Here is a 56247-nt window from a genome sequence, read left to right on the forward strand (position 1 = left end):
GACAGCGGGAGCAGCAATGCTCGGCGGCATGCCCGTCCCGGCAGCCATCGCACTCGCCCTCATCGTGGGACTGCTGATCGGTCTGCTCAACGGCGTCCTGGTCGCTTACCTGAACCTCTCGGCGTTCATCGCGACGCTTGCCATGATGACCTCCGTCGTCGGTCTCGCGTTCCTCGTGACACAGGGAACAACACTGTTCAACTTCCCCCCGGAGTTCAACGAGCTCGGTCAGGGCAAACTGCTCGAGATCCCGATGCCGGTCTACTTCGCGATCATCATCTCGGTGATCCTGTGGTTCGTCCTGCGCTACACGACCCTTGGTCGTCGGTGGCACGCGATCGGGGGCAGCGTTGAGGTTTCGCGCCTCTCGGGTGTCAACGTACGCCGGGCGCGACTGCTCGCCTTCACCATCGCCGGATTCGTGTCGGCCATCGGCGGCATCCTGCTTGCCGCTCGCCTCGGCAGCGCGAGCGCGGTTCAGGGCGAGGACAACATGATGTTCTCGGTCGCCGCGGTGTTCCTCGGCATGACCATCGTTCGATCGGGCGCCGCGAACCTCGTCGGCACGATGGTCGGCGTCGCGATCATCGGCGTCATGAGCAACGGTCTAAACATCCTCGGCGTCAACGCCTACGTCCAGCAGGTCGTCACCGGGATCATCATCATCGCCGCCGTGACGCTCTCGTCCCTCAAACATCGGGAGCGGTGACCCCACCGATCCCATGACTCCGAGTCCCGACTCGGATCCCCACCCCGGGGAAGCACACAGAGAAAACGCAATACACAAAGGAGTAGATAGTGCGTACTTCAATCAAGGCCTTTGCGGCCGCGACCGCGGTCGCTGCCCTCGCCCTCGCTGGCTGCTCATCAGGCGGCGGCGACAATGGCGGCGGCGACACCGAACCCACCAAGGTCGTAGCGTTCACCTCCGGTAACCAGACCCCGATCGGTGCCTGGTGGGTTAAGGATGTCGAGGCCAAGGCAGCCGAGTACGGCTGGGACCTCACCATGATCCAGGGTGACTTCGACTTCCAGAAGATGAACCCCGCGGTCGAAAGCGCCATCGGACAGGGTACCGACCTCGTCTACAACGGCTACACGGATGTCGCCTCGATCGGCTCAATCGTGACGGCGGCCAAGGATGCTGGCATCCCGATGTTCGCCATCGACGCCGGTGTGGAGCCGACTGACGCCTACGCCCTGAACATCACCACCGACCAGCAGGGCATCGTCGACCAGACCATGGGCGCGATCGCCGAGGCACTCGGTGGAAGCATCGAGGGTAAGAACATCATGGTGATCGGTCACGACCCGCACGCTGGCATCCGGACCCGCGCGGCGCTGGCCGCCGAAGCTGTCGAGGCCGGGGGTGCAACCCTCGCCGGCGGTGAGATCCAGCAGGTCGTCTCGCCTGCGACAGGTCGCACCGAAGCGCTCGCGCTGGTCGCCGACTACCTGTCGGCCAACCCGGGCGGCCTCGACGCCGTCTGGGTCGGTTGGGATGACGCGGCCCTCGGCGCGGTTCAGGCCGTGACCGAAGCCGGCGCGACCGTTGCGGTGACAGGCGTTGACGCCACCAGCGAGGCGATCGCTGCCGTCAAGGCCGGCACGATGCTCGCGACCGTCGAGCAGCCCTGGCCGCTGATCAACGACGCCGTGATCGACGCGATCCTTGCGTGGATCGACAGTGGCACCATGCCAGCGAGCAACTTCGAGGAAGAGGCAACGACCCTCGTCACGAAGGACAACGCCGACGAGATCACGCCCTCCGACAAGCTCGGCTGATCCACTGAAACCCCGGTGGGGGCGGGAACGCTGCGGCCCCGCCCCCACCGGCACCAGATTCTCTCGTGCGGCTGCGCCGCACACCACGACACAGAAAGACATCACCATGCGTTTGGCAGGCAAGGTCGCCCTCATTACCGGTGGCGCCAGCGGAATCGGGCTGGCAACGGTCAAGAAGTTCATCGCCGAAGGCGCCAAGGTCGCCGTCGCCGACATCGATGCGACCCGCGCGCAGGAAGCGGTCGACACGCTCCCGGAGGGCTCGGCAGTCGCGGTGGGAGTCAACGTCTCCGTTTTCGAGGAGGTCGAGGCTGCCGTGCAGAGCACGGTCGATGCCTTTGGCAAGCTCGATGTCATCTTCAACAACGCCGGTATCGCCGGCGGCAAGCCCCTGCTCGACCACGATCCCGCGGTGGATTACCACCCCATGATCCGCGTCGACCAGGACGGCGTCTACTACGGCATCCTTGCGGCCGGTCGACAGTTCAAGAAGCAGGGCACCGGAGGGGTCATCATCTCCACCTCCTCGATCTACGGGGAGCAGGCCGCCGAACTCGCCTTCAGCTACAGCGCCGCGAAGGCCGCTGTCATCTCGTTCACCCGCTCTGCCGCATACGAACTCGCGGAGTACGGCGTCCGCGCCGTCGCGATCACCCCGGGACGCGTGGGTACGCCGATCATCAACCAGTTCTCAGATGAGCTGAAGTCGCTCTTTGCCTCCGAGCAGCTGCGTAACAAGATGACCGAGCCGGAGGAGATCGCGAACGTTGTCGCGTTCCTTGCCTCCGATGAAGCCAATGTCATCAACGGCACTGTCGTGCACGTCGACGACGGCTATTCGGCCTTCAAGCAGCGGTTCGACCTGCCGACCTTCTAGAGCGATGGTCATGGATCTCGACATCGCCTGCCACATCAATGTGCTGGTCGACGGCCCCGATTCACCGCTCACCCCCCAGGCCCTGGTGCGGGTAGCGGAAGCCGGATACCGCCGGATCGTGCTCGCGCCGTTCGATCCCGCAGCAACCGACCTCGCATCCCTCCGTCGCCTTTTCGATGACGCGGGGCTCACGCCGATTCCGATCGCAGGGCAAATGCCCGGGGCCGATGTGTCCTCGGCGGACGCCGACGAGCGGCGGGCGGGTGAGGCAGCGCTGTACGCAATGGTCGACGCGACGGCGGCGCTCGGCGGAGATCAGCTCAACGGTGTTCCCTACGGCGTCTTCGGGCATCCGATGGCGCCCATCGATGCGGCGGCACGCGAACGCTCCGCGACGTCGGTGGGGAAGGTTGCTGACTACGCCCACGAGCACGGCATCACGATGACGTTCGAAGTGGTCAACCGCTATGAGACAGCGATGGTGAACACCGCGGCGCAGGCGATGGAGTACGCGGAGCTCAGCGGATCCGACCACCTCCGGATCCATCTCGACTCGTTCCACATGGCAGTCGAAGAGTCCGATGCCGCCCAGGCGATCCGTGCCGCCATGCCTCGGCTCGCCTACCTCGAGCTCGGCCAGTCAGGTCGAGGATTGCTCTCGACGGGCGCGGTTGACATCCCGGGGCTCGTCCAGGGTGCGCTCGATGACGGGTACGAGGGGCGGTGGGGAGTCGAGGCGTTCTCGCGCTCGATCATCCCCGGATTCGTCGCCGACATGCTGGCAATCTGGCGAGAGCCCTATACAGATGGTGGGGCGCTGGCAGAAGATGCCATGCGAGTCATTCGTGCGGGATGGGCGGCAAGCAGCGTCGGACGTCGGGCTCAGCGACTCGCCCGCAGCGCGGGCGATACCGGCAGCATCATCAGGCCCGCTTGATCTGACGCCGCGCCGGGTACCGGCACGCAAATCAGTACGGTCACTGGAATCACGGAGGAACCATGACGATCACGCAAGACACCGACGTCCTGATCGACCCGGCAGTGTTCGCCGGCAAGATCTACCTCGACGGCGAATGGGTAGCAGGAGAAGGCGGCCAGATCGATTCGGTGGCGCCCGCTACCGGCGAGGTTCTTGCTGCGGTGGGCATGGCTGGTCCCGGCGATGTCACGCGAGCCGCGGAGTCGGCAGCTGCGGCGCAGAAGCAGTGGGCAGCGATGCCGCACCCGGCGCGCGCAGCGGTGCTGCGTAAGGCTGGGATGCTCTGGGAGCAGTACGCCGATGAGATCGGCGGGTGGAATGTTCGCGAGGTCGGTGCGATCCCGCCGCTTGCCGGGTTCGCGCTCCATGTCACCGCGGCAGAGTGCTACGAAGCCTCGGCTTTGCCCTCGGCGCCAAAGGGAGCGGTGCTCTCGTCTGAGGAGCCACGCCTCTCGATGACCGAACAGGTGCCGGTCGGCGTCGTGGGTGTGATCTCACCGTTCAACGTGCCGCTGATCCTCGGCATCCGTGCCGTCGCTCCTGCGCTGGCGCTCGGCAACGCCGTGCTGCTCAAGCCAGACCCGCGCACCGTCATCACCGGCGGCGTCTCGTTCGTCCGGGTCTTCGAGGAAGCGGGGCTCCCGAAGGGGCTGCTGCAGCTGGTCCCGGGCGGTGCGGATGTGGGTCAGGCGATGATCGAAGACCCCCGTGTCCGGGTGATCGCGTTCACCGGCTCCACGCGCGCCGGCCGCATCGTCGGTGAGCAGGCGGGTCGCAACCTCAAGCGTGCCCACCTCGAGCTCGGCGGGAACTCGGCGTTCATCATCCGGCACGACGCCGATATCGACCAGGCTGTCAATCTCGCCACGTGGGGATCGTTCCTGCACCAGGGGCAGATCTGCATGACGGTCGGCCGTCACATCGTGCATGAGGCGGTCTTCGATGAGTATGTCGAAAAGCTCGCCGCGAAGGCCGAGTCGATGCACGTCGGTGATCCGGCCGCGGGGCCCGTGCACCTTGGTCCTCTCATCGATGAGGTGCAGCGCGATCGCGTGCACGCTCTGGTGATGGATGCCGTCGCGAGCGGCGCAGAGCTTCGTGCTGGCGGGACTTACGAGGATCTGTTCTACCGACCGACAGTGCTCGCGAACACGCCGGCCGACGCGCCCGCCTACTGCGAGGAAGTCTTCGGACCCGTCGCGTCGGTCGTGAAGTTCTCGACCGACGAGGAAGCCGTGGCGCTGGCGTCGGCAACCGACTACGGGCTGTCTTTGGGCATCGTCACGAAGGATGCGTTGGCGGGATGGGATCTCGCGCAGCAGATTCCGACCGGAATCGTGCACATCAACGATCAGACCGTGAACGACGAGGCCAACACGCCGTTCGGTGGCACTGGCGCGTCGGGGACGGGCTCGCGCCACGGCGGTGCTCAAGCCAACATCGATGCCTTCACCGAGACGCGGTGGATCACGATGCGCCGCGAGCCCGGTCAGTACCCGCTCTGACCGCGGCTGCGCTACGTCCTCGAGCCGCGCTCAGCGTGCCTCGAGGACGTAGCGCTCGCGTCCCGCGGCCAGGCCCGACAGGCTCTGCCCGATCAGGATCGCCACAACGAGCAGGAGTGGCAGTAGCCACCCATCAGTCGCGCTGTGGAGCGAGCCGAACAGCACCGGACCCGCTGCGGCCATGAGGTAGCCGACCGACTGGGCCATGCCCGACAGGGCGGTCGCGCCATGGTGGTCTCGAGCGCGCTGGGCCATGAGCGTCAGTGAGACGCCGAGCGAGGCACCGGATGCCGGTCCCAGCACGATCACCCACGCGAGGATGGCGTCGGGTGCCGCGATGAGTCCTGTCAGTCCCACCAGCGCGATCACCGGGAGCACGGCGGGCACCCAGCGCGCAGCGCCGCCCCGGAGGACAACCGGCACCGCAATGGCGCCCACCAGTGCGCCGACCTGGTAGATCATGACGTCGATGCCCGCCGTGACAGCGCTTCGGCCGGTCGAAACGGCGATCGTTGCCAGCCATGTCACCAGGATGTAGAAGGTGGCCGACTGGAAGCCCATGTACGCGGCCACGACCCAGGCGGTGCTGTCCTTCCAGATGCCCCGCGCCTGTCCGGGGGTGCCCCCGGGCGTGGCTCGTTCTCGGCGACCGCGCATCGCCACCAGCCACGCAACGATGGCCACGGGGAGCAGGATGCCGCCGGTGATGACGAGCGACAGCCGCCACCCGTCGGCGCCCGTCACCCCGGTGCCCCACTCCGCGACCGGAACCGCCACGCCGGACGCGACAGCGCCGGCGCCGCCGAGCAGCGCCGTGTAGACGGCCATCATCGTGGGGACCCTCGAGGGGAACTCCCGCTTGATGACGGCGGGCATGAGCACATTGGCGACAGCGAGTGCAACGCCGGTCACGGCAGTGCCGATCCACAGACTTGCCACCGGCCCCGGCGCGGAACGCACCACGGTGCCAACGGTCAGCAGCGCCAGTGACCACAGCACGACTCGGCTCATCCCGAAGCGCTGACTCAGGCCGGAGGCGAACGGGGAGACCAGCGCCCACGTGGCCAGGGGGATGGATGCGAGAAGACCCAGCGCACTCGGTCCGAGCCCGGTGTCAGCACCGATCTCTTCGAGCAACGGACCCACCGACGTGATGGTCGGCCGCATGTTGATGGCGACCAGACACACCGCGACGACAAGGGCGACGCGGGCGTGTGGCATCGTTGCGCGCTCATCGCCCATAGAGTACGGACTATACCTCAGGGCATAGGTATTCGTCCTGCAGTGCGGTAGTCAGCCGTTGCCGAAGCGGGCGCGCAGGTCGGCCTTGCGGACCTTCCCTGACGCCGTACGGGGCAGCTCATCGACGATGACGACGTTCTTGGGCAGCTTGTAGCGCGCAAGCTTGCCCTCGAGGTGAGTACGCACGGTCTCGGTGTCGAGGTCGACGCCGTCCTTCACCGTGATGACAGCCCAGGGAACCTCGCCCCACTGCTCGTCGGGGATGCCGATCACACCGACGCCGGTCACGCCCTCGATGCTGGAAATGTGGTTCTCGACTTCGGCCGGGTAGATGTTCTCGCCGCCCGAGATGATCATGTCTTTCAGGCGATCGGAGATGTAGAGGTAGCCGTCGCGGTCGAGGTAACCCAGGTCGCCCGAGCGAAACCACCCGTCAGACGTGAACGCCTTCGAGGTCGCCTCGGGCAGATTGAGGTAGCCGGCGAAGACGTTCGGACCTGACACTTCGATCTCCCCGACCGTGCCGCGCGGCACCATCACTCCGTTCTCGTCGGCGATGCGGATCTCTGTAAAGAAGTGGGGAAGCCCCACGCTGCCCTGTTTGGCGCGGGTCATCGTGGGGGCGAGGGATGTCGCGCCCGGCGAGGTCTCGGTCATGCCGTAGCCCTGCGAGAACGACAGCCCCCGGGTTTCGTAGGCATCGAGGATGCGGGTGGGAACCGCGGAGCCGCCGCAGGTTAGTTTGGCCAGCGACGACAGGTCCGTGCTGTCCCAGCCGGGGTGATCGGCCATCATCTGGTAGGTCGTGGGAACACCGCTGAGCATCGTCACGCGGTACTCCTGGATGAGGGCGAGGGCGCGTCCGGGGTCGAAGCCCTTCTCGAGCACCATCGTGCCGCCCTTGAGCATGATCGGCAGCGCCCCCATGCCCAGTGCTGCGACGTGGAAGAGCGGAGAGATCATCAGCGCGACATCCGTGGACACGACGTCGTAGTCCACCACGCAGTTGATCGCCGTCCAGATGAGATTGCCGTGCGTAAGAACCGCGCCCTTGGGCTTGCCCGTCGTGCCCGAGGTGTAGATGATCGCCGCAGGGTCATCATGACCGACCGCGGCATCCGTGTGGCCGAATGGAGTACCGCGGAGCAGCGGCGACAGTCCCAGGTGATCAGCTGTGCCCTCACCCGTGGGGATCACGTGGCTGATGTGCGCGGCGGCGATGCCCTCGAGTGCCTTCTCATGCAGCGCCGGGTCGACAATGAGCGCACGCGCCCGGGAATCGGTGAGCACGTGGGTAACCTCGGGTGGTGCCAATCGCGTGTTGACGGGCACGAAGATAGCGCCCAGCTGGGCGCAGGCGAACATGACCGACAGGAACTCGGGACTGTTCTCACCGAGAAACGCGACGGCGTCACCAATCCCGATACCGCGGCGCCCGAGCACAGCGGAGATCCGGTCGGTGTCGTCGGCCAACGCCCGGTATGTCGTGCTCTGGCCGTCGAAGATCAGGGCGGTCTTGTCGGGTGTCTTCTGGCGCCGGGTGGTCATCCACGCGCCAAGTCCGTGATTGTGCATCGGAGGTCTCTTCTTCGAGGGAGCGGATTCGTCGGTGAATCAATCGATGCGGAAGTGGGGCGCCGAGCCCCGCCTCCGGTTAGGCGTACAGGCGCTGCAGACTCCGCAGCACGACCGCGGGCTTGGTTCCACCCTCGATCTCGATCGTGCCGTCGACGACGAGCTGGATCCCGCCGCCGACCTCGGTGACTTCGGCAATCGTGGCGGTCAGGCGCACCCGTGAGCCGGCGGCAACGGGCGAGACGAAGCGCACTTTGTCGAGGCCGTAGTTGACCTTCGTTCCAGCGCCCTGCACGTCCAGGAGATCCACCCACATCGGGATGAACAGCGACAGCGTGAGGAAGCCGTGCGCGATCGGCGCACCGAAGGGTCCCTCCTTTGCGCGCTCGGGGTCGACGTGGATCCACTGGTGGTCGTCAGTGGCATCAGCGAACGTGTTGATGCGGTCCTGGGTGACCTCGAACCAGTCGGAGTAGCCCAGGTCGGTACCCACGAGGGTGTTCAGATCGGCGAAGGCAACGGTGGTCGTCATGGTGTCTCCTTGAGGTGGTACGGGTGGATCAGGCGGCTGCCGTCAAGCCCAGCAGCCGGGCGGCGTTGTTCTTGAGGATGCCGGGCATGACCTCCGGCTTCAGGGCGGTCTTCTCGGCATCCGCGAACCAGCGTTCGGGAGTCAGAAGCGGGAAGTCAGTGCCGAACAGGACCCGATCCTTCAGGTACGAGTTCGCGGCGCGCACGAGGCTCTCGGGAAAGTACTTGGGGCTCCAGCCCGACAGATCGATCCACGTATTGTGCTTGTGCGTTGCGACCGAGAGTGCCTCGTCCTGCCACGGCACGGAGGGGTGGGCCATGATGATCTGCAGCGCGGGGAAGTCGGCGGCGACGCCGTCGAGCAGCATCGGGTTGGACAGCCCGAGCCGGAAGCCGCGGCCGCCTGGCATCCCCGCTCCGATCCCGGTCTGGCCGGTGTGGAAGAGGGCGACAACGCCGGCATCCTCGAGCACGGCATACAGCGGCGCGTAGACCGGGTCGCTCGGATCGAAGCCCTGCACGGTCGGGTGGAACTTGAACCCGCGCACGCCGTGGTCTTCGATGAGGCGCCGTGCCGTCTCGATCGCTGCGGGTCCCTTGCGCGGGTCGACCGAGCCGAACGGGATCAGGACGTCGTTGTTGCGCGCCGCTCCCTCGGCGATTTCAATGCTCGAGATGGGCTGATGCCCGAGGGCCGACTCCGAGTCCACGGTGAACACGACAGCTGCCATCGAGCGTTCACGGTAGTACTGCGCGATCGAGTCGAGGTCGGGTCGTGGGCCGTCGGTGCGGAAGTACTTCGAGGCCGCCTCGGCAAGGTCATCCGGAAGGGAGGAGTGCCCGTGCTCGTCGATCTCGATGTGCACATGCACATCGATGGCCCTCAGGGCCTCGACATCGATTGCCGGCTCGTAGCGGGTCGTCACCGCTGCAGCTCCTCCGGAAGCGGCGGGAAGGTCTCGCCGACGGATTGCAGCTGCCCGTCGAACAGTTCGTGAGCTTCAGCCTGAAGGGCATCGGTGCTCCATCCGCCCTCGTGGTAGGCGGTGACGACCGGCTCGGGGTGCGACCACAGCTGGATGCGGTCTCCTCCCACGCCGATCGCCTGACCGGTGATGTGGGCGGCGTCGTCGGATGCGAGGTAAGCGATGACTCCTGCGACATCCTCGGAGGTGCCGAACCCCAGGTCGTGGCGGAAGAACGCGGGCATGGTCTCACCGCGCTCGGATGCCTCGACGGCGGCGGCGAAGTAGGGGACCGTGGCAGTCATGGCCGTGGCTGCGACGGGGATGACGGCGTTGGCGGTGATCCCTGCCTTCTTGAGCTCGAGCGCCCAGGTGCGCACCATGCCGACGATGCCGGCCTTGGCAGCGGCGTAGTTGGTCTGCCCGAAGTTTCCGCGCTGGCCTGTCGGTGAGCCGATGCAGATGATGCGGCCTGGCTTGCCGGCCTCGCGCAGGTGCGTGGCGACCTCACGGACACATGTGAAGGTGCCCCGCAGGTGGACACCGATGACGGTGTCGAAGTCGTCGTCGGTCATCTTCCAGAGCGTCTTGTCGCGCAGCACTCCAGCGTTGGTGACGAGGATGTCGACACCGCCGAAGGTCTCGAGCGCGGCGGCCAGCAGCTTCTGTGCAGTCTCGGTCGGTCCAACGGGAGCGACCACCGCGGTGGCACGGCCGCCCTCGGCTTCGATCGTGGCTACGGCGTCGGCGGCAGTCTGGTCGTCGACGTCATTGACGACCACTGCCGCACCCTGTCGAGCGAGTTCCTGAGCGTAGGCGAGGCCCAGACCTCGACCCGATCCGGTGACGATGGCGACTTTGCCCTGCAGCGACATGGCGCTCCCTTGCTTCTCGAGGCACTCTCGGCCCTGGCCGACAGCGCCTAGTCAATCCGATTTCATTGCAATAGTCAACGATTGATCTTTGCCAGCGTGCGGTGCTGTCTCACTCGCGTGTCAGGCGGCGGCCGATGATCTCTTTCATGATCTCGGTCGTGCCGCCATAGATGGTGGCGACGCGAGAGTCGAGGTAGTCGTGGGCGACCGGGTACTCCCTCGTGTACCCGTACCCGCCGTGCAACTGCAGAGCTCGGTCGATGACCTTCTGGTGCAGCTCGGTCACCCACCACTTCGCCATCGCCGCGGTCACTTCGTCGAGCTGGCCGTGCGCGGCATCCAGGATGCAGCGGTCGACGAACACTTGCGCTACTTCGATCTGGGTCGCAAGCTCCGCCAGGTAGAAGCGGTTCGCCTGAAAGTCCGCGATCCGCTGACCGAACGCGGTGCGCTGTTTCGCGTAGGCGAGGGCCTGGTCGAAGGTCGCGCGCATCCTCGCCATCGAGGTCACGGCGATGTGCAAGCGCTCGATCGGCAGATTGTGGCGCAGCTGCATCCACCCGTCGCCGGGCGCTCCGAGAATGTTCGCGGCGGGTACTCGAACCTCAGCGAACGACAGCTCGGCAGTGTCTTGTGCGCTCAGCCCGATCTTCTTCAGGGGGCCGCTGCGAGTGAAGCCGGGCATGCCGTCCTCCACAATGAGAAGGCTGAAGCCCGCGCGGCCGGCGTCGGGGTCCGTGCGTGCAACCACGATCACGAAATCTGCCAGCAGTCCGTTGGAGATGAAGGTCTTGGACCCGGTCAGGACGAAATCGTCTCCGTCGCGCCGCGCGGTCGTCGAGATGGATGCGAGATCCGACCCCGTCCCCGGCTCGGTCATCGCGATAGCACCGATCTTCTCACCCGCGACCAGAGGGCTCAGCCAGCGGTCCTGCTGCTGCTCTGAGCCGAACGCAATGAGGTAGGGCGCGATGAGGTCGTTGATTCCGCACAACGACATCGAGACCGCTGTCGCGCCGGCAGCGGCGAGCTCCTCGATCATGATCGCGTTGTAGCGGAAATCGTCGACGTCCCCGCCTCCGTTGCTAGCCGGGGCCGAGATTCCGAGCAGTCCGGTCTCGCCAGCCTTCGCGAAGAGGGTCCGATCGACGCGTCCGGCTTCTGTCCAGGCATCCAGGTGGGGCGACACCTCGCGCTGGACGAACCGGCGAACGGTGTCTCGGAAGTCGGCGTGGGACTCGTCGAAGATCGTGCGGGGTACGGCGACGCTGCTCATGGTGAGGATTGTGGCTGCGTCCTCAAATGATTGTCAAGTTCAACGATTGTTTTCGGCAGCGAATTGCTACAATCGCCGGGTGTCCGCAGCAAACGATCAGGCGCGGGGGACAGAGCCGCCCGTCCGCTCGGAGCGTCTGTGGCGCACCCCAGTCGGAGACGACCTCGCGTTCCTGCTGGCGCGCGCGAATGCGGTGTCGCTCTCGCGGGTCAACGCGGCGCTCCAGTCGGTCGATCTGCGCGTGCGCGCGTATTCGGTGTTGGCGATCGCCGTGAACAACGCCCGTCCGTCCCAGCGCGAGCTCTCGGAGTTTCTGCGACTGGACCCGAGCCAGATCGTCGCGCTGATCGATGAGCTCCAGTCCCGCGGACTTGTCGAGCGTGAGCCCGACCCCAACGACCGGCGAGCCAACGTGGTGGTCGCAACCCCGGCTGGTCGCGACCTGCTCGCCCAGGCGCAGGAGATCGCCCGCGAGGTCGAGAGCGAGATGTTCGGGGCCCTGGACGGCTCCGAGCGTGAAGCCCTCGCGCACGCGCTTCGCGTCATGGCCGGAGCGGTCGAGGTCGCCCCCGACCGCTGAGCATTGCTCGCTACGCGAACGGCCAGCCCGTGTACGCCTCAGCGAGGTAGGTCTGGCCTGCTTCGGACTCGACGACCGACCGCAGTTCGCCGATCTGACGGCGTCGGTCGAAGTCGGATGCCTCCGGAGTGAGATGCAGCATGCTCGTCATCCACCACGAGAAGTGCTGCGCTTTCCAGATACGCTGCAGGGCCGTCTCGGCGTAGGAGTCCAGCAGTCGCTCGTCGCCCTCGTTCAGTAGCGCGCCCAACGCGCGGTCGAGCAGCACCACGTCGGCGACGGCGAGGTTCATGCCCTTGGCGCCGGTCGGCGGAACGGTGTGGGCGGCATCCCCGACCAGGGCGGCGCGTCCGCGGCGCAGTTCGTAGGCCACGAAGCTGCGGAACCGCAGCACGTCGCGCTGGAAGATCGGCCCCTCTTGCAGTGTCGTGCCGGGAACGCACGATTGCAGGGTCTCCCAGATCTCGGCCTCGCTCATGACAGTCGGGTCGGTTTCGGGATCGCACTGGAAGTACATCCGCTGCACCGTGGCGCTGCGCTGGCTGATGAGAGCGAAGCCGTTGGGAGAGTTGCTGTAGATCAGTTCCTCGGAGCTGGGCGGCGCTTCGCACAGGATGCCGAACCAGGCGAAGGGGTACTCGCGGAAGTATCCACCGGTCGACGATCCCGTGACGGCGGCGCGGACCAGGCTGCGGGAGCCATCGCCACCGACGATGAAGTCAGCTTCGATCTCGAGTGGCGAACCGTCAGGGTTTGTCGCAAACACGCGGGGGCGATCGGTCTCGATGTCGTCGACACGGTCGACAGTGACACCGAACCGCAGATCCTGCCCCGCTGCCAGACGCACAGCGATCATGTCGATGAGGGCTTCGTGCTGGGGGAAGAGCCAGACGCTGCGGCCCGTGAGCGTGGGGAAGTCGATACGGTGACCCTCGCCCTGGAAGCGCAGCTCGATGCCGTCGTGGCGCTGGCCCACGGTCTTCACGCGGGGTGATGCGCCGGTCTCGTCCAGGAGCTGCACGGTGGGGTACTCGAGGATGCCGGCGCGGATTGTCTTCTCGATCTCTTCGCGCGAGCGCTGATCGAGCACGATCGACTCGATGCCTCGGGCGGCGAGGAGGTGTGAGAGCAGCAGGCCGGCGGGGCCGGCGCCGACGATGGCTACCTGAGTGCGGACGGTGGACATGGCGTCTCCTTCGACGGATGCGGGTCTTCGCCGAGTCTGCATCAGACCGCCGGGTGCGGCCCCGAGATTCCCATTGAACGGGAGTTCCTGCGGTCAGAGCCGCTGCCGCCGTAGATCGCTCTCGATCGCCGCAACAGCACCACGCAGCGCGGTAACCGCCGGCGCCGGATCAGCCTCCCGGGGAAGTACGACAGACAACGCGGCCACGACCTCACCCTCGTGACGAAGCGGCACTGCCACACCCGTGGAGACGGACTGGATCGAGCCGGGAGCGACAGCGACACCGTCGCGCCGGATCCCCGCGATGACGCGCTCGAGTATCCGCGGGTCGGTGATGGTCTCACGTGAGACAGCGCGAAGCGGACTGCCCAGGACGCTCGCGCGAACCGCTGCCGGCGCGTAGGCGAGGAGCACGAGGCCCGACGATGAGGCGTGCAGCGGAAGCCTGCCGGCGATGCGGGTGATATTGGCTCCGGCATCCGGATGCGAAAGGCGTTCGATGAAGAGCGCCTCATCCTTCTCGCGCACGGCTAACTGCGTGTGCTCGCGGATGGTGGCCTGCACCGTCTCCATGTGAGGAAGAGCCGCTGTGCGCAGGCGCAGCGCCGAGGATCCGCGCAGGGCGAGTTCCCACAGGCGCATGCCGAGGCGCACCTGGGCGTCTTCGTCGCGATCGAGCAGACCTGCCGAGACCAGATCATCGACGATGCGGTGGGCGCTGGAGGACGGCAGCCCGGATCGCCGCCCGATCTCGGATGCCGACTGCACAGCGCGTTCGGAGGTGAACGTCTCCAGAACACGCACGATGCGCTCGGTCATCGAGTCACCGGTGGGCGAATTCGCCATGCCGACAGCTTGGCACGCGCCGCTCAGCCGTGCAGCGGCCGAGGCATCCCTGCGAATCTGCATAGCCCTCTCTCGGCCCACAGACGGAGTGGCGTGACTACGCTCAAGGTATGAGCCGCGCAGCGATGTACAACGAAGTCGGGGGGCCGGAAGTCCTGTTCGTCACGGAGACAGAGGAGCCCTCCCCAGGAGCCGGGAAGGTGCTGGTCGCCGTCGAAGCTGCCGGGCTGAACCCCTACGATGCCAAGGCTCGCGGCGGGTTCATTCCGTCGGATGCTCCGTTCCCGCGACGCATCGGTGGAGACTTCGCCGGCACTGTCATCGCGGTCGGTGAGGGGGCTGCCTACCCGGATGGCACGCCGGTCGCTGTCGGGGATGCCGTCATGGGTCGCGCTGCGGGTGCGATCGCCGAGCAGGTGATCGCGAATGCCGCAGAGATCGCACGGCGGCCCGAGGGGCTCGCGGTCGAGGTGGCGGGTGGCCTGCATGTTGCCGGTCTCACGGCGGTTTCGTGTCTGGCTACGGTGCCGGTCGGCGAGGACGATGTCGTGCTGGTGGGCGGCGCGAGCGGCGCTGTCGGGCTCGTGGCGTCGCAGCTTGCGATCGCCCGCGGCGCGCGGGTGATCGGTTCGGCATCCGTGGCCAACCACGACTTCTTGCGGTCGCTCGGTGTCGAGCCGGTTGAGTACGGCACGGGTCTCGCCGACCGAGTGCGTGACCTCGGCGAGATCACCGCGGTCATGGACTGCCACGGCCGCGATGCGCTCGATGCCGGTGTTGCCCTCGGCGTTGCCGCTGACCGGATGGTCGCGATCGCCGCCTATGCGGCCCTCGACGAGCTCGGCGCGCATAACGTCGAGCGGGCAGCCCGCACCCCCGAGAACCTCCGCGCTCTCGGCGAGGACATCGCGGCCGGCACAATCGTCTTCCCGGTTGTGGCCACGTACCCGCTGGACGACGTGGTGGAGGCGTTCCAGGCGCTCGAGTCCTCACACGAGCCGGGCAAGATCGTCATCCTTCCCTGACGACGAACCTCAGGCGCGCCAGACCGTCTTCAGGTTCATGAACTCACGGATGCCGGCAGCGGCAAGCTCTCGCCCGACGCCAGAGTTCTTGATGCCCCCGAACGGCAATTCCGGGTGCGAGACGGTCATGCCGTTGACGAACACGGCGCCGGCTTCGATGCGGTCGACGAACCACTCGATCTCGTCGTCGTCGGTGCTCCACAGCGAGGAGGACAGCCCGAACGTCGTCGCGTTGGCGATCTCGACGGCCTCCTCACGGGAGTCGACGCGAAACACCGTGGCTACAGGGCCGAAGGCCTCCTCCTGGAACAGGCGCATATCCCGCGTGATACCGGCGAGGACCGTCGGCGGGTAGAACCAGCCCGGTCGGTCGGGGACCGAGCCGCCGGTCAACGCCTCGGCGCCGCGCGAGAGGGCATCATCGACGAGCTCAGCGAGTTCGTCCCGGCCACTTTCGGTCGCAACGGGTCCCACGTCGGTGCCCTCGTCGAGGGGGTCGCCGACGCGCAGCGCTGCGGTCTTCTCCACGAACCGCGCCACGAAATCGTCGTAGATGTCAGTGTGGACGATGAACCGCTTGGCTGCGATGCAGGACTGTCCGTTGTTCTGGTTGCGTGCGGTCACCGCGACCGATGCCGCCGCCTCGAGGTCCGCCGTCGGCATAACCACGAACGGATCCGAGCCGCCGAGTTCGAGCACGACGTGCTTGACCTCGCTGCCCGCGATCGAGGCCAAAGATCGGCCCGCGGGTTCCGATCCGGTGAGCGTGGCCGCAACCACCCGTGAGTCGCGCAGGACCCGCTCGACCCCGGATGCCGGGATGAGCAGCGTGTGGAACGAGCCGACGGGGAAACCGGCGCGCTCGAACAGTGTGTCGAGGTAGAGCGCCGAGCGGGGAACGTTCGAAGCGTGCTTGAGTAGCCCCGTATTGCCAGCCATGAGTGCCGGGGCGGCAAAGCGCATGACCTGCCACAGCGGATAGTTCCACGGCATGACGGCGAGCACGATGCCCAGCGGCGCCCAGCGGGTTCCGGCCGCGGACGCCTTCACCGAGGACGGGTCAGCGAGCGTCTCGGCTGCGAGGAAGTCCTCGGCGTTGTCGGCGTAGAACCGGCATCCCCGAGCGCACTTGAGCACCTCGGCTCGAGACTGGGCGAGGGGGCGCCCCATCTCGATCGTGATGGTGCGCGCCATCTCGTCGACATCGGCTTCCAGCAGTTCGGCGGCGCGGCGCATCCATCCCGCGCGCTCGGCGAACGTCGTGTCGCGCAGCGCCACGAATGCCGATTGAGCTGCCGCGATGCGACGTTCGACCTCGGCCTCATCGTGCGGCTCGAAGGTCTCGATGACTTCGCCGGTCGCAGGATTCGTTACGGCAATGGCCATGAGCTGCCTCTTCCTCGAGATGGGGGGACTCCGTGAGCCTATCCGGCGCCTCGTTGTCGCGACAATGTGCGCCGGGGAGGGCGAGCGGTCAGAAGACGATGGTGTGGTTTCCGTGACGGATGACACGGTCTTGCGCGTGCCAGAGCACGGCGCGCGAGAGCACGGCGCGTTCGACGTCTGCGCCGCGTCGCTCCAGGTCGGCGGCGGTCTGGGCGTGCGTGACCCGCACGATGTCTTGCTCGATGATCGGTCCCTCGTCGAGGTCGGTCGTCACGTAGTGCGACGTTGCCCCGATGAGCTTCACGCCCCGGGCTTTGGCCTGGCGGTACGGCTGGGCACCGATGAAGGCGGGAAGGAACGAGTGGTGGATGTTGATCACGGGCACGCCCACGCGCTCGAGGAACTCGCCGCTGAGGATCTGCATGTAGCGCGCCAGAACGACGAAGTCGGCGCCCGCGTTCGCCAGCACCTCGAGGATGCGCGCTTCGCTGGCGCTCTTGTCGGGTCCGGCGACCGAGGGCACGTGCACGAACGGGATGCCGAACCCCTCGACATCAGCCTCGGCATCCGTGTGGTTCGAGATGACGACGGGGATCTCCACCGGCAACTCGCCCCGGCGGTGCCGCCACAGCAGGTCGAGGAGGCAGTGGTCCTGCTTCGAGGCGAGGATCGCCATCCGCTTCGGGACCGACTGATCGGTGATCGACCAGTGAAGATCGAACCCGGTGCCGAGAGTCTCGTCGAGGTCCGCTTCGATCGCGGGCAGTGCCTCGCGCAGGCCTGGCCGGTGAAAGACGACGCGCTGGAAGTAGGCGCCGCCGGCAGGGTTGTCGGAGTACTGATCGAACTGCACGATGTTCGCGCCCTGCCGCGTGATCAGAGCCGAGACCGCCGCGACGATGCCGGGGGAGTCCGTGCCGTGGACGATGAGGCACGCGTGATCGAGGGGAAGCTGGGCTGTGGGCATGGACCGATTCTCTCGTGTGCTGCGCTCGTCCTCACTCCCTGCAGCGCCGATCTGTGCCATCGGTCTTCGTGTGTCGATCGCAGCCACCGATCGTGCTGGACTCAGCGCACGCCCTTCATCAGCTTCAGGACGGGCTTCACGGCCAGCAGCAGCGCGACGCCCAAGACGATCGCGGCGATCCCGAGGCTCGAGAAGTACGGCACCTCGTTGCGTGGGTCGTAGAACTGCGCGAGCCAGCCCGCGATCGCGGTTCCCAGAGCAACCGACAGGAAGAAGAGGGCCACCATCTGCGTGCGGAAGGCACTGGGAGCGAGTTTGGTCGTGATCGACAATCCGATCGGCGAGAGCAGGAGTTCGGCGACGGTGAACACGAACAGGATGCCGATGATCGCGAGGAGCGGTGTCGTGTTCTCACCGCCTCCCGCCCAGGGCAGGAACAGCAGGAACGCGGCGCCCATGATGATGGCCGCGAGTCCGAACTTCACGGGCGTCGACGGCTGGCGTGTGCCGAGCTTGGTCCACAGAGCCGCGAAGACTCCCGAGAGGATGATGATGAAGATCGGGTTGATCGACTGCACCCACGGCACCGGCATCTCCCAGCCGAACAGGTCTCGGTTCAAGCGCTTGTCGGAATAGACCGTCATGACCGTGAACTGCTGTTGGTACAGCGACCAGAACCCGACGCTCACGATGAACAACGGGATGAACGCGACCACCCGCGAACGTTCGACCGCTGTCACCTTGCGCGAGCTCAGGATCACGACGAAGTAGGCGATCGTCGCCGCGAGGGAGACGAGGATGACGACATCGGCAAGGTTGTCTGCTCGGATCACGCGCGCGAACGTCAGGATCGCGATGACGATGACTGCGCCCACGGCAACGCCGATCATGAGGGCGTAGCGATTGCGAGGCAGCGGGTTGTGCACGACGGATGCCTCGGCCGGGATCCGCTTGCGACCGAGGGTGTACTGGATCAGACCGATCGCCATCCCCACAGCCGCGAGGCCGAAGCCCCAGTGGAAACCGGCAGTCGACTGGAGCAGGCCCGTCAGGATCGGGCCGAGGAAGGCGCCGAGGTTGATGCCCAGGTAGAAGAGCGAGAAGCCGGCATCCCGGCGCGGGTCGTCCGTCGTGTAGAGCGTGCCTACGACCGAGGTCGCGTTGGCCTTGAGGCCTCCCGATCCGACGGCGACCAGCACCAGGCCGACGCCAACGCCGAGCAGTCCCGGCAGCAGCGCGAGGGCGATGTGGCCGAGCATAATGACCACGGCGCTGTAGAACAGCACGCGCTCCGAGCCGAGTATCCGGTCGGCGATCCACGCGCCGAGGATCGTCGAGAGGTAGACGGCGCCGCCGTACGCGCCGACGATCCCGGTCGCGACCCCCTCGTCGATCCCGAGTCCACCCTGCGCGGCCGAGTAGTAGAGGTAGATCAGCAGGATCCCCTGCATGCCGTAGAAGCTGAAGCGCTCCCACATCTCGACGCCGAAGATCGTGGCGAGGGCCCGCGGCTGGCCGAAGAAGCGGGTGTCGGTGGGCGTCGTGGCCTCGGGCGTCGGTGCCGTCATGGGCCTCAGGCTAGCGCCTGCTCCGGGCACAGGTCAGCCTCGGTCGCGCCGCGCCGCGCCGCGCCGCGGGTGCGTTATGGTTTCGCCCTCATGACGGCGCGACCGAACCGATCACGCGCCGATCGTTTCGCGCAGCCCGGAGTGGACGGCATCCAGCCACGCCCCGACGTTGCGCCGTGCCTCCGGCGTATCGGGGTAGCGGCACCGCAGGTGCAGGCCGGTGTTGTTAGCGATGAACCAGATCATGACGCCGTCGGTGCGCACGACCGCAGACACGTACTGGATGTCGCGGAGCCGGCCCGGCGCGATCGGGAGTCGCCCGGTATCGAGCCACGAGACCGCGAACATTCCGGGGGTTGCCGGCATGCCGCCATACGGATCGAGGATCGGGCCGAGCGGATGCGAGCCGAGGCCGATCGCTTCCTTCACGGCGTGGGCGCACGCCAGGGGAGAGGGGTCGGATGACTCGATCACCGCGTTCGTGATGAACCAGCCGACCGAGTCGTGCCACTGCGGGTCGTGCCGGCTGTGGACGGGGAACACAGCTCGCAGTGGTTGGTCACCCATCGCCAGGCTCACGCGTGTCATGACGGACACCGCGATGGCGATCGCCCTGACTCCGGCGGCTGCGGCGCGTTCGCAGAAGGTCTCGAACTCGGCGCCGTCGAACACGTCGCGCACATCGACGATCTCGGATCGTGCTGCAGCGACGTCGCCCAGGGTCAGGGGGAACAGCGGCATCTGACCGCCCTCGGCGTCGAGGATCTCGGCCCACCGGGTCGTGATGTCTCCCGGCGCCGGCGGGCGGGCTGCAAGCTCTGCGGAGTGGTCGGCGAATGCTCGCGCTGCCGGCAGCGCAGCACCCGGTGCCCGGTCCTCCCGCTCGTCGTCGACGACCTCGGCGAGGTCCCGCGCAAGCACGAGAAGAGACCACATGTCGACGTGAGCGTGGTCGGAGGCGATCACGATCGTCGGATCAGCACCGCCGCCGGGTTCGATCAGGCACAGCCGGTGAGAGGGGGTGGCAAAGGGGCGGCATCCGTCGTCGAGCACCTCGCGTAGTACTTCGCGCGTCAGCCGCTCGGGCGGCGCCGGATGCGTCACCCATCGACCGACACCCAGTCGTGCCGGTCGCACCTGCACGGCTCCGTTCACGTCTCGGTCGAACACGGTGCTCAGGGTGCCGTGTCGGTCGACGACGGCAGCCCACGCGTCAGCGATCTCGTCGGGGGCCGCCGGTGTGCGCAGGCGAAACGAGATCGCCATCCATGACCCGGGGCGATCCCCTTCAGCGACATGTCGGCCCTGGTCGAACGACAGGGTCAACGGCTCCGCGTCTGGCAGCGCCTCGGCCGGGAACACGAGGCTGCGGACTCGGCCCGGGGGCAGCGTCATTCGGGCGACGTTCGTCAAGCGCATCGCGCGTAGTCTAGGCGGCAACCGTTTCGCACAGAGGACGCCCGGGAGGGCACGTGAGCACGCTGCGGATTCGAGGCGCCACACTCGACTTCGATGTGACCGGTGATGACGGTCCCCTCGTCGTTCAGCTGCACGGGCTGATGTCCAGCCGCAGCCGCGACAGCCACCTCGGACTCGACCTCGGCCGGGCGCTTCGGGGTCACCGGATTCTTCGGCTCGACGCCCGCGGTCATGGCGGTTCGACGGGCACCGCAGACCCAGCCGACTACCGGTGGGACAACCTCGCCGACGACCTTCTGGCGGTGTTGGATGCCGTCGCCCCCGGTGAAGCGGTCCACGGCGTCGGCCCGTCTATGGGAACCGGCACGATGCTGCATGCGGCGCTGAAGGATCCGGTGCGCTTCGCGAGCCTGACCCTGATGGTGCCGCCAACGGCATGGGGAACGAGGCGGGCGCAGGCCGAGGTGTATCGCACGAACGCTGATCTCATCGAACGGCACGGTGTCGAGGCTTTCGTCAAGCTCGGTTCCACCGCTCCCGTCCCGCCGGCCCTCGCGGATGCTCCCGAGTCGCTTCCGGCGGTCGATGAGTCGCTCCTGCCGACGGTGCTCCGAGGAGCGGCGACAGCCGATTTGCCACCGAAGGAAGAGCTCGCCCGCATCGATGTGCCGACGCTGATCCTCGCGTGGACCGGCGACCCGACGCATCCGCTTCGTACCGCGAGCCGGCTCAACGAGCTCATGCCGAACAGTCGCCTCATCGTGGCCCGCACGCCCTACGGGGTCATGGCCTGGCCGGGCCTGTTCGCCGAGCACGTCATCACTGCGGGCGTCGAACTCACCCCGACCGGCTCGATCCCCGTTGTGCCCACATCGAGGGCCTCGTGAGCGACGCTGCATCGCCCCAGCTCAGCATCCGCGAGCTCGACACCGTCGCCGAGGTGTTCGAGGCGTCGGCTGTGCTGTCGGAAGTGTGGGGCGGTGATCGCACCGGCATGCCGCCGAACCTGTTGCGTGCCCTCGCTCACTCGGGTAACTACGCGGTGGGGCTCTTCGAGGGTGAGCGCATGGTGGGGGCATCCGTCGCCTTCTTCGCCGAACCCGCTGCTCGGTCGATGCACTCGCACATCACCGGCCTCCTGCCGAGCGCCCAGGGCCAGGGCTTCGGACGGATGCTGAAGCAGCACCAGCGGGAGTGGGGGTTGCGCCGCGGCATCGGGCATGTGACGTGGACCTTCGATCCGCTCGTGTCGCGAAACGCCCACTTCAATCTCGCCGTGCTCGGTGCGCGCGTCACGGAGTACCTCGTGGACCACTACGGCGCGATGGATGACGGGGTGAACCGTGGCGACGAGTCCGATCGGCTGATGGTGTCGTGGGCACTGGCGGCGCCGCCGGTTCCTACGCCGCCGGATGCCGAGGTTCGGGCATCCGTGGCCATTCCCCGCGACATCGAGGCGCTGCGGCGGCGCGAACCCGAAGCTGCGGCCGTCGAGCGGCGACGCGTGCGCGATGCCCTGATGACGCATCTGGCGGCCGGACGCCGCGTCGGCGGCTTCGACGAGCGTCGGGGCTATCTCATCGTCGACGCCTGAGTCGTGCGGGCCGGTTTCGGTCGCGCCTTCGTGTGGGGTGTGGGTTGGGTGACCCGCAATATGGCGCGACTGAACGATCTGGCCTAACGAGGATTAGCCTTGCCGCATGCCGATCGCACAGCCCGCCCCGAAGGTCGCGCTCGAGGGGATCGAGCTGCGCGTGCTTCACCTGCCGCTCGTGTCGCCGTTCACGACATCCTTCGGCACCGAGACGGTACGCGAGGTCATTGTCGTCCGTGCGCTCACCTCGGACGGAGACGGCTGGGGTGAGATCGTCACGCAGGAGTCGCCACTGTACTCGAGCGAGTACACGCAGGGGGCGTGGGACGTCGCGCTGCGCTTTCTGATTCCCGCCCTGTTGGATCAGCACACTCTCGCCCCCGAAGACGTCGCCTCCGTCCTCGAGCCTTTCGTCGGGCACCGGATGTCGAAAGCGGGGCTCGAACTCGCGATCCTCGACGCGTCGTTGCGATCGGCGGGCACCTCGCTCGGCGCGCATCTGGGCGCCATACGGGACAGGGTGCCTTCGGGCGTGAGTGTCGGCATCCAGCGAGATCCGTCCGCTCTGGTCGACTCCGTTCGGGGATACCTCGACGAGGGCTACGTGCGCATCAAGATAAAGATCAAGCCTGGTCGCGACATCGCCGACACGGCGGCGGTCCGGGATGCCTTGGGTGACATCCCGCTGCAGGTCGACGCGAACTCTGCCTACACGGTCGCCGATGCCGACACCCTCGCCGAGCTCGACAGGTTCGACCTGCTCCTGATCGAGCAGCCCCTGCAGGAGGACGACCTCGTCGACCATGCGAGACTCGCCCAGCGCCTGCGAACCCCCGTGTGCCTGGACGAATCGATCGTGTCGTCGAAGGCCGCCGCCGATGCGCTCGCCCTCGGCTCGGCATCCGTCATCAACATCAAGGCGGGACGTGTAGGCGGCTACCTCGAGGCTGTGCGTATCCACGACCTGTGCCGGACGGCCGCCGTTCCGGTCTGGTGCGGCGGGATGCTCGAGACGGGCATAGGTCGCGCCGCGAACGCTGCGCTTGCGGCCCTCCCCGGATTCACGCTGCCGGGCGATGTCTCGGCATCCTCCCGGTTCTACGACCGCGATATCGTCACCGAGCCCGCCGTCCTCGAGGACGGGCACGTGCGGGTGCCCACGGGAGCCGGGCTCGGGGTCGAGATCGACCCTGTCGCACTGGAGGATATGACCGTGGCCCGCGAGGTGCTCCGCCGGTGACCGGCCAGGCCGCCACCACGCAGCGCCGGCGTCTTATCGGTGGCGGGATGCTGGGTGCTGCGCTGGTCCTGGGGCTGGCCGCGTGTGCGTCGGCAGCCCCCAGCGAGGACCTTCCTGACGGGGTGAGCGTGCGGCTCGTGCAGCAGCGGTCGGATGTCGCGCTGCATCAGGCCCAGGTCGAGATCACTAACGGCACCGACTCGACACTGAGCGTCGAGGCCCTCTCTGTAAGTGACCCGCGTTTTGAGTCGGATGCCGACCGCGTGCTGCAACGCACGAGCGTCATCGCCCCCGGCAGTACCGTCGGCATTCGTATCCAGCTCCCAGGTCCGGCCTGTGATGTTCCCGACGAGGCGGCGTCGACGGTGGAGTTCTCGTGGCGCATGGACGCTCGCTCCGGAGTCGCGCGGGCAGACCTTCCCGACGCACTCGATTTCCTGCCGGCAATGCACGCGCGCGAGTGCTTCGCCGGCGCGCTCGGCGAAGCAGCCGCTGTCTCGTTTACGAGCTTCGAGGCCGGTGCGGGCGGAGGTGTCGGCATCCTCACCCTCGAGGCTCTTCCGACCGGCGCGGGCGGTGCCACCATCGACGCGATACGACCGACCAACCTCCTCGGCTTCGGCGCTGCGGGCACAGGAGCGGATGCCGCGCTGCCGTTGCAGATTCAGCTCGCTGCCGGCGACACCGCCCCACGCGACGTGGAGATCGCGCTCGAACCGTTCCGCTGCGACGCCCATGCCGTGCAGGAAGACAAGCGCGGCACGATCTTCACGGTGGATGTCACCGTCGGCGGCGAGGCCGGCCAGATCGAGCTGGCGGCGTCGCCCGACATGCGCGCCGAGATCCTGAGCGCCGTGGCGGCGTACTGCGGGTTCGGCTCCTAGATTCCGCGCAATGTCGCCGCGTGGTTCTAGCGTTGGGCTCATGCGCTCTCTCGGTGTCGTGTTCGAACCTGCCTTTCCACCTGAACGCCTTCGGGAGGTAGCCCAGTCGGTGGAGGACGCGGGAGTACCCGAACTCTGGCTGTGGGAGGACTGCTTCCGAGAGTCCGGTATAGCTTCGGCCGCCGTGGCGCTCGCCGCAACGACCGAGCTCACCGTCGGCATCGGGGTGCTGCCCATGCCGCTTCGAAACGTCGCGCTGACGGCCATGGAGCTCGCCACCCTCTCGCGGCTGTTCCCCGGGCGCATTATCGGCGGCGTGGGCCACGGGGTGCAGAGCTGGATGGCGCAGGTCGGCGCGCGGCACGCATCGCCTCTCACCCTGATGGCGGAGTATCTCCCGACGCTGCGAGCCCTGCTTGCCGGGGAGCGCGTCACGATCGACGGGCGCTATGTGCGGCTCGACGATGTGGCCCTGGACTGGCCGCCGGCGATCGCCATTCCGGTTCTTGCTGCAGCCGAAGGCCCCAAGACCCTCGACAGTTCGGGCGCTCTCGCGGATGGCACCGTCATCCCCTCGGGCTGGAGTGCGAGTCGGCTGCGCGAGGCGGTGATCCGGGTGCGCACGGCGGCGGCCGAGCACGCCGACGAACATTGCGTCGTGGTGTACCTCCTCACTCACTTCACGGAGGATTCTGTGGCGTCCGGTGACCCGGCCGAGCGCAATCGGGTCGTCGGCGACGTTTCGGTCGTCGCCGAGACTGTCGAGGCCTTCTTCGCGGCGGGTGCCACCACCGTGGTGCTCCAGCCGTCTGCCGACGATGACGATCTCATCGGGTTCTCGCAGCGCTCCGGCGAAGTCGCCCGGATGCTGGGCATCGCGGGGACCTCGAGCAGTTCTCGATCCGCGTGATCACGACACTTGCGGCGCGGTGAGCGGGTCGGCACACTCAGAGGTGGGAGTCGATGAACGCCGATTTCAGCGTCGGCGCGCTCCCGGGGAGGACAACCAATGAAGACCCGAATCGTCGCTGCCGCGCTCATGCTGAGTGTCGGAGCCATCGCCCTCACCGGGTGCGTGAACCCGGTCGAGCAGCTCATCAACAACACCGTCGAGGACGCCATCGAAGGCGCCACCGGCGTCGATGTGGATGCCGGCAACGGTGCGAGCGTGCCGGAGGGGTTCCCCTCCGATATCCCGCTTCCCTCCGGATCACCTTTGGCCGCACTCGCGGTCGACGGTGGTTACACGGTCACCTACACCCTGCCGAGCGTCTCCGACGGGGAGGGCATCATCGAGCAACTGAAGTCTCAGTACACGACAGACTCAGAGTCCGACTTCGGCGGGATGAAGATCTGGTCGTTCACCGGTTCGGACTACACCGTGGGTGTCACTCTGCTCGAGCAGGAAGACGGCACGGCGCAGCTGCTCTACGTCGTCGCGCCGATCACGCAGTAGCATCGCGGTCGCGTACGGCACGCGGCCTGTGAGTCGCGGCGGATAGAATCGTCGGATGTCGCGGCATCCGCGATACCCTCGCGCGCAGCGCATCCCCGACCCAGGAGTTCCTCCGTGGCCGAGCAGTCCCGCCTCGACAAAGTGATCGCCCTCGCCCGTCATCGCGGGTTCGTCTTCCAAGCAGGCGAGATCTACGGGGGATCCCGCTCCGCATGGGACTACGGCCCCCTCGGCACCGAGCTCAAGGAGAACATCCGTCGGCAGTGGTGGCAGACCTTCGTCCGCGGGCGCGGCGACATGGTCGGCCTCGATTCCTCGATCATCCTGCCCAAGCGCGTGTGGGAGGCATCCGGGCACGTCGCGACCTTCACCGACCCCCTCGTCGAGTGCCTGCAGTGCCACAAGCGGTTCCGCGCCGACAACCTCATCGAGGACTTCGAGGCGCGCAAGGGTCGCACCGCCGAGAACGGGCTGGCCGACGTGCCGTGCCCCAACTGCGGCACGAAGGGCCAGTACACCGAACCCCGCGCGTTCTCGGGTCTGGTCAAGACCTACCTCGGGGTCGTCGACGACGAGTCGGGCCTGTACTACCTCCGCCCCGAAACCGCGCAGGGCATCTTCGTGAACTTCACGAACGTGCTCACCGCGAGCCGCAAGAAGCCGCCCTTCGGGATCGGTCAGGTCGGCAAGGCGTTCCGCAACGAAATCACCCCCGGCAACTTCATCTTCCGAACCCGCGAGTTCGAGCAGATGGAGATCGAGTACTTCACACCCCCGGCCGAGGCTCCGGAGTGGTTCGACCACTGGGTCGAGGCGTGCTGGGACTGGTTTACCGACCTCGGTATCGACCCAGCGAACATGCGGCGTTTCGATGTGCCCGAGGAGGATCGCGCCCACTACTCCGCCGGCACGATTGACGTCGAGTACCGCTTCGGGTTCCCGGGCAAGGAGTGGGGCGAGCTCATGGGGGTCGCCAACCGCACCGACTACGACCTGAAGAGCCATGCCGAGGCATCCGGGCAGAGCCTGACCTACTTCGACCAAGCCTCGGGCGAGAAGTACACCCCGTATGTCATCGAGCCTTCGTTCGGGCTTACTCGCGCCATGATGGCGTTCCTCGTCGACGCTTACCGCGAAGAAGAGGTTCCCAACGCGAAGGGTGGCACCGACACCCGGACCGTCTTGAAGCTTGACCCGCGCCTGGCGCCGGTCAAGGTCGCCGTGCTGCCGCTGTCGCGTAACGAGGCCCTGTCGCCGCTCGCCCGCGGACTGGCTGATCGCTTGCGCGGGCACTGGGCTGTCGATTTCGACGATGCAGGCGCGATCGGTCGCCGTTACCGCCGACAGGACGAGATCGGTACCCCGTTCTGCGTCACCGTCGACTTCGACTCCCTCGAGGATGACGCCGTCACTGTGCGTGACCGCGACACGATGGCCCAGGAGCGCGTGCCGCTCGAGAACGTCGAAACCTACCTCGGCGAGCGCCTCACCGGCGCCTGACACAGGCTGCGGAATCGAGGGTGAGTATCAGCCCTTGGCGGCAGCCTTCATCGCCTTCTTGTGCTCTCGCACCTTCGCAAGGGACTCGGGGCTGGTGATGTCAGCGACGCTGCGGAAGGACCCTTCTTCGCCGTAGGGAGCGGAGGCCTCGCGCCATCCGTCCCCGTCGTACCCGTACTGCTTTCCCAGCAGGGCGAGGAAGATCTTCGCCTTCTGCTCCCCGAACCCGGGCAGCTTCTTCAGTCGTCTCAACACCTCGGCGCCATCGGGTTCGCCCCGCGTCCATATCTCGGCGGCATCGTCATCCCAGTCGGTCGCGACCGCCTCACACAGCGCCTGCACCCTGCCCGCCATCGATCCCGGAAACCGGTGCACGGCCGGGGTCTGGCGGAACACCTCGACGAATGCTTCGGGGGCGTACGCCGCCAGGGCGGATGCGGAGAGCTCTCCCGTTCGTTCCCTGATCTTCTTCGGGCCTGTGAAGGCGGTCTCCATCGCGATCTGCTGATCGAGCAGCATCCCGATCAGGAGGGCGAGCGGGTTGTCGGTCAGCAGTTGGTCGGCGTCGGCATCGCCGGTGATGTGGAGCGTCATGCACCCAGTCTGACATCGAGGCCTAGTGGACTTGGCGAGCGGTAAAGGTCGTGAGCCACGGGGCGATGCCGGTAGGTGTTGCGGCGTTCAAGGTCGTGCCTACTCGAAGGTACTGTACTTCTGGTACAGTACCCATATGACAACAAATCAAACTTCCGTCAACGCACGCCGACTTCTACTGCCCTATGCGCTGATCCTGTTTATTGCGATGGCGGGCGTGCAAACGGTGATCGCTCTGACCGGCGGTCAGATCGGGCTCCTCGCTGGCCTCCTTACCGCCGCAGTCGCGCTTGGGATCGTCGTCTGGCTGTGGTCCAACCGCCGCGAACTTCGACGGGTGCGCTTCGGGCAAGTCGTCGCGCACGCGGTCGCTTTCGTCGTCATCACGTCATCCTTCAATCTGCACGCAGCCATCCGCAGTGTCGCCCTGGCTGGTGAGGCTGATGGCTTCCAGCTCGCAGCCCATGACCTGCTCGCTACGCCGTGGTTCGGAGCAACGCTTGTGATGAGCTCAGTGTGGGGGCTGGGGCTGCTCATTCACCTGATTGGGGCCATTCTGGGCCGCGGCTGGGAAGATTGAGGTGTGAACATGGCGCACCCCGATGAGAATGAAGAGTGGGTGACAAGCCGAATCGAGTCATGGGTGGAGACCTATAAGAAGGCCATGCTTGCCCCGATCCTTCTGCGACTGACGTCCATTCATCAACCGGTCACCGTCAATGACCTCACCACTCATCTCGCCGCCGCTTCCGGCTGGCACGTGACTGAGAGGGGCCTGTATCGCACGGTGAAACGCCTCGAGGACTCCGGGCTCCTCGTGAGCAAGGCTGTCGACGCCCCTCGCACCGGGGCCAAGCGAAAGGAGCTCTCTCTGTCCCCGCTCGGCGGCCACTTCCTGTCCGGCATCAGCGCCAACATCGTGGAGCTCCCCAGGGACGCGACGTCAGCAGACTGAACGCCGCCACGAGCGGCTCGAGGACTCATCCGCCCGCGAGCCCCTCAAGCAGGCGGTGGTCGCACGCGGTCGTCGCGATTGCCAATGGTTATCGCACACGCTGGTCAAGCAGCATCCCGATCAGGAGGGCCAGCGGGTCATCCGACAGCAGACGGTCAGCAGCCTCGTCGCCGGTGATGTGCAACTCCATGTCATCAGTGTTCCACGGGCGGATCCCTCTCTCAGCCCAGTTGTCCTTCGCTCAGCCGACTTGTCCTCCTTTCAGCCGACTTGTCCTTCCTTGAGTCGAGTTGTCCTTAGTTGCTCGATGTGGGTGAAGGACAACTCGCGCGGAGGAAGGACAACTCGCGCGGAGGAAGGACAACTCGCGTGGGTGAAGGACAACTCGGCTGGGATTGGGGCTCGCGCGGATGGTGGAGGATGGAGGAATGGCCGAATCCGCGTTCGAGAAGCTGGTCGAACACGCCAGATCCGAGCACGTCGTCGTTGTCGGCGGTGGCATCGCCGGACTGGTTGCCGCGCTGGAGTGCGCGAAGGTCGGGCTGCAGGTGACGCTGGTTGAAGCATCCGAGCGTCTCGGCGGTGCCATCGCGCGCGCCGAGGTCGCGGGTATCGCTGTCGACCTCGGCGCCACGGGCTGGGCTACCCGAAACGGTGCAGTCGACGCGCTCGTGGCGGAACTGGGTCTCGGCGATGAGGTGGTCGAGCCGGCGAACGCGGATGTCTGGGTCGCGGTTTCCGGTGGGGTCCAGCCCTACCCGGAGCAGACCGTGGCCGGCATACCGGCGAATCCGTGGGATCCGATGGTGCGCCGCGTGATCGGGTGGGCCGGCACCTGGCGGGCCTATCTCGACCGGCTGCGCCCGCCGCTGACCATCGGGAAAGAACGCAACCTCGGCACACTCGTTCGTCGTCGCATGGGCGGGCAGATTCACAACCGGCTCGTTGCCCCGCTGATGCGGGCCCGGTACGGACTGGTCCCCGACGCGGTGGATGTCGGCCTCATCGCGCCCGGACTGAGTTCGGCACTGACGCGAACCGGATCGCTCGCCGCCGCGGCTGGCGAATTGCTGGCGGTCGCCGACGACGAGTCAGGGGTTCCGCCGATCCATGGCCTGGTGGGCGGACCGACACGTCTGGTCGATGCCCTGATCGCGCGCCTTGGCGACTACGGGGCTTCTGTCATCACCGGGGCGCGAGTATCCCAGCTCACGTCCTCGGGCGGTTCCTGGACCGTCACCCTGGATACCGTCGATGAGACGCAGACACTGGCCGCTGACGCCGTGATCGTCGCAACGGAAGCTGCCGACGCCACCCGCCTCGTGCCCTTCTCCGTCCCTGAGCTCCTGACGCGCGAACTCGTGCAGGATGTCGTCACGCTCGTCGCCTCCGCGCCGGCACCCGAGGAGCAGCACACCACCGTCTTCACGCTGAACCCCGCAACCGAACCGGTTGTCGCGTCGGACGAGACCGCGCGCTGGACCGGTACTGTCACCGGGGTGCGCGTGGCCCGCCTCACGTATGGTGACCTCGAGACCGCGCCCCCGACTGCCGCGCTCAGTGACGACGACGTTTTCGTCAAGGCGGCGCGTGAGGCTGAAGCCTTGCTCGGTCTACCCGCTGACGCGGTTGTCGAAGCGCGTCGAGACCGGTGGGTGCAGCCGCCGGCCGCCGTGATGCGGGGGCGAGACGAGGCAGCCCAGACGCTGCGAGAGCGGGTAGGCAAAGTGCGCGGGCTCGGCCTCGTGGGTGCGTGGGTGTCGGGCCCGGGCCTCGCGCGCGTCGTCGCGCACGCGCGCGAGGAGGCTGAGCGGCTCCGTGTCAACCTCCTGTGGGGGACGCATGCCGATGGCGTTACGCTGGGTGAGGACCACCCGCTCGACAAGCGTGAGGAGACCCCATGAGGGGCAAAGCAGGACTCGTCGTCGGACTCGCCGTGGGCTACGTGCTCGGGTCGCGTGCCGGTCGGCAGAGATACGAGCAGATCAAGTCCCAGGCTCTGAAGGTCTGGAACATGGAGCCCGTGCAGAAGCAGGTGGGCAAAGCGAAGGACTTCGCGAAGTCCAGCGCGATGGCGTTGCCGAGCACCCTTTGGGACTCGGCGGTCAAGGTGACCAAGGCTGCCACCTCGAAGGGGACCGCGGGCGAGCGGCTCGACGCCGCGGTGAAGGCCGGGAAAGACTCCGTGGATGCCGTCAGCAGCGCAGCCGACACGTCTGCCGACGCTGTGAAGCAGGCAGCCGACGAGGCGATCGACGACATCGCCAAGGCAGCCGGCAAGGAGTGACATGAGCGCCCCTCGAGAATTCCGCGATCGGGCGAACGATTCCCTTCTCTCGCTCCTCGGCGAGCTTCCGGAACTGATACGGAACCTGATTGTCGCCGAGGTCGATGCCGCGAAGGCATGGGCGCGGCAGGCGGGGAAGGATGCCGGGATCGGCGTCGTCCTGTTCCTCGTCGCCCTGTTCGTGCTGTTCTGGTCGTTGCCGGTGTTCGGTACCTTCCTGATCGCCGGGCTCTCGTCGTGGTGGCCGGTGTGGCTGTCGGCGCTGGTCGTGTTCGCCGCCCTCCTCGTCGTGACTATCGTGTTCGCCCTGCTCGGCGTGCTGAGATTCCGGAAGCTCACCCGCAGGCGTAACCCCGCCCAGGCTGTCAGCCAAGACATCAAGGAGATCCGTGATGAGCTCTGAGACCGGCGTTCCCAAGACAGCGGTAGACCTGTCGCTCACGGACCCGGTCGAGAGGGCCCGGGCAGAGTTGAAGGCCGCGCTCGCTGCCATCGAAGACAAGACCAACGTTCCCAAGCAGGTCTCGAAGGCCACCGACAGCGCGGTGACGAAACTGCGCCGCTTCTCGCGCGAACACCCCGTCGCGACCGTCACTCTCGCCGTGGTGAAAGCGGCGGCCGTGGGCGCTTTGGTGTGGTGGGGCGTCAACTCGTACGTCAACAAGTAGCCCCGCAGCAGCCACGAGGTGACCATCTCGTGACCTTTTGACCGCGACATCCCCCGAGCGTGGGGGTTATGCTCGGACAACAGGCAGCGCGATGATGCGGAAGCTGCCGACGACGTAGTTGCCACCATCCTGTGACCCGAGGTGACACGTTGTTCGGCTGCTCGAACGTCGGGCGGTCGACTCCGCATCGATGAGTCGATCATGAACCGAGCACCGTCCAAGACCGCCGCCAAGCCACTGGCCGGGTGGCGTGTTCTGGTCCCCCGCGGGGGCCCCTGGGGCGACTCCGTCGCCGCGACGCTGCGGCGCCAGGGCGCCGTACCTGTCATCGCGCCGCTGATCAACTTCGCCCCCACAACTGACCAGACAGAGCTCGAGTCGGCGCTAGCGGCCCTTGCGGCGGGCGACTTCGACTGGGTGACGCTCACGAGTGCGACCACCGTCGACGTCCTCTATGCCTACCGCGCCGTCATCCCCCCGCAGACGAAGGTTGCCGCGGTCGGAGAAACCACAGCTGCAGCGCTGCAAGCCGTCGGGTACCGCGTGGACCTCGTGCCAGACCTCGACAATTCAGCCGCGGGCCTGGCAGGGCAGATGATTGACCTCGAACCCGAGCCGCGCGACATCCTGACACTGCGCAGCGAGACGGCAAAGCCGGTGCTCACCGGAATGCTCACCGAAGCCGGCCACCGCGTGCGCAGCGTGGTCGCCTACCGCACGGTCGGGGTTCCGGTGACCGAGCGCATCGCGAACGACGTGCGCAGCGGTCGGATCAACGCGATCCTCGTCACAAGCGGATCGGTCGCCGAACAGGTGCGCGAGCAGTTCCCGCACATTCCGCCTTCGACCGTCGTGGCGGCGATCGGCCCGCGGACCGCCACTGACGCCCAGGCCGCCGGTCTCACTGTCGACGGTGTGGCCGATCGCCAGACCGTCGATGCGCTCATCGAGGTCGTTGCGCGCTTTCCGCTGCTTCATGCGACCGACGAAGCTGCGCCCTGACGCGATCTCCCTTCCAAGAGTGCGGCCGTGCGGATGCCGAGCCCGAGCTGGGCGGCTTCGTGGAGCTGATCGAGAGTGTCGACGTCTCGCCGTGCGCTCCAGGCCCCCCGCTGCTGCCGGCCGGCCTCGATCTCGCGGGCGAGGTCGAGGAATCCTGCTGCCCGGTGGCGGGTGAAAGAGTCCTCACCGAATGCGGGGACGAGCTTCCCGGCCACCGTCCGCGTGATGAGGGTCGTGCCCGTCCCTTCCGCGTCCGGCAGCGCCGCGCTCTCGTACCGTGCTGCCGCCACGAGCACGGTCTCCAGGTCTGTGGCGCGAAGCGCGGGAAGGTCGCCGAGCATCGCGGCTCGCGGCTGGGCGGCATCCGTCACCGCGAGCCCGGCCCGCACCGCGTCGTTCAGCCCGGTCCCGGGATCGGCCACGATGAGGCAATCATCGTCGATCGCACGGGCGATCTGGGCATCCGCCGTCACGACAACGACCTGCGCGACGACCCGGCATGCTCGCGCTGCGGCTATCGTGTCGAGCCCGATCGCGCGCGCCAGTGCTGCCCGATCGATATCCGGCACGACGAGGCGACTCTTTCCCGCGCCGCCGCGCACCGGGATGACAAGCGTCCAGCCGCTCACGGATCCAGACGTTCGCGCAGGCGGGGGAGGATGTCGCGGCTGTAGCGTTCCATGAACTCCGCCTGGTCGTGCCCGGGGTCGTGGAACACGAGGTGGCGAAAGCCGCGCTCGGCGACTTCGACGATGCGATCGACGTGCTCGTCGGGGTCGGACGAGACGATGAACCGTTTCGCGACACGCTCGATCGGCAGTTCCGCGGCCCGTCGCTGCATCTCGATGGGATCGTGAATGCCGACCTTCTCTTCGGGGCTGAGCGCGAGAGGGGCCCAGAACCGGGTGCGCTCGAGGGCTTCGGCGGGATCGGGATGGTACGAGACCTTCACCTCGATGAGCGTGTCGATGTCATCACGCGTGCGCCCCGACTTCTCCAGCCCCTCATCAAGAGCTGGAAGGAGTGTGTCGGTGTACAGAGCTGGGTCCTTGCCGCTTGTCGTGATGAAGCCATCGGCGACGCGACCTGCCAGACGGGTAGCGGCGGGGCCCGCTGCACCGATGTAGACCGGCACGGGAGTATCGGGACGGTCGTAGATCGTCGCATCGCGAACCTGCCAGAACTCGCCGTCGAAACTGACGCGCTCGGCGGTCCACAGCTTGTTCAGGAGCGTGAGCGACTCCTTCAGGCGACGGAAACGTTCGGGTGGCTCGGGCCACGGGATGCCGAGGGTCACCTCGTTGAGGGATTCGCCGGTGCCGACCCCCAGGATGATGCGCCCCGGGTACATCACGCCGAGGGTCGCGAAAGCCTGCGCGACGACGCCGGGGTGGTAGCGGAAGGTAGGGGTGAGCACCGACGTGCCGAGGAGGATCCGGGATGTGCGTGCGCCGACGGCGCCGAGCCACGGGATAGCCGCGGGCGCGTGGCCACCTTGGTGCATCCACGGCTGGAGATGATCGGAGACGAACACCGAGTCGAACCCGGCGTGTTCGGCATCCACCGCGAAGTCGGCGAGCTCGTTCGGGCCGAACTGCTCGGCGGATGCTTTGTATCCCAGGCGCAGGGGGATGGTCATGGCGTGGTGCTCCTTTCGGTAGCGGGTTCAGTCAGGAATTCGCTGCCGTCGGCCCCGCGGAGCTGGTCGCGGAACTGTGTCACGGTGCCCGGCCACAGCAAGGTGAGGCGCCCGGACCGTTCGTCGACGTACCAGTTGCGGCATCCTCCGGAGACCCAGGCGGTGTCGCGCGAGCGTCGCACGATCATGCGGGTGTACTCCTGCTCGACGGCGGGGTCGGGGCGCAAGGTGGCCGTTGCCGGGGCCGCGGCGATCGTCCGCGCGGCGTACGCTGCCTGCTCCTCCAGCATGAGGATCGATGAGTTGTGACCGAGGGACGCGTTGGGTCCGTTGAGGATGAACAGGTTCGGGAATCCGCTCACGATCGTCGACAGCGCTGATGACATTCCGCTTGCCCAGTGCTCGTCAAGAGAAATGCCGTGCTCGCCGGTGACCAGCTCGGCGTAGGGCTGACGTGTCGCGCTGAACCCCGTTGCAAGGACCACGGTGTCCACGGCATGTCGCCGCCCGCTCGCGGCGACGAGGGTACCGCCATCCGCCCGCGCCAGCGCCGAGGGCTCAAGGGTGACGGCGTCCGAGGCCACGGCTGGGTAGAAGTCGTCGGAGAGCAGCACGCGCTTGCAGCCGAACGCGTAGTCAGGGGTGAGCCACGCGCGCAGCGTCGGATCGGATACCTGCGCGTGCAGGTGCGCCAGGGCCTGGTCGGATGCCGCAGCCGCCGCTGCCGCATCGCCGGCGCGCGAGGCGTGGCGCGCCTCACCGTCGAGGAACAGGTTCTCGCGCAGGGCGGCGAGCACCTCGGGGTGAGTCGCGAACCGCTCGCGTTCGGCATCCGTGTAGGTTCTGCCGCCGCGGGGAAGGATCCAAGGCGCGGAACGCTGGAACAGTGTCACCTCGGCACCACGGCGCACGAGCTCCGGGACGAGCTGGACTCCGCTCGCGCCCGTGCCGACGACCGCGATGCGCTTACCGTCCAGGTCGAGCTGGGAATCCCACCGTGCCGAGTGCACGACCGGACCGGGGAAGGCAGCCAGCCCATGCACCTCGGGGAGCGACGGTTCGGTGAGCCGTCCGCACGCGAGGACGAGCATCCGTGCCCGCAGACCACCGCCGGTGGTCTGCAGGTTCCACGCGCCGTCGTCCCAACGGGCGTCAAGCAGCGCGGTGTCGAACCGGATGCGGCTGTCGATCCCTGTGGTGGCGGCGACGCGTCGGAGGTACGCCTGGATCTCGGCTCCGGGCGCGAACTCCCGTGTCCAGTGCGGCCACGGATGACGCGCCAGAGCGTAGAGGTGGGCTGGAACATCGCAGGCGACGCCCGGGTAGGTGTTCTCGCGCCAGGTGCCTCCCACCTCTCTCGCCCGCTCGAGGATCACGACGTCGGTGACTCCGGCGGCTTCGAGTTCCATCGCGGCGGCGAGGCCCGCGAAACCCGCGCCGACGATCACCACCTCGTGTTCGGGTGTCATCGCGGCTCCCGGTTTCGGTCGCCCGTGCGAGCAGCGGGGCGCGCGTCCCGGTAGTCGGTCGTGCGCTGCCGGAGGGGCCGCAGCAGGTGCCGGGCGATGCGCTCAGCCTCAGACAGGGGGAGCTCGCGCCCGTGCTCCACACCGGTGCGGGGCAGGACCCGACCATCGAGCAGCGTGCCGCCGAGGTCGTCGGCGCCCGAGCGCAGCAACACGGGAATGCTGGCGGCGTCGAGCCGAGGCCACGGCACCTGGATGTGTGAGATCGCGCCCGACAGCAGCAGCCGTGACACGGCGACCATGGCGCGATGCTCATCGATCGGTGACCTGTCCGCGACGAGCGGCACGCCGTATCCGGGCAGCGGGATCGGCACGAACTCGGTGAATCCACCCGTCTCGCGCTGCAGGTCGCGAAGGGTGCGCAGGTGCGCGACGCGGTCGGCGGCGCTTTCGACGTGGCCGTAGAAGAGCACGGATGTCGACCGCAGCCCCGCAGCATGTGCGGCGCGGATTGCGGTGAGCCACTGATCGACGGGAAGATCGGTGGCGGCCACCCGCTCGCGGATGCCGTCATCGAGAACCTTGACGCCGGTGCCCGGGACGGTATCGACGCCCGCACCCCTGAGCTCACGGTAGGCCTCGTCGATCGAGAGTCCGCTCCGGGACGCGAAGTCCCAGACGTCCTGCGGGCGGAAGGCGTGCAGGTGCAGCGTGGGCGCGGCATCCTTTACCGTGCGAGCGAGTTCGAGGTAGGCATCCGCCTCGATCGGGATGATGCCCTGCGCGCACAGCTCGCTCGCACCGAGGCCCGCCGCGTCCCGAGCGATCTCGGCGACCTCGGCGATCGTGAACGTGTCGCGGTCCGGGTCGCCATCAGACACGCTCGGGCGTAGCCCGGTCGTGGTGAGGTTGCGGTTGACGACGACGCTGATCGCCTCGCCGACCGTGTATCGGCGCACATCGTCGGCTGCGCGCGTGACTGCCTCGAGTTCTGCGTCCCGTGCCGACAGCAGCCGTACCCAGTCCTCGTCAGCGAGAGACTCCGGGTCGGTCGCGGCATCCGTCACCAGCGTTTCGAACGAGTTGCCCCGGGCGGGCCGGGTCGCGCTCGCCGGGGCTGGTGCAGTGAACGTCGACAGTGCGAGCCCGGTGACCGGGTCGGCAAGGGCGGCCACGGCCGAGTGCAACTCGGGAGCGAGCCACGTCGCGGCGTCGCGGATGTACTCCGGATGCGCCGTGAGACGTTCACGCAACTCGAAACCCAGCTCGGCCGTGCGGGCCGCCAGATCGTCGAGGTGGGGCCACGGACGCTCGGGATTGACATGGTCGGCTGTCACCGGCGAGACCCCGCCCCAGTCATCAGCACCGGCCCGCACGAGAAGGGCGAACTCGGTCGGGTCGCTGAGGTTCGGCGGAACCTGGATGCGTGCATTCGCGCCCATCGTCAGGCGCGCAGCCGCCACTGCGGCGACGTACTCCTCCAGCTCGGCATCCGCCGCGTCCCGCATCGCGGTCCCGGGCTTCGCGCGGAAGTTCTGCACGATGATCTCTTGCAGGTGTCCGTGGCGACGGTGCGCGTCCCGCAGAGCCAGCAGGGAGTCGGCGCGGTCGCTGATCGTCTCGCCGATCCCCACGAGGATGCCGGTCGTGAACGGAATGCGGTGGATGCCGGCTTCCTCGATCACCCGAAGCCTGACGTCGGGATCCTTGTCGGGGGACCCATAGTGCACCTGTCCCGGGGTCTCGAACAGCTCGCGCGACGTCGTCTCGAGCATCATGCCCATCGATGGTCCTGTCGGGCGCAACCGCTGAAGTTCGTCGGCGCTCATGACGCCGGGGTTCAGATGCGCGAGCATGCCGGTCTCGGCCGTGATGAGACGGGCGACGTGCGCGACGTAGTCGAGCGTCGACGCGAAACCGTGTTCGTCGAGCCAACGGCGAGCCTCGGGCCACCGTTCCTCGGGGCGGTCGCCGAGCGTGAGCAGAGCCTCCTTGCAGCCCTGGCGCTGGCCGGCGCGGGCGACGGCGAGCACCTGCTCGGGGCTCATGAACACCGGCTTGCCGGCGCGCTGCAGCTGTCCGGGGGTATCGACGAACACGCAGTAGTGGCAGCGGTCCCGGCAGAGGGTGGTGACCGGGACGAACACCTTGCGGGAGTACGTGAAGATTCCCGGGCGACCCGCCTCTCTCAGGCCGTGATCCCGCAGGTCGCTCGCAACATCGAGGACGGCATCCAACTCCGGCCCTCGCGCGCTGAGCACCGCGATCAGATCGTCGCGGCCGAGGTCGCCGCCCGCTTTGGCTCGTGAGAGGGCATCGTCGAGGCTCACGGCAGCGGGGCGAGTCGGTGTTCGGTTGAGCGTGCCCACCACCCCAGTGTTGCACCGTCCTCGAGGTACTCGGCCGCGTCGCGATGGCGTTCTCGCGTCCGGTGGATTGTGCGCGTGCGGACGCGCGGATGGTTTCCGTGGAACGATCGTCTTTCGGACGCCGTTTTGAGAGGGCGTGCCTACGTGAACCCTTCAGGCGCTCCTTGGGAAGTCAGGGCGGCGACGGAGTGACGCCGGTCACGGGCAAGGTCCCTACGGCCTCCTGTGGCGTTCTGAGCGCCTCTAGAGCCTTCCAGGCATACGTGAGCGTCGTCTTGGATCGCCCCCCAGTAGCCGCCGGACGCTGCTTCGCGCCCCGGCGATCGCGGCAAAGGTCGGGTGAATCCTGCTCATTACTGAGCAGCCTCTTGCGTAGTCGGGCGTTGGTGGTGACGGACAGCACAGCGTGTTGTGGTGGTCGGCAATCCGGTTGTGCAGGAATCGCGGCGCGTTGAGATCGTTCCGAATACCCCGTAGTCATGCGGGGCCTGGGGTTCTCCAGGAGGGTAAGTGTCGAACCTGTCGTGTGCCGTTTGCGTCCTGTCGGCGGGCTACAGTTCCGGTTTGTTCATCGGGAGGCATCGCTCTTTCCTAAAGAGGAGCCAGTCGGGAAGATGGTTCCATGGACATAAGCCGAGTCGACCCGCGTGACGCAGCGTACGAGATGGAAGATCCGGTCTATCGCGTCTACTTCAGTGAGCTCGGTGCCACTGATGAGTGGCAACTTGAGGGTGCATCGTCGGTAATCGAGGTCATCGACTGGGCGCGGGCCGATGGACGAGAGTTCACGGCTTACGTGGAGACCGGCTGGCCATCTGGGATGGGATTGTTGCGTGTCTTCAGCTGGGCGGGGTAGCGCAGACGCACCCCGCCCAGCCTCGGTTTAGGGCACCCAGAGGAAGCTCGAGGCTGCGCTCGGGGGCGCAGCCAGCGGCAGGAGGGGCGGCGCAGTGTTCGCCGAAGCTGAAGCTCTGAAGTAGGCGGCCCGAGAAATATGCGTACCGCTGTTCAGTGCCGGGACATACCAGGTTGTCGTCGGTCCCCAATTGACGGTACTGGTGACTTGCACGTACTGCGTGTACAAGGACTGCGCTACGATCCCCATGGTGGCAACGTCGTTGTAGGCGGTCTTTCCAAGGTACATCTGCACCTGCACTGGAATCGTGCCGGATGGACCCTTACACCGAACGCGTGACTTAGCGATGACACTGGCCGAGCCGTTCGACCAATGCGGGTTGTCGACCGTCAACAGGCACGTATAGCTTGAAGCAGCGGCCGCCGCCACGCCCCCTTCAGACCTGGACGTGGAGGTCGCCGGGACGGCGAAGACTACCTCCGAGGTGGATGATCCAGGGCTCATCAGCGCTGTTTCAGCCGGGGCTTCCGGTCCGGGCGGGACTTGTTCTGCACCTGCCGGTGATGCGATGGCGACAGTGAGAAGCGCCGCAGCAAAACCAGCGGCAATCAGTGATACTCGACGTCGACCAATTCTTCGTTCCATATCAATCTCCTTTCTGAGACAGCAGTCACGCTAGTGACTCGCTGTAGTGCTGTCTGTAGGTAGAAAGGGGGACAAGGGATTCGGGGCGGCGGGAGACCTGGAAAACGGCACCGGGGTCGAGATCAACTCGCGCCACCACGGCAGCCCGGAGCACTACGAGGCTCTGGCCGGGACCCTCGTGGTAGAGGAGATGAGGGTTACAGGCAAGAACGTGTGGATGCGCTCGCTCCTCGTGAGTTGAGTCCCGCATAGTGGATGCTCCTATTGCTGTCAAGCGGCCAGTGGTGGGCCGATCTGTTCCAGGACGGCGGTCGCTCGGGCTTCGAGTTCAGGGTCGGCGCGGGTGCCGATCTCGAGTCGTCGGAGCCGCTGGTAGGGGACGTCGAGAGTGGCGGCGAGAACGCTGATCGGGATGCCGACCGCCTGTCGGCGTGCTCGGAGTTCGCGTCCGATGGGATTGTCGGTGGCGGGGTTGAGCAGGGCGGCGTAGATCTCGTTCGCGACGTGGCGTTTGAGGCAGCGCATGATGTCGCGGTCGGTGAGTTGCTCCGAACGACGCCTCTCGAAGTAGGCCATCGTGCGAGGCTCGCGGTGCCGCATGCGTAAGAGCACGATCCTGTGCAACGCGGCGTTCGCGTGGCGGTTACCGCCGCGGGAGAGCCGGTGCCGGGTGCGTTGCCCGGAGGAGGCGGGGATCGGGGCGACGCCGGCGAGAGCGGCGAAGCTCGCGCGGGTGCCGAGCCGCTCGGGGTTGTCGCCCGCGGCGACGAGGAGCGTCGCCGCGGTGACGGGACCGACGCCGCTCAGCGACAGCAGCGTCGGATTGACCTGTCGGACGAGCACCTCCAGCTGTTGTTCGATGAGGTCGATCTCGGCTTGCATGGTGAGGTGCCGGACCGCGAACCGTCGCAGTGTCTGCCGGGCGACGACCTCAGGATCGGGGGACATGATTGTCCCGGGACGGGTTTTGGCGAGCGTGTTCACCAGACGCTGCCCACTGAGCGCCCGGAACGCCTGTCGCACGAGCTCGGGGGCTGTGATCAGTAGCGCATGGATCTGGTTCATCACTTGCGCCCTGGCCTTGGCCGCTGAGCGGCGCTCTGCGAGGAGGATCCGCATCCACTCGACCGCGCCATCACCGGACTTCGGGATCGCGGTGTCCGTCCCCGCGAGGACAGCGACCGCTGCCTGGTGGGCGTCGAGCGGGTCGGACTTGCCGCGACGACGGCGGGCTTGCCGGTCCTGCCTTGCGACTTCGACGACGGTTAGCCCCGCCGCGGTCAGCGCGCGTGCGAGACCAGCCCCATACGACCCCGTTCCCTCCACCCCGACGCGGACGACATCGCCGTGGGCGTGGAGGAACGTGACGATCTGCGCGTATCCGCGACCGTCGGCGCGGAACTCTCGGTCCGCGACGGGTCTGCCGACGAGATCGAGGATCGCGACGTGATGCGTGTTCTTGTGCGTGTCGACCCCGGCAACCAGCTCGGCGTCTGGTGGTAGCAGGTTGGTGAGCGGCGGGTCGAGTGTCATGCTCGTCATTGACGGGATTCCCTTCCAACGGTGATGAACGTCACCGCGGGTCGGGTGAGTGCAGACAGCACAAAGGTGAGACGACTTCCCGGTCAGGCTCCTATCAAGTCATGTGCCCGCCCGGCCCGCAGCGGCCCCGGCGTCGACGGACAGATCCACAAAAAGACAGCCGCGAACGGCGTCCGTGTAAGTTCGGGTCACGCCGGCGCCGGAGCCGAATCCATCATCTCTGTGTAGCGCGTGGTGGCTGGCCGAGCTTGTCGCTATGACGTAGACGCGGTCACCGTGTGATCCTTCGAGGAAACTCTCACATCCCTCTCGAACGGAGTCATCACGATGATCGCACCTCTTATTGTCTTATTGTCGACCGTGCGACCGTGCGAGCGTGCTCGCTGAAGCCCTGACCGACGCATCGCCGGATCTGATGCGCTCGCTGCTGCAGACCATGATCGACGCGCTGCTGTCCGCCGACGTGGACGCCGTCGTCGGCGCCGAATGGGGCAAGCCCAGCGCCGACCGTGTCGCGCAACGCAACGGTTATCGGCACCGTGACCTGGACACCCGGGTCGGTACGATCGACGTCCAGATCCCGGAGTGGTTGCTCGCGCGCCGCAAGCGCGCCGCAAGCGCGCCGAAACGGCGATGATCACCGTCGTCGCGGACTGCTACCTCGCAGGCGTGAGCACGCGGGGGATGGACAAGCTCGTGAAGACGCTCGGGATCCACGCGCCTAAGCGCAGACCCGAAGGGTCGGACTCTGGAAAGAGCGATCGCACGGAGCGAGCGGTGGAGCCGACCTATGATCGGATGCCGACAAGGGACCAGGAATCAGTGGAGGCTCGCTGAGGAGCTCAAGCTCCCGGTTCGGCGCGCGGGACGCCGCAGTCGTTGTCGACGGTGCAGTTGACGCGGAGAGTGCACGTGCTGTCGATCGCGCCAGAGCGTCTGCCGTTGGAGGGAGGGTGCAGAGGGATCGTTGCGGGCTTGTAAGCAAACTCCCCGAAAGGGCGGGAACGGCGCTGGCAGACTAGCTTCATGGTGACGCTGCTGCTCGACTCCTCCCAGCTGGAGGTGACGTTGTCGGGGTCGGAACGTCTGCTTGCATTCCGTCGGCAGAATGTAGACATCCCGCGCAGCACGATCGCCAAAGTCCAACTCACCGACGACGTGTGGACGTGGCTTCGCGGGGTGCCGAGTCCCGGAACACATGTGCGCGGAGTCATCGCGATGGGCACGTGGAAGTCGGCGAGCAGCGAGGACTTCGTCGTGGTGCGAGGTCGACGTCCCGGTGTCGTGATCGACCTCGACGGGCACCCGGACTATCAGCGCATCGTTCTCACGACGCGCCATGGGCTAGCGCTCGTTCAAGCGCTGCGGCTCGACGTCGACGGCCCTGCCGAAGACGTCGCCGACCTCGTCAGCTGACGTCGCGGCGCCAGTTCAGCGCGTAGCCGAGCACGAGCAGCACCACGGCATAGGCAAGAAGGACTGCACCGCCTGCCCACCATTCGAGTCCGCTCGTGCTCGTGCCCGCGCCCGCCATCTGGAAGATGCTTGCCCCGACCAGGGCATCGCTCGCCGCGCCCGGCAGGTAGTTGGTGACGGTATCGAGTCCTGACACGAACGCCCCCGCCGCACGGGCGATGGGCTCGAGGAACTGGGTGAACACGAGCACACCGACAACGGCGGCCACTTGGTTGCGCACGAGCGCGCCGACGCCGATCCCGACGACCACCCAGATCGTCAGTGCCAGAACGACCCGGGCGATCAGCGCCCAGGTCGAGCCCACGCCGAGGTCGGTCTCGACCCCGAACGCTGCGAGGAGGCCAGCGGCCGGCCCGACGGATGACAGCGCGCCGACGATCCCGAAGCCCACGCCGACGACGATGCCCGCGACGATCTTCGCCCAGAGCACGGTTCCCCGGCGCGGTGTTGCGAGGAACGTCGCCGTGAGGGTCTTGTGCCGGAACTCCGAGGTGACCATGAGGGTTCCGAGGATGAGAGGGATCACGTATCCGACACTTGCCGCCAGTGAATACAACACCGGTGCGACTCCCTCGGTCGGAACCGGTGCGCCCTCGCCAGGGAGCATCCCGCTGCCGACGGCCCCGATCGCGAAGGCGAGCGCAGCTGCCGTGAACGCGATGTAAACAACGAGCACGAGGCCGAGCACCCACCACAGGGATGTCGAGAAGAACTTCGTGAACTCCGACCGGGTAACGGTGGCGACGGTCATCGGTTCGCCCCGTCCTCGTCGGCTCTCGCTCCTGTCGCGCCTTCGGGCTCGTCCGTCCCGTCAGCTACCGAGGCGATATCGGCGTCCGAGTCAGTCACGGTTTCTGCCTCCGGCTCTTCGTCAGCGTCGTCAGCGTCCGCGGGTGTCACACGTCGCGGATCATCCGTCAGCAGGAGAGGGGGCCTAGTCCCGTTGACGTACTCGAGGAAGATTTCCTCGAGAGCCGGCCCCCGGTCGGTTAGCGCCGAGAGGGCGACGCCGGCAGAGGCAGCGATCGCTCCCACATGAGCAGCGTCAAGGCCCTGCACCTGGATGCCGGTGCGCAGGTGCTCGAGCGGAGCCGCGGCATCCTCCAGTGCTGCGATAAGGGCGCCGCGGTCGGGTGCGTCGACGAGGGTGACAGGAACCTCCTGGTACGCGAGGTCCGCAAGCGACCCCTCGAACACGAGTCGGCCGCCGGAGATGATGAGCGCGGCATCCACCGTCTGCTGTACCTCGGCGAGGAGGTGAGACGACACCAGGATGGTGCGACCCTCGCCAGCCAGAGTCCGCAGGAACGACCGCATCCAGCGGATGCCTTCGGGATCGAGGCCGTTGGTCGGCTCGTCGAGCACGAGCACCCCCGGGTCACCGAGCAGCGCGAACGCCACCCCGAGCCGTTGGCGCATTCCGAGCGAGTAGCCCCCGACCTTGCGCCCCGCAGCGTGCGTGAGTCCGACGAGCTCCAGCACCTCATCGACGCGCGAGCGGGGGATGCCGGCAGCTTGCGCGTACACCGTGAGATGTGTCGCGCCCGTTCGGCCGGGATGGAAGCCGGTGGCTTCGAGGACCGCGCCGACAGTGTGCAGCGGATGGGTCAGCTCGTCGTAGCGGCGACCACCGATGGTCGCCGCGCCGGATGTGGGACGGATGAGGCCCAGCAGCATCCGCAGCGTCGTGGTCTTGCCGGCCCCATTGGGTCCGAGAAACGCCGTGATGCGTCCGGGCTGGATGCTGCACGTGAGATCGGCGACCGCCGAGATCGTCCCGAAGCGCTTGGTGAGCCCCGCGAACTCCAGAACCTGTCCGTCGGGCATGAAGAGCCCCTCCCTGGGTGTGGATTGCGCACCAGTTTGGCTGACGGAGCGCTCCTGGACGCGGCACCACGCCCGAGGCCGCCCGAAGACCCCCCTTTCGTGGTGGCCTGTCGCTAGCGTGGAGTCGTGGAGACGACGGCATCGACGGTTGGGATCGAGCAGCGCGGCGAGATCGGCATCCTGACCCTGCAACGCCCGCGCGCACTCAACGCCCTGGACCTCGGGATGGTCACGGCGCTCGCTGCGGCCCTCGATCGGTGGGAACGGGACGACAGTATTCGGGCCGTGGTGCTGCGCGGCGCCGGCGATCGCGGGTTCTGCGCCGGGGGCGATGTTCGTGGGATGTACGACACGCTCATCGGCGATCACCCCGAACAGGTGGAGGCCTTCTTCCGCGCCGAGTACGCCCTCAATGCCCGCATCGCGGAGTATCGGCGTCCGATCGTCGCGTTCGCCGACGGGATCACGATGGGCGGCGGCATTGGCCTTGCCGGCCACGCGTCGCACCGCCTCGTCACCGAGCGATCGATGCTCGCGATGCCCGAGACGCGGATCGGCTTCACGCCGGATGTCGGCGGGTCGTGGCTGCTGGGTCGCGCCCCCGGGCGGATCGGCGAGTACCTGGCGCTGACCGGAAACACCGTCGGACCTGCCGACGCCATCGAGGCGGGTCTCGCCGACCATCACGTGCCAAGCGAGCGGCTCGAGGCTCTGCTGTCGGACCTGGCTGCCGGAGCCGATGTCGACGGTGCGATCCAGGCGGTCGCGACAGAGCCGGCTCCGGGAACCCTGACCCGGGAGCGGGAGTGGATCGACGGCGCGTTCTCACAGCCAACTGTCGCCGAGATCATCTCGGCGCTGCAGGGGCTGCCTGAGGATGCCGCGCGCGAGACCGCCGCGCATCTGGAGTCGCTTCCCCCGACTGCGCTCGCGGTCACGCTCGAGGCTGTGAGGCGCGCGCGGAAGCTTCCGGACCTGCGGGCGGCTCTTGACCAGGAGTACGGGCTTGTGCTGTGGTTCGGGACGACGCAGCCGGATCTCGTGGAAGGGATTCGCGCGCAACTCGTCGACAAAGACCGCTCACCGCGCTGGGATCCTGCTCCCGGTGAGGAGCTTCCCGCCGACCTTCTCGATCAGGCTTTCTCGTTCCAGCCGCCGACGCCCCTCTGGAGCTGACTCAGCCCCAGAGGCATCCCGTCTGTCAGTCGATGAGTCCGAACAGCTGCAGCGGGTGGGTAAGGCGCCACCACGGGGACGGTTGCTCGATCTCAGCGGACACGGCAGCTTCGACGGTGGTCGAGTTCACGGGGCCCGTGAGGGTGAAGGTCCCCGCGGGAGATCCGGCTTCCCACTCGTCGACCGCGAGGGCGGATGACGAACTCGACGTCGCGCCATTCCACAGGATGACGGCGGCATCCGCTGTGGTGCGGATCTCCGGGTTCGATCCCCACGCGGTCTCCACGGTCCCGACGACCGTGCCTGCCGGGATGACGTAGGGGGTCGTGAGCTCAGCTTCGAGCTGAGCCAGCAACGCCCGGGCCGAGCTGTCGCGCAGTTCGTCGCTGGGTTGGGCGAGGACGGTGGCATACGCGCGGACCGTCTGGTCACCGACGGTGATGTTCTTCGCGGTGGCCAGGTCATCGACCTCGCGGCCGTTCACAAAGAGGGACCCGGTCTTGATACCGACGACGCCGGGATCTGCGAGCAGATCGTTCGTGTTCGTGACCACTCCGGCACCGGGAAGATCGACCGACGGAGTCGCCACGATCTCGGCGATCACGGGGTTCTCCAGCGCCTTTCGTCCGAGCGCGATGACCCCCGCGGGTGTGCCCACGTTGTCGGAGTCGATGCCGGTCGGCTCCACGACCGTGATGCCGCTGATGCCGTGGGTACGCAGCCAGTCCGCGGCGGCGCTCTCGAACACCTCGTCGGTAGGCCAGAACTGGTCGGCCAGTCGAGACGCATAGTTGTTCGCGGAACCGATCAGCAGTCCCTGCAGCATCTGGTACTCGCTGAGGGAGCCGCCTACGGGAACGTTCAGGGCCGACTCGCCGCGCCCGCGATAGTTCCAATACGTCGACCGATCACGCGAATTGAAGGCGTACTCCGGGCCGGTCTCACCGGGCGCGAGCGGCTGGCGGTCCAGCACCATGAGTGCGGTCACGAGTTTCGTGATGCTCGCCAGCGGTGCGTCATCCGTCGTTGAGACCAGCGTTGCGTCGGCAGCCGTCGACTCGAACCCGTCGACGGCCACCGCAGCCGATCCATCTGCCGGCCACGCCGGCGCGGCGGCGGATGCCGTGAGAGGGGAGACATCGACGGGCCGCGCAGTCGGCATGACCGCTGTCAGCGGCCAGAGCAAAGTGACCGCGGCGTACGCCGCGACGACAGCGAGAACGACAAGGGTCGGGCCCATGACGGTTCCGCGCAGCAGTGACCGACGCGGCATCCCGTCGAGGAGATCGCCGGTGTCCGAGCGTTCCGGCGCCCGCCGCGACACGGGGGCTCCCGTGGGGCTGGCCCATTGCAGGGCGGCGGTGTCGGCGCGCTCAACGGCGACGCCCGCGGCCGCACTCGACGCCGGGTCGGCGTCGGTCGGGTCGGGGGCGGTCGGCGCCTCCGTGTCAGTCATCCCGCCCAGATTATCCGTACCTGACGCGTATACTCGGCACCACGAACCACGGGAGTCCGGTGTGCCGGGCTGAGAGGAAGCGAATCCACGCTTCGACCGTCGAACCTGATCTGGGTCATGCCAGCGCAGGAAGGAGAACAATGTCTGTTGCGTCGTCCACCCCCACCACCGTCGCGAACCGGTTCCGGTGGCGGATCGTCGATATCGTCGTCGCCAGCGTGATCGGTGTCGCATCCGGTCTGATCTTCCTGGCCTGGAATGTCGGCTACGTCGGGCCGAGCACGCTCCTTGAGCCGCTGCTGCCGGGCATCCAGGGTCTGCTGGACGGGCCCTGGCTCTTCGCCGGAGTTCTGGGTGCTCTCGTCATCCGCAAGCCGGGTGCCGCCATCTACACCGAGCTGCTCGCTGCCGTCGTCTCGGCACTGGTCGGCAACCAGTGGGGCGGGTTCCTGACGCTCGAGGCCGGCTTTGTGCAGGGTCTCGGCGCCGAGATCATCTTCCTGATCTTCGCCTACCGCGTCTGGACACTGCCGGTGGCCATCCTCGCCGGCGCTGGCGCAGCCCTGGCCGGTGGAATCAACAATCTGATCCTCTGGTACGCGGGGGCAGACGTGACCTTCACGATCGTGTACCTCATCAGCACCGTCATCTCCGGCGCCGTGATCGCCGGCCTGCTTTCGTGGCTGCTGGTGCGCGCGCTCGCCGCCACCGGCGCCCTGGATGCCTTCCCCGCCGGGCGCGAGGTCCGGCAGCGCGTCTGACGTGACCGCACAGTCTGCCCTGACCCCTTCTGCTCCGCCCCATCCCGTCGCCGTCGGTATCGACGGGTGGGGCTGGCGGCATGGCAGCCGGCGGGCGTGGGCCCTGCGTGAGGTCGACCTGCGGATCGAGCCGGGGGAACGTGTACTGCTGCTCGGGGCGTCGGGGTCTGGCAAGTCGACCCTTGTCCGGGCGATCGCCGGGGTGCTCGGCGCGGACGAGGGAGAGAGCGAAGGCTCGATTCGCCTCGACGGCGCCCTCCCGAGCGCGGCGCGTGGCAGAGCCGGCCTCGTGTTACAGGACCCCGACTCGCAGGTCGTTCTCGCGCGCGTGGGCGACGAAGTGGCTTTCGGCTGCGAGAACCTCGGCGTCCCCCGCGAGCAGATCTGGCATCGCGTGCGCGAGGCCCTCGAGCTGGTGGGACTTGACGTTCCGCTCGATCGCTCGACGAGCGCCCTCTCGGGCGGGCAGAAGCAGCGGCTGGCGCTGGCAGCCATCGTCGCGATGCGGCCAGGGCTCATCATCCTGGACGAACCGACGGCCAATCTCGACCCCAACGGGGTCGTGCAGGTGCGGGATGCCGTGGCTCGCGTCGTCGAGCAGACGGGAGCAACCCTCCTTGTCGTCGAGCACCGCGTGGCGGCCTGGGAGGCGCTCGTCGATCGCGTCGTGGTCCTCGAGGCGGGCGTCGTCGCCGCCGATGGGTCGCCCGAGGCGGTGCTGCGTGATCGGGGCGACGAACTCGCCCGGTCCGGTGTGTGGGTCCCGGGGCATCGACCGGCGTGGCCGCCTCGGGCTACCCGCTCTCGGGGATCCGTCCTCGTATCGACGGATGACCTCGTGGTTGCGCGCGTGCCGGGGCGTCCGATCGCCGAGATCCCTCACCTGGAGGTGACGGAGGGGGTGGCGACGGCGATCACGGGGCCCAACGGCGCCGGAAAGTCCACACTCGGGCTGACCCTCGCCGGGCTGATCCCGCCCGCATCGGGGACGGTCATGCCCTCCCCGGCTCTTGCGGACGGTCAGCGGGGGCATCCTCACGAGTGGCCCTCGCGCGCCCTGCTGACGCGCCTCGGCATGGTGTTTCAGGACCCCGAGCATCAGTTGCTCGCGCGCACGGTTCGCGGCGAGCTCGAGGTCGGACCGCGCGCCCTGGGGCTTGCGGAGTCCGAGATCGCGGTGCGGGTCGATGAGTTGCTGCACCGGCTGCGGCTGGACCGCCTCGCCGAGGCGAATCCGTACACACTCTCGGGGGGCGAGAAGCGTCGACTCACGGTGGCCGCGGCCCTCGCGACTCGGCCTCGTGTGCTCGTTCTCGACGAACCCACGTTCGGCCAGGATGCCCGCACCTGGGCCGAGCTCGTCGCGCTCCTTGCGCGGGTGCGTGACGAGGGCTCGGCGGTCGTGACGATCACGCACGATCTCGAGGTCGCCGATGCCTTGGATGCCGACCGCTTCGTGCTGGGTGGGGCGTCGTGATCGACATCCAGACCGCCGCGCCCTCACGGGTGGCTCAGCTCAACCCGGTCGCGAAGCTCCTCGCGATCGTGGTGCTGACGATCCCGCTGGTGCTGACCCTGGATGCGGTGTCGGCGGGGGTCGCGCTCGCGACCGAACTCGCCCTGTTCCCCTTCGCTGGTCTCGGCTGGCGGCAGTTCTGGCGGCGCACGTGGATCGTGTGGCTGCTCGCGCCGTTGACCGGCGTGACGATAGCCCTGTACGGCCAAGCGAGCGGCCAGATCTACGCCGAGTGGTTCGTCGTGCGCATCAGCGAGGGGTCGCTCGCTCTGGCTCTTGCGACGATGCTTCGGGTACTCGCGATAGCACTGCCATCCGTTGTTCTCTTTGCCACCGTTGATCCGACCGACCTGGCCGATGGGCTCGCGCAGGTGCTCCGTCTTCCGGCCCGATTCGTCCTCGGCGGGCTCGCTGGGCTGCGCATGGTCGGCCTGTTCGTCGATGACTGGCGTGCGTTGGAACTCGCCCGCCGATCGCGCGGCGTCGCCGACCGCGGCCGCATCCGTCGCTTCCTCGGGATGGCCTTTGCCCTGCTCGTGCTCTCTATCCGCCGGGGTACGAAGCTCGCTGTGGCGATGGAAGCCCGCGGCTTCGGCGCACCCGGTCCGCGAACATGGGCGCGAGAGTCCCGGTTCGGGCTGGCCGAGTGGCTGCTGGTACTCCTCGGCGCGGCAATCGCCGCGGTCGCCGTCACCGCCGCCGTCCTGGCCGGCTCCTGGAACTTCATCCTCGGCCCGTCCTGAGCCGGCGGTCGCCTCGGTTGTAGCCTGGGGCGCGACATCGAAGGAGAGCCAGATGAAGGTCAATGGTGCGGCAGCTCTCGTCACCGGCGGAGCGAGCGGTCTGGGGTTGGCGACCGCCGAGCGGCTCGCTGCGGGCGGTGCGCTGGTGACGATTGTCGATCTACCCGGGTCGCCCGGCGCCGAGGTCGCTGAGAGGCTCGGTGGCACTTTCGCTCCGGCCGACGTCACGGATGCCGAAGCCGTGCATGCCGCGGTGACGGCTGCGGCGGCATCCGGTCCGCTGCGCGTCGTGGTCAACTGCGCCGGAATCGCACCCCCAGCCAAGGTGCTCGACCGTGACGGGGAGCCCTCGTCTATCGCCGCGTTCGAGCGGATCGTGCGCATCAACCTCGTCGGCACATACACCGTCGTCGCGCACGCTGCGGCAGCGATCGCGAGGACTGACCCGGATGCCGAGTCCGGCGACCGCGGCGTGATCATCAACACGGCCAGCGTCGCAGCCTTCGACGGGCAGATCGGGCAACCGGGGTATGCCGCCAGCAAAGGCGGCGTACACGCCATGACGCTGCCGATCGCGCGAGAATTCGCCCGTCACGCCATCCGTGTCGCAACGATCGCTCCCGGAATCATGGAGACACCGATGCTCGCGGGCCTCCCGCAGGCGGCGCAGGATTCCCTCGGTCAGCAGGTGCCGTACCCGGCGCGACTGGGCAGGCCGCAGGAGTACGCGGCGCTGGTTATGAGCATCGTTGAGAACGGCTACCTCAACGGCGAGACGATCCGCCTCGACGGAGCGATTCGGATGGCGCCCCGGTAACCGCGCCGTCAGCGTCGGGCCTCATCGGCGCCGTTCGCGACGTCGAGAGTAGGCGGCAGCGCTGCGGCTGGAGAGCGCAAGCAGAATCAGCACATCGAGACCGACCGTGAGGAGCGACGTTCGCAGGGTGATCTCCTGCTCCCGCAGGAACCAGGTCGTGAACGCCGTTGAGATCGAGACGACCGAGAAGATCATCACGATCGACCGAGCCCAGTTTCGTCCCCACCACAGCGAGAGCAGCACGCTCACCTGAACCGCCAGGCTCACGCCCATGATCGCGATCACGATCCAGAGGGCGAACTGTTCCTCCTCTGCCGTGAGTGCATCGCCCCCGACCGCAAGGTCGGCGCTACCCATGACGTCCGGCCACTCCAACCACAGGCCGACGATCAGAAGGATGCCGGCGAGCACCCGCAGCAGCAACAGCAGCGTTCCGGTCGTGATTGTGGCGGGTCGCCGCATGCTCGGGTCGCGGTGGAGCGGGGCGAACAGCGTCGTCGGGGGCTCGAACGCGGCGCGTTTGCGTGGCAGGTTCTGCGAAGAGGTCGTCGCCGCAGCAGCTACCGTCGGGACTTCTCGTGACCCGGATGCCGGCGGTGGGGCATCCGCCGTGTCGGCGGCACCTGCGTCGGCGGCGGCCCCGGCTACGGCCAGGGGGCGCAGATCCAGGATCGGCAGGTCGCCGTCGGTGCGGATCGAGTCGCCGCCGCCGTTACGAGCGTGATAGCTCGTCGAGAAGTCCTCGATGACCTCGACACGGATCGTCGGGTCCGCGGCGAGGAGCGAACTGACGATGTGGTCGCGTTCGACATCCGTGTCGGCGTCAATGCGGTGGGTGACCTGGAGCGTGAACAGCGACAAGCCAACGGAACTGTCGAAGGTGCCCGCCGCGAGCCACTCGACGCGGCGACCGCCGGGGAGCGGCCAGTCGTCAGGGCACCGCCAGAACCGCACGTGGTGACGCTGCGCGGGATTGCCGTCGACCTCTTGCTGGTAGGCGAAGTCCTGCATCCGGCCGAAGAGGAACAGCGGGCTCACGGGCGCCCGGTGGTAGCTGCGCCGGGTGAGCGTCGAGGTCACGATCCGAAGCGATGAGCGCAGCGTGACGGGGTCGGCGAGTGTCCAGCCCGCCCGCTCCATCGCGTCGTGGAGGGCAGCTTCCTCGCCCATGAACGCAAGGTTCACCGGATCGCCGAGCAACCCGTCGCTCGTGCGGGTGCGTCCGATGAAATAGCCGGGTACGTAGATCGTCGTGAGAATGCGGTGGATGCGTGGCAGGACGAGGTAGGCAAGCAGCGCCCAGAAAGCGATCGCGACGAGGATGCCCCACCACCCGACACGGAATGATTCGGTGAGGCTCAGGTATGCCAGCCAGAGGGCCGAGATGCCGGCGAACACGAAGAAGAACCAGTCGAGCGCGACTCCGATGGAGTAGCTGCGCCGCCGTTCTCCGCTCACGCCGCCACACTACCGCCGCCGGCCCTGCGGATCGCTGGTTCGTCGCTGGCAGGTATGAGTGGGACGCAGTGTCACAGATAGTGAAACGCCGGCTCGCGCGCGATGGTGGCGAGAGTAGAGTGGCGGGAGGTTTCAAAGGGGAACGCCGTGTGGCCGCACCCTCACCGCTGAAGGAGGCCGAGATGAGCGATTCCATCCTGGTCGAGGTCGCCGACGGCCTCGCCCACGTCACGCTGAACCGCCCCGCACGCCTGAATGCCGTCGACTTCGAGATGGGCCGTCGATGGCGAGATGTGGCTGTCGAGCTCACGGGAGATCCCACCGTGACGGCGATTCTGCTGGATGCCGCAGGCCCCGCGTTTTGCGCGGGCGGCGATGTCGTCGCGATGGCGGAGGCGGATCCCGGCGACGGAAGCGCCGGCGAGGCGGTCACCGCTATGGCGCGGATCATTCACGAGGGGATCCTCACCCTGGTGTGCTCGTCCACTCCCATCGTGGCTGCAGTTCAGGGAGCCGTCGCCGGCGGTGGTCTCGGGCTCATGCTCTGCGCCGACTACATCGTCGCCTCCGACGCTGCGCGTTTTGTGAGCAAGTACGCCAACATCGGACTCACCCCCGACCTCGGCGTCTCGACCCTGCTGCCCGCGGCGATCGGCCAGCGCCGCGCACTGACCCTGCTGCTGCAGGACCGCTCCCTCACCTCCGACGAAGCCCTCGAGTGGGGCCTCGTGAACGAAGTGGTCCCGGCTCACCGGGTGGCTGCGCGCGCTCGAGAGGTAACCGATTTCTGGCAGTCAGGCGCTGCAGCGGCCTTCGGTGAGGCCAAGCGGCTCGTGCGCTCCGGTGCGGGACGCGCGTTCGCTCAGAATCTCGAGGATGAGGCGCAGACGATCGGGGACCAGTTCGTCACTCACGAAGCCCGCACGCGAATCGCCGCGTTCGCTGCTGCCTCCCGCACCCCGAAGAACGACGCCGCCACACGGAAGGACCACGCGTGACCGAAAAGAAGCTTGCCGGAAAGACCGTTCTGCTCTCCGGCGGTAGTCGCGGGATCGGGCTTGCGATCGCACTGCGGTGCGCCGCTGACGGTGCGAACATCGCTCTTCTCGCGAAGACCGATACGCCGCATCCGAAGCTTGAGGGCACTGTTCACACGGCGGCAGAGGCGATCGAGGCGGCGGGTGGTCGAGCGCTCCCGATCGTCGGCGACGTCCGCAATGATGACGACGTCGCGGCGGCGGTGCTCAAGACTCAGGGTGAGTTCGGTGGGATCGACGTCGTCGTCAACAACGCGAGCGTCATCGATCTGTCGGGTTCGCTCGACCTCACTGCCAAGAAGTACGACCTCATGCAGGGTGTGAACGTGCGGGGCACGTTCATGCTGTCGCGCGCGGCTGTTCCGATCCTGCGCGAGGCCGAGAACCCGCACATCCTGTCGCTGTCGCCGCCCCTGAACCTCTCGCCGCGGTGGCTCGGCGGACACACGGGATACACGTTGGCGAAGTACGGGATGACGATGGCAACCCTCGGCATCGGCGCCGAGTTCGCGAAAGACGGCATCGCGGCGAACACGCTCTGGCCGCGCACCACGATCGCGACAGCAGCCGTACAGTTCGCGCTCGGCGGCGACCAGATGATGAAGGTGAGCCGGACGCCCGAGATCTACGCGGATGCCGCGTACGAGGTGATCACGAAGCCCTCGCGGGAGTACACCGGCCAGACACTGATCGTCGAGGACGTGCTTGAGGCGGCGGGTGTCACTGACTTCTCGCGATACGCGGCGGTGCCGGGTACGCCGGATGATCAGCTCTTCCCCGACATCTTCCTCGACTGACTCGCACGGTCGGCTGCGCTCCCCGCTCAGTCGAGCTGCTTGCGCAGGAACACCTGCTCGATGCCGTCATCGCCGGGCACGCGCTCGCTTTCGACATACCCTTCGCGCTCGTACAGGCGCAGATTCGCCTCCGACAGCGACCCGGTGAACAGCTCGGCTGCCGTCGCGCCGGCATCCTTTCCCCTCTGCTCGACGGCTGCGAGCAGTGCGGTCCCGATTCCCTCGCCCTGTTGATCGGGTGCGATGGCGAGCCGCCCGATGAGCAGCAGCTCGCCGGCGTGCTGCGCGCGGACGGCTCCGACGATCCGGGGCCCCCGCAGGGCGACGCAGCCGAGGTTCTCGACCAGTTCGGCGGTGATCTCCTCCAGCGTCTGGGTCAGCGGAGGCATGTGCGGGGTGCCGTAGATGAGCGCCTCCTGCACGAACGCGGCGCGCTGGAGTGTCAGGACCTCGCCGGCGTCGTCGGGAGTGATCGGGCGGATGTCGAGATCGTCGTGGGGCACGACCTCACGGTACTGGGCCGTCGCCTGCGCGGGCAGGGCTTGACAGGGCTTCACAGGGTTTGACAGGGCCGACATGGGCGCGCGGCATCCGCTCGCTTACCCTGGAGTCATGGCTCGCGCGCTCCCTCCCACGTCCTCCGGCGCGCCGCAGGTGCGCCCAGCTACCGAGGGATGGCAGCAGAAGAAGGATGCCGAGGGCCGGCCACTCCTCCAGTTTGCGAGCCCCAAGCGAGGCAAACCTCCCGTGCACCTGGCCGACCTGACTCCCGAGCAGCGCGTCGAGAAGGCCAAGGAACTCGGCCTGCCGGGCTTTCGTGCCGGTCAGCTTGAGCGCCATTACCTGACGCGCTGGACGAGCGATCCGGCAGAGATGACGGATCTGCCGGCATCCGGGCGCGAAGAACTTGTCGCCGGGCTGCTGCCGCCGCTGCTGACCGAGGTGCGTCGGCTCGACACCGACAAGGGCGACACGATCAAGTTCCTCTGGAAGCTGCACGATGGCGCACTCGTCGAGTCTGTGCTGATGCGCTACCCGGGCCGGATCACCCTGTGCGTGTCGAGCCAGGCCGGATGCGGCATGAACTGCCCGTTCTGCGCGACCGGCCAGGCGGGACTGACCCGCAACATGTCGGCTGCCGAGATCGTCGATCAGGTCGTGCGCGCCAATCAGGTGATTGCCCGTGGTGAACTCGGCGGCAAGCGCAGCAGCGACCAGTCCCTCGAGCGGGTTTCGAACATCGTCTTCATGGGGATGGGTGAGCCGCTGGCCAACTACGCCCGCGTCATGCAGGCGGTTCGTGTGATGACCGACAAGAAGCACGGCATGGGCATGAGCGCTCGCGGCATCACGGTGTCGACAGTGGGCCTCGTGCCGGCGATCACGAAGCTTGCCGCCGAAGACATCCCGGTCACGTTCGCCCTATCTCTGCACGCGCCCGACGACGAGCTGCGCGATGAGCTCATTCCGGTCAATTCCCGCTGGAAGGTCGACGAGGCGCTGGATGCCGCCCGTGGCTACTTCGAGCGGACGGGGCGACGCGTGTCGATCGAGTACGCCCTCATCAAAGACATGAACGACCATCCGTGGCGCGCCGATCTGCTGGCGGACAAGCTCAACGCGCGCGGGCGGGGCTGGGTGCACGTGAACCCGATTCCGCTCAATCCGACGCCAGGGTCCATCTGGACGGCATCCGAACCGCACGTACAGAACGAGTTCGTGCGGCGCCTGAACGCCGCGGGCATCCCGACGACCCTGCGCGACACCCGTGGCAAAGAGATCGACGGGGCGTGCGGGCAGTTGGTTGCCACCGAGGATGACCAGGCGGCCGCCTCCGCCTCGTGAGTCGGGTCAGGATGCCGAGCTGAAGGCATCGACAGCGTCGGCGCGTGGCAACGG

Annotated in this window: 55 protein-coding genes, 2 pseudogenes and 1 riboswitch (2 of these 58 cut by a window edge); of the genes and pseudogenes, 32 read left to right on the forward strand and 25 right to left on the reverse strand. The window is 67.4% G+C overall.

What is annotated here, in order from left to right; all coding sequences use genetic code 11:
• The 5 genes from ACQVDU_RS07985 to ACQVDU_RS08005 form a co-directional block, all read left to right on the forward strand.
• Positions 1–709: the 3' portion of an ABC transporter permease gene (locus ACQVDU_RS07985; RefSeq protein ID WP_341578062.1), read on the forward strand. Its footprint begins 287 nt before the window's first position; the window shows 709 of its 996 coding nt (coding positions 288–996); its start codon lies beyond the left edge, outside the window; it ends in the stop codon at positions 707–709.
• Positions 710–798: 89 nt separating this feature from the next.
• Complete coding sequence (locus tag ACQVDU_RS07990) at positions 799–1785, forward strand: sugar ABC transporter substrate-binding protein (protein ID WP_363494041.1); 987 nt, start codon at positions 799–801, stop codon at positions 1783–1785.
• Between the two features lie 106 nt (positions 1786–1891).
• Complete coding sequence (locus ACQVDU_RS07995; protein ID WP_341578060.1) at positions 1892–2662, forward strand: SDR family NAD(P)-dependent oxidoreductase; 771 nt, start codon at positions 1892–1894, stop codon at positions 2660–2662.
• A gap of 10 nt (positions 2663–2672) precedes the next feature.
• Positions 2673–3599: a sugar phosphate isomerase/epimerase family protein gene (locus tag ACQVDU_RS08000; RefSeq protein WP_331791973.1), complete on the forward strand. Its 927-nt coding sequence runs from the start codon at positions 2673–2675 to the stop codon at positions 3597–3599.
• A gap of 62 nt (positions 3600–3661) precedes the next feature.
• Positions 3662–5146 (forward strand): aldehyde dehydrogenase family protein, encoded by a 1485-nt coding sequence (locus tag ACQVDU_RS08005; protein ID WP_443476797.1) that lies wholly within the window; start codon positions 3662–3664, stop codon positions 5144–5146.
• 30 nt (positions 5147–5176) lie between these two features.
• Here the strand turns inward: ACQVDU_RS08005 and ACQVDU_RS08010 are convergent, their stop codons facing one another.
• The 6 genes from ACQVDU_RS08010 to ACQVDU_RS08035 form a co-directional block, all read right to left on the reverse strand.
• The gene (locus ACQVDU_RS08010; RefSeq protein WP_443476798.1) at positions 5177–6388 is read right to left on the reverse strand and encodes a CynX/NimT family MFS transporter; all 1212 of its coding nucleotides are present in this window, start codon (positions 6386–6388) and stop codon (positions 5177–5179) included.
• 51 nt (positions 6389–6439) lie between these two features.
• On the reverse strand, positions 6440–7963 hold the full coding sequence (menE, locus tag ACQVDU_RS08015) for an o-succinylbenzoate--CoA ligase (protein ID WP_443476799.1): 1524 nt from the start codon (positions 7961–7963) through the stop codon (positions 6440–6442).
• Between the two features lie 79 nt (positions 7964–8042).
• Positions 8043–8495 carry a MaoC family dehydratase gene (locus tag ACQVDU_RS08020; protein WP_363494031.1) on the reverse strand — a complete coding sequence of 151 codons (453 nt, stop codon included), beginning with the start codon at positions 8493–8495 and terminating at the stop codon, positions 8043–8045.
• A 28-nt stretch (positions 8496–8523) separates the two neighbouring features.
• Positions 8524–9420: an amidohydrolase family protein gene (locus ACQVDU_RS08025; RefSeq protein ID WP_443476800.1), complete on the reverse strand. Its 897-nt coding sequence runs from the start codon at positions 9418–9420 to the stop codon at positions 8524–8526.
• On the reverse strand, positions 9417–10334 hold the full coding sequence (locus ACQVDU_RS08030; protein ID WP_363494027.1) for an SDR family oxidoreductase: 918 nt from the start codon (positions 10332–10334) through the stop codon (positions 9417–9419). The genes ACQVDU_RS08025 and ACQVDU_RS08030 overlap by 4 nt, the downstream gene beginning before the upstream one ends.
• Positions 10335–10443: 109 nt before the next feature.
• Entirely contained in the window at positions 10444–11610 is a 1167-nt protein-coding gene (locus tag ACQVDU_RS08035; RefSeq protein WP_363494025.1) for an acyl-CoA dehydrogenase family protein, read from the reverse strand.
• Between the two features lie 79 nt (positions 11611–11689).
• Between ACQVDU_RS08035 and ACQVDU_RS08040 the strand changes: the two genes are divergently transcribed.
• Positions 11690–12190, forward strand: a complete 501-nt coding sequence (locus ACQVDU_RS08040; RefSeq protein WP_443476801.1) for a MarR family winged helix-turn-helix transcriptional regulator — start codon at positions 11690–11692, stop codon at positions 12188–12190.
• Positions 12191–12200: 10 nt separating this feature from the next.
• Here the strand turns inward: ACQVDU_RS08040 and ACQVDU_RS08045 are convergent, their stop codons facing one another.
• Positions 12201–13376: a 4-hydroxybenzoate 3-monooxygenase gene (locus ACQVDU_RS08045; protein WP_443476802.1), complete on the reverse strand. Its 1176-nt coding sequence runs from the start codon at positions 13374–13376 to the stop codon at positions 12201–12203.
• 93 nt (positions 13377–13469) lie between these two features.
• Positions 13470–14222 carry an IclR family transcriptional regulator gene (locus ACQVDU_RS08050; RefSeq protein WP_443476803.1) on the reverse strand — a complete coding sequence of 251 codons (753 nt, stop codon included), beginning with the start codon at positions 14220–14222 and terminating at the stop codon, positions 13470–13472.
• A gap of 110 nt (positions 14223–14332) precedes the next feature.
• Between ACQVDU_RS08050 and ACQVDU_RS08055 the strand changes: the two genes are divergently transcribed.
• Positions 14333–15247, forward strand: coding sequence for an NADP-dependent oxidoreductase (locus tag ACQVDU_RS08055; protein ID WP_443476804.1), 915 nt, complete (start codon positions 14333–14335; stop codon positions 15245–15247).
• A 9-nt stretch (positions 15248–15256) separates the two neighbouring features.
• On the opposite strand, the gene ACQVDU_RS08060 is transcribed toward ACQVDU_RS08055, so the two are convergent.
• The 4 genes from ACQVDU_RS08060 to ACQVDU_RS08075 all read right to left on the reverse strand — a co-directional run bounded on the left by ACQVDU_RS08060 (position 15257) and on the right by ACQVDU_RS08075 (position 20587).
• Positions 15257–16633 (reverse strand): NADP-dependent succinic semialdehyde dehydrogenase, encoded by a 1377-nt coding sequence (locus ACQVDU_RS08060; RefSeq protein ID WP_443476805.1) that lies wholly within the window; start codon positions 16631–16633, stop codon positions 15257–15259.
• An 88-nt stretch (positions 16634–16721) separates the two neighbouring features.
• Positions 16722–17600 (reverse strand): formyltetrahydrofolate deformylase, encoded by an 879-nt coding sequence (purU, locus tag ACQVDU_RS08065; protein WP_443476806.1) that lies wholly within the window; start codon positions 17598–17600, stop codon positions 16722–16724.
• Positions 17601–17701: 101 nt separating this feature from the next.
• A complete protein-coding gene (locus tag ACQVDU_RS08070; RefSeq protein ID WP_443476807.1) occupies positions 17702–19168 on the reverse strand; it encodes a peptide MFS transporter in 1467 nt (488 codons plus the stop codon).
• Between the two features lie 111 nt (positions 19169–19279).
• The gene (locus ACQVDU_RS08075) at positions 19280–20587 is read right to left on the reverse strand and encodes a peptide synthetase (RefSeq protein ID WP_443476808.1); all 1308 of its coding nucleotides are present in this window, start codon (positions 20585–20587) and stop codon (positions 19280–19282) included.
• A 53-nt stretch (positions 20588–20640) separates the two neighbouring features.
• Here ACQVDU_RS08075 and ACQVDU_RS08080 point away from each other — a divergent pair, with 53 nt between their 5' ends.
• The 7 genes from ACQVDU_RS08080 to ACQVDU_RS08110 all read left to right on the forward strand — a co-directional run bounded on the left by ACQVDU_RS08080 (position 20641) and on the right by ACQVDU_RS08110 (position 27261).
• Positions 20641–21474, forward strand: coding sequence for an alpha/beta fold hydrolase (locus ACQVDU_RS08080; RefSeq protein ID WP_443476809.1), 834 nt, complete (start codon positions 20641–20643; stop codon positions 21472–21474).
• Positions 21471–22181, forward strand: a complete 711-nt coding sequence (locus ACQVDU_RS08085) for a GNAT family N-acetyltransferase (RefSeq protein ID WP_443476810.1) — start codon at positions 21471–21473, stop codon at positions 22179–22181. The genes ACQVDU_RS08080 and ACQVDU_RS08085 overlap by 4 nt, the downstream gene beginning before the upstream one ends.
• A 106-nt stretch (positions 22182–22287) precedes the next feature.
• Positions 22288–23421, forward strand: coding sequence for an o-succinylbenzoate synthase (menC, locus tag ACQVDU_RS08090; RefSeq protein ID WP_443476811.1), 1134 nt, complete (start codon positions 22288–22290; stop codon positions 23419–23421).
• Positions 23418–24305 carry a hypothetical protein gene (locus ACQVDU_RS08095; RefSeq protein WP_443476812.1) on the forward strand — a complete coding sequence of 296 codons (888 nt, stop codon included), beginning with the start codon at positions 23418–23420 and terminating at the stop codon, positions 24303–24305. The genes menC and ACQVDU_RS08095 overlap by 4 nt, the downstream gene beginning before the upstream one ends.
• 40 nt (positions 24306–24345) lie before the next feature.
• A complete protein-coding gene (locus tag ACQVDU_RS08100) occupies positions 24346–25215 on the forward strand; it encodes an LLM class flavin-dependent oxidoreductase (protein ID WP_443476813.1) in 870 nt (289 codons plus the stop codon).
• 99 nt (positions 25216–25314) lie between these two features.
• On the forward strand, positions 25315–25761 hold the full coding sequence (locus tag ACQVDU_RS08105; protein WP_443476814.1) for a hypothetical protein: 447 nt from the start codon (positions 25315–25317) through the stop codon (positions 25759–25761).
• 114 nt (positions 25762–25875) lie between these two features.
• Positions 25876–27261: a glycine--tRNA ligase gene (locus ACQVDU_RS08110; RefSeq protein ID WP_347425242.1), complete on the forward strand. Its 1386-nt coding sequence runs from the start codon at positions 25876–25878 to the stop codon at positions 27259–27261.
• 27 nt (positions 27262–27288) lie between these two features.
• Here ACQVDU_RS08110 and ACQVDU_RS08115 read toward each other — a convergent pair whose 3' ends face one another.
• Positions 27289–27855, reverse strand: a complete 567-nt coding sequence (locus tag ACQVDU_RS08115; RefSeq protein ID WP_443476815.1) for an HhH-GPD-type base excision DNA repair protein — start codon at positions 27853–27855, stop codon at positions 27289–27291.
• 136 nt (positions 27856–27991) lie between these two features.
• Here ACQVDU_RS08115 and ACQVDU_RS08120 point away from each other — a divergent pair, with 136 nt between their 5' ends.
• Both ACQVDU_RS08120 and ACQVDU_RS08125 read left to right on the forward strand, forming a co-directional pair.
• Positions 27992–28435, forward strand: coding sequence for a hypothetical protein (locus ACQVDU_RS08120; RefSeq protein ID WP_228178325.1), 444 nt, complete (start codon positions 27992–27994; stop codon positions 28433–28435).
• Positions 28436–28474: 39 nt separating this feature from the next.
• Entirely contained in the window at positions 28475–28810 is a 336-nt protein-coding gene (locus ACQVDU_RS08125) for a PadR family transcriptional regulator (protein ID WP_443476816.1), read from the forward strand.
• Positions 28811–28904: 94 nt separating this feature from the next.
• Here ACQVDU_RS08125 and ACQVDU_RS08130 read toward each other — a convergent pair.
• Positions 28905–29000: pseudogene (locus ACQVDU_RS08130) on the reverse strand (HhH-GPD-type base excision DNA repair protein); the annotation flags it as partial.
• Positions 29001–29238: 238 nt separating this feature from the next.
• Between ACQVDU_RS08130 and ACQVDU_RS08135 the strand changes: the two are divergent.
• The 5 genes from ACQVDU_RS08135 to ACQVDU_RS08155 all read left to right on the forward strand — a co-directional run bounded on the left by ACQVDU_RS08135 (position 29239) and on the right by ACQVDU_RS08155 (position 32767).
• Positions 29239–30714 carry a protoporphyrinogen/coproporphyrinogen oxidase gene (locus tag ACQVDU_RS08135; protein ID WP_443476817.1) on the forward strand — a complete coding sequence of 492 codons (1476 nt, stop codon included), beginning with the start codon at positions 29239–29241 and terminating at the stop codon, positions 30712–30714.
• Entirely contained in the window at positions 30711–31097 is a 387-nt protein-coding gene (locus tag ACQVDU_RS08140) for a hypothetical protein (RefSeq protein ID WP_228178328.1), read from the forward strand. The genes ACQVDU_RS08135 and ACQVDU_RS08140 overlap by 4 nt, the downstream gene beginning before the upstream one ends.
• Before the next feature lies 1 nt (position 31098).
• Entirely contained in the window at positions 31099–31500 is a 402-nt protein-coding gene (locus ACQVDU_RS08145) for a phage holin family protein (protein WP_228178329.1), read from the forward strand.
• Complete coding sequence (locus ACQVDU_RS08150) at positions 31490–31765, forward strand: hypothetical protein (RefSeq protein ID WP_228178330.1); 276 nt, start codon at positions 31490–31492, stop codon at positions 31763–31765. Before ACQVDU_RS08145 ends, ACQVDU_RS08150 begins: the two co-directional genes overlap by 11 nt.
• A 201-nt stretch (positions 31766–31966) precedes the next feature.
• Positions 31967–32767: a uroporphyrinogen-III synthase gene (locus ACQVDU_RS08155; RefSeq protein ID WP_228178331.1), complete on the forward strand. Its 801-nt coding sequence runs from the start codon at positions 31967–31969 to the stop codon at positions 32765–32767.
• On the opposite strand, the gene cofC is transcribed toward ACQVDU_RS08155, so the two are convergent.
• From cofC to cofG, 4 genes are read right to left on the reverse strand one after another with little or no spacing between them, the layout of a single operon-like run.
• On the reverse strand, positions 32740–33396 hold the full coding sequence (gene cofC, locus ACQVDU_RS08160) for a 2-phospho-L-lactate guanylyltransferase (protein WP_443476818.1): 657 nt from the start codon (positions 33394–33396) through the stop codon (positions 32740–32742). The genes ACQVDU_RS08155 and cofC overlap by 28 nt on opposite strands.
• Positions 33393–34406 (reverse strand): glucose-6-phosphate dehydrogenase (coenzyme-F420), encoded by a 1014-nt coding sequence (gene fgd / locus ACQVDU_RS08165; RefSeq protein WP_443476819.1) that lies wholly within the window; start codon positions 34404–34406, stop codon positions 33393–33395. The genes cofC and fgd overlap by 4 nt, the downstream gene beginning before the upstream one ends.
• Positions 34403–35875 carry a flavin-containing monooxygenase gene (locus tag ACQVDU_RS08170; protein ID WP_443476820.1) on the reverse strand — a complete coding sequence of 491 codons (1473 nt, stop codon included), beginning with the start codon at positions 35873–35875 and terminating at the stop codon, positions 34403–34405. The genes fgd and ACQVDU_RS08170 overlap by 4 nt, the downstream gene beginning before the upstream one ends.
• Positions 35872–38241, reverse strand: a complete 2370-nt coding sequence (gene cofG, locus ACQVDU_RS08175) for a 7,8-didemethyl-8-hydroxy-5-deazariboflavin synthase CofG (RefSeq protein ID WP_443476821.1) — start codon at positions 38239–38241, stop codon at positions 35872–35874. Before cofG ends, ACQVDU_RS08170 begins: the two co-directional genes overlap by 4 nt.
• A gap of 622 nt (positions 38242–38863) precedes the next feature.
• On the opposite strand from cofG, the gene ACQVDU_RS08180 reads away from it, so the two are divergent.
• A complete protein-coding gene (locus ACQVDU_RS08180) occupies positions 38864–39097 on the forward strand; it encodes a hypothetical protein (protein WP_300590740.1) in 234 nt (77 codons plus the stop codon).
• A gap of 915 nt (positions 39098–40012) precedes the next feature.
• On the opposite strand, the gene ACQVDU_RS08185 is transcribed toward ACQVDU_RS08180, so the two are convergent.
• A complete protein-coding gene (locus ACQVDU_RS08185; protein ID WP_443476822.1) occupies positions 40013–41284 on the reverse strand; it encodes an IS110 family transposase in 1272 nt (423 codons plus the stop codon).
• A 343-nt stretch (positions 41285–41627) separates the two neighbouring features.
• Here ACQVDU_RS08185 and ACQVDU_RS08190 point away from each other — a divergent pair.
• Both ACQVDU_RS08190 and ACQVDU_RS08195 read left to right on the forward strand, forming a co-directional pair.
• Positions 41628–42004 (forward strand): annotated as a pseudogene (locus tag ACQVDU_RS08190) (transposase); the annotation flags it as partial.
• Between the two features lie 306 nt (positions 42005–42310).
• Positions 42311–42700 (forward strand): hypothetical protein, encoded by a 390-nt coding sequence (locus tag ACQVDU_RS08195; protein WP_443476823.1) that lies wholly within the window; start codon positions 42311–42313, stop codon positions 42698–42700.
• Here the strand turns inward: ACQVDU_RS08195 and ACQVDU_RS08200 are convergent.
• Positions 42693–43511, reverse strand: coding sequence for an ABC transporter permease (locus ACQVDU_RS08200; protein ID WP_443476824.1), 819 nt, complete (start codon positions 43509–43511; stop codon positions 42693–42695). The genes ACQVDU_RS08195 and ACQVDU_RS08200 overlap by 8 nt on opposite strands.
• Positions 43508–44587, reverse strand: a complete 1080-nt coding sequence (locus tag ACQVDU_RS08205) for an ABC transporter ATP-binding protein (RefSeq protein WP_443476825.1) — start codon at positions 44585–44587, stop codon at positions 43508–43510. The genes ACQVDU_RS08200 and ACQVDU_RS08205 overlap by 4 nt, the downstream gene beginning before the upstream one ends.
• Positions 44588–44713: 126 nt before the next feature.
• Between ACQVDU_RS08205 and ACQVDU_RS08210 the strand changes: the two genes are divergently transcribed.
• On the forward strand, positions 44714–45763 hold the full coding sequence (locus ACQVDU_RS08210; protein WP_443476826.1) for an enoyl-CoA hydratase/isomerase family protein: 1050 nt from the start codon (positions 44714–44716) through the stop codon (positions 45761–45763).
• Positions 45764–45788: 25 nt separating this feature from the next.
• Here the strand turns inward: ACQVDU_RS08210 and ACQVDU_RS08215 are convergent, their stop codons facing one another.
• A complete protein-coding gene (locus ACQVDU_RS08215) occupies positions 45789–47219 on the reverse strand; it encodes a D-alanyl-D-alanine carboxypeptidase family protein (RefSeq protein ID WP_341578743.1) in 1431 nt (476 codons plus the stop codon).
• A gap of 38 nt (positions 47220–47257) precedes the next feature.
• A riboswitch (TPP riboswitch) is annotated at positions 47258–47368 on the forward strand.
• On the opposite strand from ACQVDU_RS08215, the gene ACQVDU_RS08220 reads away from it, so the two are divergent.
• The 4 genes from ACQVDU_RS08220 (at position 47360) to ACQVDU_RS08235 (ending at position 51056) form a co-directional block, all read left to right on the forward strand.
• Positions 47360–47980 carry an ECF transporter S component gene (locus tag ACQVDU_RS08220; RefSeq protein WP_443476827.1) on the forward strand — a complete coding sequence of 207 codons (621 nt, stop codon included), beginning with the start codon at positions 47360–47362 and terminating at the stop codon, positions 47978–47980. It overlaps the preceding riboswitch by 9 nt.
• Complete coding sequence (locus tag ACQVDU_RS08225; protein WP_443476828.1) at positions 47940–49457, forward strand: ABC transporter ATP-binding protein; 1518 nt, start codon at positions 47940–47942, stop codon at positions 49455–49457. The genes ACQVDU_RS08220 and ACQVDU_RS08225 overlap by 41 nt, the downstream gene beginning before the upstream one ends.
• The gene (locus tag ACQVDU_RS08230) at positions 49454–50239 is read left to right on the forward strand and encodes an energy-coupling factor transporter transmembrane component T family protein (RefSeq protein WP_443476829.1); all 786 of its coding nucleotides are present in this window, start codon (positions 49454–49456) and stop codon (positions 50237–50239) included. The genes ACQVDU_RS08225 and ACQVDU_RS08230 overlap by 4 nt, the downstream gene beginning before the upstream one ends.
• 52 nt (positions 50240–50291) lie before the next feature.
• Positions 50292–51056, forward strand: coding sequence for an SDR family NAD(P)-dependent oxidoreductase (locus tag ACQVDU_RS08235; RefSeq protein WP_443476830.1), 765 nt, complete (start codon positions 50292–50294; stop codon positions 51054–51056).
• A 21-nt stretch (positions 51057–51077) separates the two neighbouring features.
• Here the strand turns inward: ACQVDU_RS08235 and ACQVDU_RS08240 are convergent, their stop codons facing one another.
• Positions 51078–52514 carry an LssY C-terminal domain-containing protein gene (locus tag ACQVDU_RS08240; RefSeq protein ID WP_443476831.1) on the reverse strand — a complete coding sequence of 479 codons (1437 nt, stop codon included), beginning with the start codon at positions 52512–52514 and terminating at the stop codon, positions 51078–51080.
• A 182-nt stretch (positions 52515–52696) separates the two neighbouring features.
• On the opposite strand from ACQVDU_RS08240, the gene ACQVDU_RS08245 reads away from it, so the two are divergent.
• Together ACQVDU_RS08245 and ACQVDU_RS08250 are read left to right on the forward strand one after the other, a co-directional pair.
• Positions 52697–53512, forward strand: a complete 816-nt coding sequence (locus ACQVDU_RS08245; protein WP_443476832.1) for an enoyl-CoA hydratase/isomerase family protein — start codon at positions 52697–52699, stop codon at positions 53510–53512.
• Positions 53509–54348 (forward strand): SDR family oxidoreductase, encoded by an 840-nt coding sequence (locus ACQVDU_RS08250; protein WP_363493955.1) that lies wholly within the window; start codon positions 53509–53511, stop codon positions 54346–54348. Before ACQVDU_RS08245 ends, ACQVDU_RS08250 begins: the two co-directional genes overlap by 4 nt.
• A 26-nt stretch (positions 54349–54374) precedes the next feature.
• Here the strand turns inward: ACQVDU_RS08250 and ACQVDU_RS08255 are convergent, their stop codons facing one another.
• On the reverse strand, positions 54375–54851 hold the full coding sequence (locus ACQVDU_RS08255) for a GNAT family N-acetyltransferase (RefSeq protein WP_443476833.1): 477 nt from the start codon (positions 54849–54851) through the stop codon (positions 54375–54377).
• A 109-nt stretch (positions 54852–54960) separates the two neighbouring features.
• Here ACQVDU_RS08255 and rlmN point away from each other — a divergent pair, with 109 nt between their 5' ends.
• Complete coding sequence (rlmN, locus tag ACQVDU_RS08260) at positions 54961–56193, forward strand: 23S rRNA (adenine(2503)-C(2))-methyltransferase RlmN (protein ID WP_300591026.1); 1233 nt, start codon at positions 54961–54963, stop codon at positions 56191–56193.
• A gap of 6 nt (positions 56194–56199) precedes the next feature.
• On the opposite strand, the gene ACQVDU_RS08265 is transcribed toward rlmN, so the two are convergent.
• Positions 56200–56247: the final stretch of a carboxylesterase/lipase family protein gene (locus ACQVDU_RS08265; RefSeq protein ID WP_443476834.1), read on the reverse strand. It continues 1401 nt past the right edge of the window; only the last 48 of its 1449 coding nucleotides appear in the window; its start codon lies off the right edge, out of view; it ends in the stop codon at positions 56200–56202.

Source organism: Microbacterium sp. F2 (assembly GCF_052274505.1).
Classification (GTDB): domain Bacteria; phylum Actinomycetota; class Actinomycetes; order Actinomycetales; family Microbacteriaceae; genus Microbacterium.

Coding starts and splice junctions, on each gene's coding strand:
- ACQVDU_RS07995 (WP_341578060.1), top strand. CDS start 1,892: ATGCGTTTGGCAGGCAAGGTCGCCCTCATTACCGGTGGCGCCAGCGGA.
- ACQVDU_RS08000 (WP_331791973.1), top strand. CDS start 2,673: ATGGATCTCGACATCGCCTGCCACATCAATGTGCTGGTCGACGGCCCC.
- ACQVDU_RS08005 (WP_443476797.1), top strand. CDS start 3,662: ATGACGATCACGCAAGACACCGACGTCCTGATCGACCCGGCAGTGTTC.
- ACQVDU_RS08010 (WP_443476798.1), bottom strand. CDS start 6,388: ATGGGCGATGAGCGCGCAACGATGCCACACGCCCGCGTCGCCCTTGTC.
- menE (WP_443476799.1), bottom strand. CDS start 7,963: ATGCACAATCACGGACTTGGCGCGTGGATGACCACCCGGCGCCAGAAG.
- ACQVDU_RS08020 (WP_363494031.1), bottom strand. CDS start 8,495: ATGACGACCACCGTTGCCTTCGCCGATCTGAACACCCTCGTGGGTACC.
- ACQVDU_RS08030 (WP_363494027.1), bottom strand. CDS start 10,334: ATGTCGCTGCAGGGCAAAGTCGCCATCGTCACCGGATCGGGTCGAGGT.
- ACQVDU_RS08035 (WP_363494025.1), bottom strand. CDS start 11,610: ATGAGCAGCGTCGCCGTACCCCGCACGATCTTCGACGAGTCCCACGCC.
- ACQVDU_RS08045 (WP_443476802.1), bottom strand. CDS start 13,376: ATGTCCACCGTCCGCACTCAGGTAGCCATCGTCGGCGCCGGCCCCGCC.
- ACQVDU_RS08050 (WP_443476803.1), bottom strand. CDS start 14,222: ATGGCGAATTCGCCCACCGGTGACTCGATGACCGAGCGCATCGTGCGT.
- ACQVDU_RS08055 (WP_443476804.1), top strand. CDS start 14,333: ATGAGCCGCGCAGCGATGTACAACGAAGTCGGGGGGCCGGAAGTCCTG.
- ACQVDU_RS08060 (WP_443476805.1), bottom strand. CDS start 16,633: ATGGCCATTGCCGTAACGAATCCTGCGACCGGCGAAGTCATCGAGACC.
- purU (WP_443476806.1), bottom strand. CDS start 17,600: ATGCCCACAGCCCAGCTTCCCCTCGATCACGCGTGCCTCATCGTCCAC.
- ACQVDU_RS08070 (WP_443476807.1), bottom strand. CDS start 19,168: ATGACGGCACCGACGCCCGAGGCCACGACGCCCACCGACACCCGCTTC.
- ACQVDU_RS08075 (WP_443476808.1), bottom strand. CDS start 20,587: ATGCGCTTGACGAACGTCGCCCGAATGACGCTGCCCCCGGGCCGAGTC.
- menC (WP_443476811.1), top strand. CDS start 22,288: ATGCCGATCGCACAGCCCGCCCCGAAGGTCGCGCTCGAGGGGATCGAG.
- ACQVDU_RS08100 (WP_443476813.1), top strand. CDS start 24,346: ATGCGCTCTCTCGGTGTCGTGTTCGAACCTGCCTTTCCACCTGAACGC.
- ACQVDU_RS08105 (WP_443476814.1), top strand. CDS start 25,315: ATGAAGACCCGAATCGTCGCTGCCGCGCTCATGCTGAGTGTCGGAGCC.
- ACQVDU_RS08115 (WP_443476815.1), bottom strand. CDS start 27,855: ATGACGCTCCACATCACCGGCGATGCCGACGCCGACCAACTGCTGACC.
- ACQVDU_RS08120 (WP_228178325.1), top strand. CDS start 27,992: ATGACAACAAATCAAACTTCCGTCAACGCACGCCGACTTCTACTGCCC.
- ACQVDU_RS08135 (WP_443476817.1), top strand. CDS start 29,239: ATGGCCGAATCCGCGTTCGAGAAGCTGGTCGAACACGCCAGATCCGAG.
- ACQVDU_RS08140 (WP_228178328.1), top strand. CDS start 30,711: ATGAGGGGCAAAGCAGGACTCGTCGTCGGACTCGCCGTGGGCTACGTG.
- ACQVDU_RS08145 (WP_228178329.1), top strand. CDS start 31,099: ATGAGCGCCCCTCGAGAATTCCGCGATCGGGCGAACGATTCCCTTCTC.
- ACQVDU_RS08150 (WP_228178330.1), top strand. CDS start 31,490: ATGAGCTCTGAGACCGGCGTTCCCAAGACAGCGGTAGACCTGTCGCTC.
- ACQVDU_RS08155 (WP_228178331.1), top strand. CDS start 31,967: ATGAACCGAGCACCGTCCAAGACCGCCGCCAAGCCACTGGCCGGGTGG.
- fgd (WP_443476819.1), bottom strand. CDS start 34,406: ATGACCATCCCCCTGCGCCTGGGATACAAAGCATCCGCCGAGCAGTTC.
- ACQVDU_RS08170 (WP_443476820.1), bottom strand. CDS start 35,875: ATGACACCCGAACACGAGGTGGTGATCGTCGGCGCGGGTTTCGCGGGC.
- ACQVDU_RS08180 (WP_300590740.1), top strand. CDS start 38,864: ATGGACATAAGCCGAGTCGACCCGCGTGACGCAGCGTACGAGATGGAA.
- ACQVDU_RS08185 (WP_443476822.1), bottom strand. CDS start 41,284: ATGACGAGCATGACACTCGACCCGCCGCTCACCAACCTGCTACCACCA.
- ACQVDU_RS08195 (WP_443476823.1), top strand. CDS start 42,311: ATGGTGACGCTGCTGCTCGACTCCTCCCAGCTGGAGGTGACGTTGTCG.
- ACQVDU_RS08200 (WP_443476824.1), bottom strand. CDS start 43,511: ATGACCGTCGCCACCGTTACCCGGTCGGAGTTCACGAAGTTCTTCTCG.
- ACQVDU_RS08205 (WP_443476825.1), bottom strand. CDS start 44,587: ATGCCCGACGGACAGGTTCTGGAGTTCGCGGGGCTCACCAAGCGCTTC.
- ACQVDU_RS08215 (WP_341578743.1), bottom strand. CDS start 47,219: ATGACTGACACGGAGGCGCCGACCGCCCCCGACCCGACCGACGCCGAC.
- ACQVDU_RS08220 (WP_443476827.1), top strand. CDS start 47,360: ATGTCTGTTGCGTCGTCCACCCCCACCACCGTCGCGAACCGGTTCCGG.
- ACQVDU_RS08225 (WP_443476828.1), top strand. CDS start 47,940: ATGCCTTCCCCGCCGGGCGCGAGGTCCGGCAGCGCGTCTGACGTGACC.
- ACQVDU_RS08235 (WP_443476830.1), top strand. CDS start 50,292: ATGAAGGTCAATGGTGCGGCAGCTCTCGTCACCGGCGGAGCGAGCGGT.
- ACQVDU_RS08245 (WP_443476832.1), top strand. CDS start 52,697: ATGAGCGATTCCATCCTGGTCGAGGTCGCCGACGGCCTCGCCCACGTC.
- rlmN (WP_300591026.1), top strand. CDS start 54,961: ATGGCTCGCGCGCTCCCTCCCACGTCCTCCGGCGCGCCGCAGGTGCGC.